Origin of the sequence: Microbacterium hominis NBRC 15708 (genome assembly GCF_001592125.1) — a bacterium.
Lineage (GTDB): Bacteria > Actinomycetota > Actinomycetes > Actinomycetales > Microbacteriaceae > Microbacterium > Microbacterium hominis.
Genome location: NZ_BCWI01000008.1, coordinates 1 through 55,727 on the forward strand (window position 1 = coordinate 1; position 55,727 = coordinate 55,727).

The window sequence follows — 55,727 nt, forward strand, 5'->3', positions numbered from 1 at the left end:
CCCAGCGCGCCCGCCGCGCCGGCCGCTCCGGCTCCGGCGGCCCCCGCCGCAGCGGACGCTCCGACGCCCGCCACGCCGGCCGCCGCCGCGCCCGGTGCGGCCACGCCGCAGGCGCCGCGCCCCGGTGGCGCTCCGCGTCCCGGCAACAACCCGTTCTCCTCGTCGCAGGGGATGGGCCAGCGTCCCGCCGGCCCGCGTCCGGGCAACAACCCGTTCGCGTCCGCGCAGGGGATGGGTCAGCGTCCGACGCCCGGCAACATCCCGCGCCCGCAGGCTCCGCGCCCCGGCGCTCCCCGTCCCGGTGCCCCGCGTCCCGGCGGCGCCGGTCGTCCCGGAGGCGGCGGTCGTCCCGGCGCGCCGTTCCAGCAGCGTCCTGGCGGTCCCGGTCGTCCCGGCGGTGCCGGCGGCTTCCAGCGTCCCGGCGGCACCGGCGGTCCCGGAGCGCCCGGTGGCGGCTTCGCGGGTCGTCCCGGTGGCGGCGGTGGTCGTGGCCGTGGTCCCGGCGGTGGCACCGCGGGTGCCTTCGGCAAGGGCGGCGGCAAGAGCAAGCAGCGCAAGTCGCGTCGTGCGAAGCGGCAGGAATTCGAGATGCGGTCGGCGCCCGTCGTCGGCGGCGTCAATGTCCAGAAGGGCAACGGCGAGATCATCCGCCTGCGTCGCGGCGCGTCGATCGCCGACTTCGCGGACAAGCTCGAGGCCCTGCGCGGCTACACCGTGCAGCCCGGCACGCTGGTGACGATCCTCTTCAACCTCGGTGAGATGGCCACCGCGACCGAGTCGCTGGACGAGGCCACCTTCGAGGTGCTCGGCGCCGAGCTCGGCTACAAGATCCAGATGGTCTCGCCCGAGGACGAGGACAAGGAGCTCCTCGAGGGCTTCGGTCTCGACCTCGAGGCCGAGTTGGAGGCGGAGAGCGAGGACGACCTCGAGATCCGTCCTCCGGTCGTGACCGTCATGGGTCACGTCGACCACGGTAAGACGCGACTGCTCGACGCCATCCGCCAGACGAACGTCGTGGCGGGCGAGGCCGGCGGCATCACCCAGCACATCGGTGCGTACCAGGTGTGGACCGAGCACGAGGGCATCGAGCGCGCGATCACCTTCATCGACACCCCCGGTCACGAGGCGTTCACCGCCATGCGTGCCCGTGGTGCCCAGGTGACCGACATCGCCATCCTCGTGGTCGCCGCCGACGACGGCATCATGCCGCAGACGGTGGAGGCCCTGAACCACGCCCAGGCGGCCGGTGTGCCGATCGTGGTCGCGGTCAACAAGGTCGACAAGCCCGACGCGAACCCGGCCAAGGTGCGCCAGCAGCTCACCGAGTACGGCCTCGTGGCCGAGGAGTACGGCGGCGACGTCATGTTCGTCGACGTGTCCGCACGCCAGGGCACGAACATCCAGGAACTGCTGGATGCCGTGCTGCTGACGGCCGACGCGGGACTCGACCTCACGGCGAACCCGAACAAGGCCGCCCGCGGTGTCGCGATCGAAGCGAAGCTCGACAAGGGCCGCGGCTCGGTGGCGACCGTGCTCATCCAGTCGGGAACGCTGCGCGTCGGCGACGCGATCGTGGCCGGCACGGCCTACGGCCGCGTCCGCGCGATGATCGACGAGAACGGCGACGCGGTCGACGAGGCCTACCCCTCGCGTCCCGTCCAGGTGCAGGGTCTGAACTCCGTGCCCCGTGCCGGTGACGTGTTCATCGTCACCGAGGAGGACCGCACGGCTCGCCAGATCGCCGAGAAGCGCGAGGCCGCCGAGCGCAACGCCCAGCTGGCCAAGGCCCGCAAGCGCATCTCGCTCGAGGACTTCACCCGCGCTCTCGAAGAGGGCAAGGTCGAGTCGCTCAACCTCATCATCAAGGGCGACGTGTCCGGTGCCGTCGAGGCGCTGGAGGAGTCGCTCCTCAAGATCGAGGTCGACGACTCGGTGCAGCTGCGCATCATCCACCGCGGCGTCGGCGCCATCACGGAGTCGGACATCAACCTGGCCACGATCGACAACGCGATCGTGATCGGCTTCAACGTCCGCCCCGACACGAAGGCGCGCGAGCGCGCCGCCCGCGAGGGCGTGGACGTGCGCTTCTACTCGGTCATCTACAACGCGATCGACGACGTCGAGCAGTCGCTCAAGGGCCTGCTCAAGCCGGAGTTCGAAGAGGTGCAGTCGGGTGTCGCCGAGATCCGCGAGGTGTTCCGCTCCTCGAAGTTCGGCAACATCGCCGGTGTCATCGTCCGCAGCGGAACGATCACGCGCAACGCCAAGGCGCGCGTCATCCGCGACGGCGTCGTGCTGGCCGACGGTCTGCAGATCGAGTCGCTGCGCCGCTTCAAGGACGACGTCACCGAGGTCCGCACGGACTTCGAGGCCGGTATCGGACTGGGCAAGTACAACGACATCCAGATCGGCGACGAGATCGAGACGACCGAGATGGTGGAGAAGCCGCGCGGCTGATCCTTCCTGTTCGGCTGCGGCTGCGCCGGTCGCGCCGCGGAGACAAGAGCGGGGCCCCTACCCCGATTGTCTCCGCGGCGCGACCGGCTCCGCCTCCGCCGACCTCCCGGCTCCGCCGGGCGCAGAAAGAGGTAAGAGAGATGTCTTCAGAACGGCAGGCGAGACTCGCCGACCGCATCCGCGTGCTCATCGCCGAGCGGCTCGAGAAGGGGCTGCGCGACCCGCGCCTCGGCTTCGTGACGATCACCGACGTGCGCGTCACCGGAGACCTGCAGCACGCCTCGGTGTTCTACACCGTGTACGGCGACGACAAGGCGCGCGAAGACTCGGCGGCTGCCCTGAAGGCGGCCACCGGGATGCTGCGCAGCGAGGTCGGCAAGCAGCTCGGCGTGCGGCTCACCCCGTCGCTCGAGTTCATCCCCGACGCGCTGCCGGAGAACGCCGGACACATCGCCGAGCTCCTCCGTGAGGCGCAGGAGCGGGACGCCGCCGTCGCCGGGCTCGCCGCCGGTGCCGCCTACGCGGGCGACGCCGACCCCTACGTCAAGCCGCGCGAGGACGACGACGAGGACGACTGAGCCTCAGCGCCCGAGCGCGCGTCCCCACGCGGTCGCGCGTTCGAGCTCGCCCTCCTCGAGGGGGCCGCTTCGTCCCGTCACGAAGAAGTCCTCCACGGCATCCACCGACAACCCGTGCGCCCGCGCCGCCTTCGCGGCCGCCGTCGCCGCCGACCCGCTGAGCCGGCCGTGCCCCTGCTTCGTGCCGAACGTGGCGACGCGAAGACGTCCCGAAGCGGAGGAGGCCTGCGCGAGCCATTCCCGGATGCCGCGCCGGGTCGGCGTCGGCGCGTCCTTCGCGGCATCGGCCCGCGTCTGCACCCGCGACATCGAGAACACGTGCGTCGGACCGCCCACGAGGAGCAGGTCCACATCGTCGGGCAGGACCGTCGGGGCGGTGTCGACCGCGACGACCTCGACCCGACCGCTCGTCGCGACGCCCTCCGCGATGGCCCGGGCGACCTTCTCGGTGTTGCCGAACTGAGATTCGTACACGATCAGCGCCTTCATGAGGCGGACCGTACGCCGCCGCACCGGGTGACGCATCGGCCCCTCGCCGTGACAATGAGGGTGCGCCGCGCTCGGCGTCGTCAGCGGGGCAGACGCAGCAGCATCCCGTCGGACTCGATGAGTCCGTCGACCAGCAGCGAGTCGATGGCCCGCCCCCGCTGCGCCGGATCGGGCCAGTCGGCGATGACCGCCGCCTCGGCGACCTCGTGCGCCTCCGCCGCCCGCAGCGTCCGCAGCACCGCGCCGCGCGCCTGACGATCGCTGCCCTCGTAGGATGCCTGCTTCCGGCGGGCGTCGCCGGTGTCGGGATACCCGGCGGCGCGCCACGCACACAGCGAGGCCACCGGGCAGACGTCGCAGCGCGCCGCCCGCGCGGTGCAGACCACGGCGCCGAGCTCCATCATCGCGGCGTTCATCACCGCGGCATCTGGCAGCTCCGCCGGCAGCAGCCGTTCCATGTCGGCGAGGTCCCGGCGCCCCGGGGGTCCGGGCTGCGACCGGCCCTCGACCGCCCGCGCGATGACCCGCCGCGTGTTCGTGTCGACGACCGGATGCCGGTCGCCGTACGCGAACACCGCGACGGCGCGCGCGGTGTAGTCGCCGATCCCGGTGAGGGACAGGAGCGCGTCGACGTCGCGGGGGACCACGCCGTCGTGACGGTCGCGGATCTCGACCGCGGCGCGGTGCAACCACAGCGCGCGGCGCGGGTAGCCGAGGTTCGCCCACTGCGCGACGGCGGCGGCGGGCGGGTCGGCGGCCAGCGCGGTGGGAGTCGGCCAGCGCGTCAGCCACGCCTCCAGACGCGGGATCACGCGGGTCACCGGCGTCTGCTGCAGCATGAACTCGCTCACCAGCACGCCCCATGCGCCGAAACCGGGCGCCCGCCACGGCAGGTCGCGCGCGGTGTCGCGATACCACGCGATCAGCGGCGTCGCGAGCTCTGGCACCGCACCAGCCTACGGCCGCGGGCGGGTTGCGTTCTCCGGCCGCGCGTCGGCCCGGCCTAGGCTGGAGCAATGCCCGCGTCACCGTCCGTCCCGAACGGCATCCTGCTCGTCGACAAGCCGCAGGGGATCACGAGCCACGACGTCGTCGCCCGCGCGCGTCGCGCGCTGAACACCCGAAAGATCGGGCATGCGGGCACCCTCGACCCGATGGCCACGGGGCTGCTCATCCTCGGGGTGGGGCCCGCGACCCGGCTGCTGACCTTCATCGTCGGCCTCGGCAAGACGTACGAGGCCACGATCCGGCTCGGCGTCGCCACCGACTCCGACGACGCGGACGGCGTCGAGACGGCTCGAGCGGATGCCGCGGCCCTCGCCGCCGCGACGGACGAGCGGATCGCGGCCGGCATCGCCGCGCTCTCCGGCGAGATCGACCAGGTGCCGAGCACGGTCTCGGCGATCAAGGTCGGCGGCAAGCGCGCCTACGATCTCGCGCGCGCGGGCGAAGCGGTCGAGCTGACGGCGCGGCGCGTCACGATCGACCGGTTCGAGGTCCTGGCCCGACGTGCGGGCGCGGACGGCACCATCGACCTCGACGTGGTCGTGGACTGCTCCAGCGGGACGTACATCCGCGCCCTCGCGCGTGACCTCGGCGCCGCCCTCGGCATCGGCGGGCACCTCACGGCGCTGCGGCGCACCCGCATCGGCGCGTTCGAGGTCGCCGACGCCGTCGCCGAGATCACCCCCGACGCGCCGCTGGAGACGCCGGCGCGCGTCGCGGCAGCCGTGCTCGGCGCGTTTCCCGTCAGCGCCGACGAGGCGCGCGACCTGCGCCACGGCAAGAGGCTCCACGCCGCGGCGGAGCGCCTCGACGGATCCGCGACCGCGACGCCCGCCGCGATCGACCCCGACGGGCGACTGGTCGGCATCGTGGAACGCCGCGGCGCCGACGTGAAGAGCGTGATGAACATGGCGGAGGACGCATGATCGAGTGGTTCGCCATCGTGCAGGTCGCGGTCGCCGTCGCGGCGGGTCTGCTCGCGGTCGTGCTCGGCCTGGCCGGGCGTCGTCCCAGCGACCTCACGGTTGGGGCGATGGCCCTCATCCTCGTGCTCCTGCTCGCGCAGGTCGTCGTCGCGATCGTCGCCCCGCTCGTCGGCAACCCCCCGTCGGGCAGCGCGCTGGAGTTCTGGGTCTACCTCGTGTCCGCGGTGCTCATCCCGCCCGCGTCGGTGGTCTGGGCCCTCATCGAGCGCAGCCGCTGGAGCACCGTGATCATGGGGATCGCGGCGCTGTCGGTCGCGGTCATGGTCTGGCGCATGCAGGTCATCTGGACGACCGTCGGCATGTGAGCCGGCGCCCGTCGCCCCCGTCGGCGCCGCCTATCATTGACAGGTCATGACTTCGCCACACCTCGACGCGACCGGGCACACCCGGATGACCGGCATCGGCCGCGTGCTCGTGGTCGTCTACGCCATCATGGCCCTCGCGGCGACCGGACGCTCGTTCGTCCAGATCGTGCAGGACTTCTCCGCCGCCCCGCTCGCCTACACGCTGTCGGCGGCCGCCGCCGTCGTGTACGTACTGGCGACCGTCGCCCTGGTGAAGTCCGACAGCCCGCGCTGGTACGTCGTCGCGTGGATCGCGATCTGCTTCGAGCTGGCGGGGGTGCTCATCGTCGGCACTCTGAGCCTCACGCATCCGGAGCTGTTCCTCCACGATGCCACCGTCTGGTCCGGCTACGGCTTCGGCTACTTCTGGGTGCCGCTCGTGCTTCCCTTCGTCGGGCTCTGGTGGCTGCGCAGCGGCGGACGCGGGGCGGACCCGGTGCCGGATGCCGCGGCATCCGACGACGAGCCCGTCCGGCACGACACCGTCGGCACCGATCGGAGGTCGTCCTGGTGATCGTCTTCCACGACCCCGCCGAGATCCCCGAGGGGTTCGGCCCGAGCGTCGTCGCCATCGGGAAGTTCGACGGCGTGCACTCCGGCCACCGCGCCGTGATCGATCGCGCCCGGGTCGCGGCGGCCGAGGCCGGCGCGCGGGTGGTCGCCGTGACCTTCGACCGCAACCCGCTGAGCCTGCTGCGGCCGGAGCTGTGTCCCGAGCCGGTGTGCAGCGTGGGCCAGAAGCTCGACCTCCTGGCGGCCGCGGGCGTCGATGCCACCCTCGTCCTGCGCTTCGACGAACAGCTCGCCGCGCTGGAGCCGCGGGCGTTCGTGGAGCACGTCCTGCTCAGCCTGGGCGTCGTGACCGTGATGGTCGGAGACGACTTCCGCTTCGGCCGCGGCGGGGCGGGAGATCCCGCTCTCCTCACCGAACTGGGCGCCGAGTACGGCTTCGCGGTCGACGTCGTCGGCGACGTGCAGGGCGGCGGCCGCCGTGTCTCGTCGACGTGGGTGCGCGACCTGCTGGCCGCCGGTGACGTCGAGGGGGCCGCGCGGCTGCTCGGACGTCCGCACGCCGTGCAGGGCGAGGTCGTCCACGGCCTCAAGCGCGGCCGGGAGCTCGGTTTTCCGACGGCGAACCTGTCCGCGTCGGCGGAGGGCTTCATCCCGGCCGACGGCGTGTACGCCGGCTGGCTCGTCGACCTCGGCGCGGACGGAACCGCCGTCACGACCCGCTACCCCGCGGCCATCTCCGTCGGGACGAACCCGACGTTCGACGACGTCCCCGTCCGTCAGGTCGAGGCCTATGTCCTCGACGAGACGGGACTCGACCTGTACGGGCACCGCGTGCAGATCCGCTTCACGCATCGCATCCGCGGAATGGTCGCCTTCGCCGGCATCGAGGCGCTCATCGCGCAGATGGACGACGACGTCGCCCGTGTGCGTGCGGCTCTGGCCTGAGCCGCCGCACCCGACGACGGCGGGTCAGTACGAGGAGGCGTCGACGGCGCCGACGGCCTGCTCTCCGGCATCCACCCGGCGCGCCTCGCCGAGGATCACCGCGCTGCCGCTCGTGCCCAGTCGGGTCGCCCCGGCGGCCAGCATCGCCAGCGCGTCGGCGTAGCTGCGGACGCCGCCGGAGGCCTTCACCTGCACATCGGGTCCGACGTTCGCGCGCATGAGCTCGACGTGGGCGACGCTCGCCCCGCCCCCCGCGAATCCCGTCGACGTCTTGACGAAGTCGGCGCCGCCGGCCTCGGTCAGACGGCTGCCGCGGGCGATCTGCTCGTCGTCGAGCAGCGAGGTCTCGAGGATGACCTTCGTCACCTTGCCGGATGCCGCCGCGACGACGGCCGCGATGTCGGCGACGACCGCGTCGTCGAAGCCCGAACGCAGGGCGCCGATGTTGATGACCATGTCGAACTCGACGGCGCCGTCAGCGAGGGCCTGACCGACCTCGGCGACCTTGGCGGCGGTGGAGGTGGTGCCGTGGGGGAAGCCGATGACGGTGCCCACGTTCACTCCGGTGCCGGCCAGGCGGTCGACCGCGTGGGCGATGTCGCTCGGACGCACGCACACGCTGAAGACGCCCCACTCCGCGGCGATGTCGAGCTCGGCGTCGACGTCGGCGCGCGTCAGTTCGGGCTTGAGGATGGCGTGGTCGATGGTCGCGGCGAGGTCGCGCTCGGTGATGGTGGACATGGTCCCAGCCTACGCCAGCGGGTCCTCGGGAATACCCCAGGGGGGTATCATGGTTGTCAGCGAGAGCCGCAGCCGAACGGGCGTGCGGCGAGAGGAGACACCATGTCCACGCAGACGTACGCCGTCGACGGCATGACCTGCGCGCACTGCGCCGGAGCGGTCACGCGCGAGGTGCGCAAGGTCGACGGGATCGATGACATCGCCGTCGACGTGACGGCGGGAACCCTCACCGTCACCGTCGACGACGGCGCGGCCGGTGCCGCGCTCGACGCCGAGATCGCGGCCGCCGTCGACGAGGCGGGCTACACCGTCGTCGCCCGCTGACGGGGCCGACGATGACCGGCCTGTCGACGGATGCCGTGTCGATGCCGCACGAGGAGGCGGTGCTCGACATCGAGGGGATGACCTGCGCGAGCTGCGTCGCGCGCGTGGAGAAGCGGTTGGAGCGCCTCGACGGCGTCTCGGCATCCGTCAACCTTGCGACCGAGTCCGCACGCGTCGACTACCCTCGCGCCCTGGACCCCGCCGCACTCGTGGCCGCGGTGCGCGAAGCGGGGTACGAGGCGCACCTGCGTCCGCGGCGTTCGACCCCCGACCGGGGTCACGAGTCGTCGCCCGGCGAGGCGCACGCGCACGACCACGCGCCGCACGCGGAGGGAGCGGAGGGCCACGTCCACGACGTGGAGGATCGCCCGGGCGCCGTCACGCTGCGGACCCGCCTGATCGTCAGCATCCTTCTGGCGCTGCCCGTCGTCGCGCTCGGGATGGTCCCCGCGTGGCAGTTCTCGGGCTGGCAGTGGGTGTCGCTCGTGCTCGCGACGCCGGTGGTGCTCTGGGGCGGGTGGCCGTTCCACCGCGCGACGATCGCCAATGCGCGCCACGGCGCGATGACGATGGACACGCTCATCACCCTCGGCACCGGCGCGGCCTACCTCTGGAGCGTCTGGGCGCTCCTGTTCGGCACGGCCGGCGAGCTCGGGATGCGCCACGACGGCGGGATGTTCGCCCCCGTCCACGACCCGTCGTCGCTCGTCTACTTCGAGGTCGCCGCCGCCGTGACGGTGTTCCTGCTGCTCGGACGCGTCATCGAGCAGCGCTCCAAGCGGCGCGCCGGCGCGGCGGTGCGGGCGCTGATGGATCTCTCGGCGCGCGACGTCGAGCTGCAGGACGGCCGCCGCGTGCCGATCGACGCCCTCCGGGTCGGGGACGCGTTCGTCGTGCGCCCGGGGGAGAAGGTCGCCACCGACGGTCGTGTGGTCGCCGGGCGCGCCTCGATCGACGAGAGCATGATCACCGGCGAGGCGGTGCCCGTCGAGGTGGATGCCGGTGCGATCGTGACCGGCGGCACGATCTCCACCGACGGTCGACTGGTCGTCGAGGCGACCTCGGTCGGCGACGACACCCGTCTCGCCCGGCTGGCGCGGCTGGTGGAAGACGCCCAGGCGGGCAAGAGCCGCGTCCAGCGGCTCGCCGACCGGATCTCCGGCGTGTTCGTGCCCGTCGTCATCGTCCTGGCGGCGCTGACCCTGCTGGCGTGGCTGATCGTCGGCGGGTTCTCGGGCGAGGCGATCGCATCGGGGTTCACCGCCGCGGTGGCGGTGCTGATCATCGCCTGCCCCTGTGCGCTCGGACTGGCGACGCCGATCGCGATCCTGGTCGGCACCGGGCGCGGCGCCCAGCTGGGGGTGCTGATCACCGGGCCGGAGGCGCTCGAGGCGGCCGACCGCATCGACACGGTCGTCCTCGACAAGACCGGAACCGTGACCGCCGGAACCATGACGGTCGCGACCGTGACCCCCGTCGCCGGCACCGATCCCGACGACATCGCGCACCTCGTCGGCTCGCTGGAGCACGCATCCGAGCACCCGCTCGCGCGTGCCGTCGCCGCCCTCGCCGACGCCCCGGCGGAGGTGACCGACTTCGCGGGCCGGGCCGGGCTCGGCGTCATCGGCACGGTGGAGGGGCGCCGCGTGTTCGCCGGCCGTCCGACCTTCGCGGCCGAGCAGGCTGCGCGGGCGGCGGATGCTGCGCGGGCCGCGGATGCCGAGCCGATCGCGGGTGCCGCGGATGGTGCGCCCGACGAGATCGCCGCGGCGGTGCGCGCGGCCGAGCAGCGCGGCGCGACCGCGATCGTCGCGGGATGGGACGGACGGATCCGCGCGGTCATCGCCGTCGCCGACACCGTGCGCGCCGACAGCGCCGACACGGTCGCGGCGCTGGCGGCGATGGGGTTGGACGTCGTGCTCCTTACCGGGGACAACGCTGGAGCCGCCCACGCGGTGGCGGAGGCCGTCGGCATCCGCAGCGTCGTCGCGGGCGTGCTTCCGGAGGGGAAGGTCGCCGAGATCGAGCGGCTGCGGGCCGGGGGACACCGTGTCGCCATGGTCGGCGACGGGATCAACGACGCCGCCGCCCTCGCGAGCGCCGACCTCGGAATCGCGATGGGCTCGGGAACGGATGCCGCGATGCACGCCAGTGACATCGCGATCACCGGGCAGGGCCTGGCACCGGTGCTGACGGCGATCCGGCTGAGCCGTCGCACGATGCGGATCATCCGCGGCAACCTCTTCTGGGCCTTCGCCTACAACGTCGCGGCGCTCCCGCTGGCGGCCCTGGGGCTGCTGAACCCGATGATCGCCGGGGCCGCGATGGCCTTCTCGAGCGTCTTCGTCGTCCTCAACAGCCTGCGCCTGCGTTCCTGACCCCCACCTCCCTCCCTCCCTCCCCCCCACCCTCCTCGCGAGCCGCCATCCTCTGTGCGAGCCGCCATGGTTCGTGCCGGCCGGATCATGGCGGCTCGGCCGCGTCGTGGCGGCTCGCGGGTGCGGGGGTGGCGCGCTAGACTGGGCGCGAGGCTACCCCCGTCGCCGCAGCTCGCAGAAGCGAGTACCCGCAGCCGGAGGATCCGTGCCTCGTCCCGACCCCGCGGCATCCGCCCCGGGAAACGACTGACCGGTCTCTGGACCGGAAGCCCGCCGGTCTCCCGGCGACTCACGCTCAGGAGGAGCATGCCGACCACGGCATCCATCGCCCCCGCGTCACGCCGACGCGGCTCGTCCCATCGCAGCTCGTCCGCTCGTCGCGACGACGACGCGCCGCTGATCCCGATCCTCGCCCGCAAGGTGCGCGAGGTCGAGGCGAAGGCGCAGAAGGGCAAGCTCGGGCCCACCAACCGGGTCAAGTTCCAGGTCATCGCCTTCCTCGTGCGCGAGGAGCGGGCCCGCGTCAAGGCCGACGACGCGATCGCCGGCGCCGCCCGCGCCGAGCTGCTCAAGCGCCTCGACGGCGTCGCGACGATCCTCGCCAAGACGGCCGCACGCGACACCTCGCTCATCCAGCTGCTCGAGGTCGACCAGGCCACGTCGCCCGTCGCCAAGCGCATGCGCCGCGACTGGCTGCTCGAGTCGGGCGCGGACCTGCCCGAGGACGAGCTCATCATCACCGACGTCGCCCAGAACGCGCAGAGCTGGGGGCAGACCCCGGTCGTGCCCGCCGCGCTCGCCGAGCGGCAGGTCATCCCGCCGCAGATCGAGGCGCGCCGCGAGGCGAACCCGTTCCTCGCGCCCGATGTGGCCCTGCGCGCCCCGGCATCCACCGCCCGCCGCCGCCTCGACGGCTGGGAGCTGATGGGACCGCTCTACAAGGCGTTCGAGACGGGCGCCGGAGGCGCGAGCGCGTCGATGGAGCTGCCCCCCGTGCCCGAGTTCGACCGGCTCTCGCCCAAGGGGCTCGAGATCATGCCGCACCAGTCGCGGTTCCTCGAGGCGGTCCGGGCGGGTCATCGCTCGTTCCTGCTCGCCGACGAGCCCGGCCTCGGCAAGACCGCGCAGTCGGTGCTCGCGGCCTCCGTCGCCGACGCCTATCCGCTGCTGGCGGTCGTGCCCAACGTCGTGAAGATGAACTGGGCGCGCGAGGTCGAGCGGTGGACGCCGCAGCGTCGGGCCACCGTCATCCACGGCGACGGCGACACGGTCGACGCCTTCGCCGACGTCTTCATCGTCAACTACGAGGTACTCGATCGCCACCTGTCCTGGCTCGGCTCGCTCGGGCTGAAGGGCATGGTCGTCGACGAGGCGCACTTCATCAAGAACCTCACCTCGCAGCGTTCGCAGAACGTGCTGGCGCTCGGTGGACGCATCCGCGAGCAGGTGCGGAACCCGCTCATGCTGGCCCTCACCGGCACGCCGCTGATCAACGACGTCGAGGACTTCGACGCGATCTGGCGCTTCCTCGGCTGGACCAACGGTGAGAAGCCGGGCCCGGAGCTCATGGAGAAGCTCGACGCGACCGGGTTCACCCCGGCGGACAAGGCGTTCTACCCCGAGGCCCGCGAAGCGGTCATCTCGATGGGCATCGTCCGTCGCAAGAAGAAGGATGTCGCCTCCGACCTCCCCGACAAGCTGGTCGCCGACCTGCCCGTAGAGCTGGACGACGAATTCGGCCGCTCCATTCGCGAGGCCGAGCGCGAGCTGGGTGCGCGCCTGGCCGCCAAGTACCGCCGCATCATCGAGGCGCGCGGCGACAAGGTGCGCATCGGCGAGATCGACGAGGACATCGTGCGCCTCGTCGCGCACGGCGAGCTCGAGGACGCCAAGTCGTCGTCCGCCGGCGCCGACAACGTGTTCACCATGGTGCGAAAGATCGGCCAGGCCAAGGCTCACCTCGCGGCCGACTACGCCGTGCAGCTGCAGCGCTCCGTCGGCAAGGTCGTCTTCTTCGCGAAGCACATCGACGTGATGGATGCCGCAGAGGCGCACTTCGCGGCATCCGGCCTGCGCACCATCTCCATCCGCGGCGACCAGTCCACGCCCGCCCGACAGCAGGCGATCGACGCGTTCAACACGGATCCCGACGTGGCCATCGCCGTGTGTTCGCTGACGGCCGCCGGCGTCGGCCTGAACATGCAGGCGGCCTCCAACGTGGTGCTCGCCGAACTGTCGTGGACGGCGGCCGAGCAGACGCAGGCCATCGACCGCGTGCACCGCATCGGTCAGGACGAGCCGGTCACGGCGTGGCGGATCATCGCCGCCCACACGATCGACACGAAGATCGCGGAGCTCATCGACTCCAAGCAGGGTCTTGCCCAGCGCGCGCTGGACGGCGCCCAGCTCGACCCCACCTCGAGCGACTCGGTGCAGCTGTCCGCGCTCATGCACCTGCTGCGGCAGGCGCTCGGCGCGGCCTGAGGCGGGCCGGGATTATCGACGGCGGATGCGGTGGCATCCGCCGTCGATACGGCGATAGTGTCGAGGATGGCAGCGTCGCCGAACCACATCCCGAACCATCGAAGGATCTCCACATGAAGATCGGCATCCTCACCAGCGGCGGAGACTGCCCCGGACTCAACGCGGTCATCCGCGGCGTCGTGCTCAAGGGCACCACGAACTACAACATCGAGTTCGTCGGCATCCGTGACGGATGGCGCGGCGTCGTCGACGGCGACTTCTTCCCGCTCACGCGCCACGAGGTGAAGGGGCTGTCCAAGGTCGGCGGCACGATCCTCGGCACGAGCCGCACCAACCCCTACGAGGGTCCGCGCGGCGGCGCCGAGAACATCGCGAAGACGATGTACGGCCACCACATCGACGGCATCATCGCCATCGGCGGCGAGGGCACCCTGGCGGCCGCGAACCGGCTCTGGAACGACGGCATCAACGTGATGGGCGTTCCGAAGACGATCGACAACGACCTGCGCGCCACCGACTACTCCTTCGGCTTCGACACCGCGGTCAACATCGCCACCGACGCGATGGATCGCCTGCGCACCACCGGCGACTCCCACCAGCGCTGCATGGTGGCCGAGGTCATGGGCCGCCACGTCGGCTGGATCGCCCTGCACTCCGGCATCGCCGCGGGCGCCCACGTCATCTGCATCCCGGAGGTGCCGATGTCGATCGACGAGATCGCGGCGCAGGTGCAGAAGGCGCACGACCGCGGACGCGCCCCCCTCGTCGTCGTGTCGGAGGGCTTCACCCTCAAGGGCATGGACGAGGCGTTCAGCGACAAGGGCCTCGACGCCTTCAACCGCCCGCGTCTCGGCGGCATCAGCGAGGTGCTCGCTCCCGAGATCGAGCGCCTGACCGGTATCGAGACCCGAGCCACCGTGCTCGGCCACATCCAGCGCGGCGGCTCGCCGTCGGGCTTCGACCGGGTGCTCGCGACGCGCCTGGGGCTGCACGCGGCCGACTCGGTCTACGAGCAGGCCTGGGGTCAGATGGTGTCGCTGAAGGGCACCGACATCGTGCGCGTGCCGTTCGCGGAGGCGCTCGGCGAGCTGAACACGGTCCCGATCTACCGCTACGAAGAGGCCGCGGCGCTCTTCGGCTGACCCCCGGCCCCCCGGGACGCCGGCCCGCCCGCCCACCGGGACGCCGGGGCGCCGCGGATGCCGTGTCCCACTTCTCGCCGGCGTTGTCCCACTTCCGTCGTGGCATGTCCCACTTCTTGCTCTGCGGGGCACCCCTGCACAGCTGGAAGTGGGACACGTCGTGTGAGCGTCACTCTCACTGTCCACGCCCGACGGAGGTTCCTCCCTGGCCGCGTCGGGCGTCGAAGTTTCCACCGTCGGGCGCTCAGCCGCCAGAGCGTCGCCGCGGATGCGTGACGCTTGCGCGATGACGACCTCGAGCGACCTGCCGCGGAGTCTGCCGGAGGCGTTCACCGTCGCGCAGGCGCGAGATGCCGGCGTGAGTCCCGGGCGGCTGCGGGGACGCGATCTCTCGCGTCCCTTCCACGGCGTCCGCGCGCGGACGGAGCCCACGCCCGGTTCGCTGGAGGCGTCCTGTCGGGCGCTGCTGCCGCGGTTGCGGAACGGGCAGTTCTTCAGCCATGAGACGGCCCTATGTCTTCTCGGGGTGCCCCTGCCGGAGTGGCCCTATGCCCCGAGCATCCACGTTTCCACCCACCGTCCCGCGCGCGAACCCCGCACTCACGCCGTGGTGGGTCATCGCCTGCAGCTGCGGGAGTCGGCCCACACGACGGTGCGCGGGATGCCGGTCGAGCACCCGGCGCGTGCCTGGCGTCAAACGGGCACGCTGTGGCGGCTCGATGACCTCGTTGCGGCCGCAGATCACCTCATCTCAGGCCGGAGCCCGCTGACGGACGCGGCCGAGCTTCGGCGTGAGATCGAGGTGATGGGCGACGTGCGCGGCGGAATCCTCCGCAGGGCACTGGCACTCGCTCGCGGTGGCGTGCGCTCTCCTCGCGAAACGCGGTTGCGGCTGCTGCTGAGCCGTGCGGGACTGCCGGAGGCCGAGGTGGCCTGGAATCTGTTCGACGATCGGGGGACGTTCGTCGCCGAACTCGATCTGGCCTTTCCTCGCTATCGTCTCGCCGTCGAGTACGACGGGCGCGTCCACGCTTACGATGCGCGTCAGTTCGCGCGCGACGCCGATCGGTGGGCGGCCATTCGCGGCCTGGGGTGGCAGCACGAGCGCGTGCTGGCGCATCACCTCGTCGGCGATGGCCGGCTCGCGGTGTCGATGGTACGAGACGCCCTGCAGCGCGCAGGGTGGACCCCCGGGCGCTGACGCCGGTCACTGCTGCCGGTCGCCGGGCGCTGTGTCCCACTTCCTGCTGCCTGGGAGCGGTGCCAAGCGCAGAATGTGGGACACACCTCGGCATAAGTGGGACATGCCGAGGCATGGGTGGGGCGGGGTGGGGCGCGGTGCGTGGGAGTGCGGAATCAGTCGGCGGCGAGACCGAGCACGTCCAGCAGCCAGGCGAGCTCGAACGAGCGCTGGTGCCACGAGTTGTAGCGTCCGGAGACCCCGCCGTGGCCGGCGACCATCTCGCACTTGAGCAGCGCGTCCGCGCCCACCTCGCGCAGACGCGCGACCCACTTCGCGGGCTCGACGTAGTACACGCGGGTGTCGTTGAGCGAGGTGGTCGCCAGGATGCGGGGGTACGTGACGCCCGCGCGGACGTTCTCGTACGGCGTGTACGACTTCATGTACGCGTACACCTCGGCGTCGTGCAGCGGGTCGCCCCACTCGTCCCACTCGATGACGGTCAGCGGCAGCGACGGGTCGAGGATCGTGGTCAGCGCGTCGACGAACGGCACGTCGGCGAGGATGCCGGCGAACAGCTCGGGGGCGAGGTTCGCGACGGCGCCCATCAGCAACCCGCCGGCCGATCCGCCCTCGGCGACGAGCCGGTCGGGGCTCGTGACGCCGGTGTCGACGAGGTGCCGGGCGACGTCGACGAAGTCCGTGAACGTGTTGCGCTTGTGCTGCAGCTTGCCGTCCTCGTACCACTGGCGGCCGAGCTCGCCGCCCCCGCGCACGTGCGCCACCGCGAACACGACGCCGCGGTCGAGCATCGACAGACGCGCGACGGAGAAGCCCGGCTCGATCGAGTGCTCGTACGAGCCGTAGCCGTACAGATGCACGGGTCGCGGCCCGTCGCCGGGGTCGCCGAACGAGCGCTTCCAGACGAGCGAGACGGGTACCCGGGTGCCGTCGGATGCCGTGACCCACTCCCGCCGCTGTGCGTACTCCTGCGGCTCGTACCCGCCGAGCACCGGCTGTCGCTTGCGCAGCAGCAGCTCGCCGGAGGCCACCACGTAGTCGTAGACGGTCCCGGGGGTCACGAACGAGCCGAACCCGAGCCGCACCATCGGGGGAGCCCACTCCGGGTTGCCCGCGGCGCCGGCGGTGTACAGCTCCTCCGGGAAGTCGAGCTCGTCCACGGCGCCGGTGCGGTAGTCGAGGATCCCCATGCGCGACAGGCCGTCGCGGCGGTACGACACCACCGCCCAGTCCCGGAACGCCGAGACGTCCAGCAGACGGCGTCCCGGCGTGTGGGGGAGCACGACCTCCCGCGCGCCGAGAGGGTCGGATGCCGCGACCCGCACGAGCTCGAAGTCGAGCGCATCCTGGTTGTGCACGATGTAGAGCACGTCCTCGCCGTCGACGACGGCGTGGGTGCTCGAGTACTCGACGCCCTCGCGGCGCGGCCAGATCGAGCGCGGCTCGGCCCCGGCGCCGAGCTCGGCGGCCTCCAGGAGGTACTCCTCCGTCGTGATGGACGATCCCACCTCGATCACGAGGTACTTCTCGCTGCGGGTGAATCCCGCCCCCACCCAGTAGCGCTCGTCCGGCTCGTGGAACAGGCGGACGTCGGCGGCCGCGTCGGTGCCGACCTCGTGCAGCCAGACGGTGTCGGGGCGCCAGGCGTCGTCGACCGTCGTGTACACCACGTACCGGCCGTCGGGGGAGAAGGAGGCGCCCGCGGACGTGTTCTCGACGACGTCGCCGAGCGTCTCGCCGGTGGCGAGGTCGCGGATGCGCAGCGTGTACCGCTCGTCGCCGGCGACATCCACGCCGTACAGCAGACGCCTGCCGTCGGTGCTCACGTCGAAGCTGCCGAGGGAGAAGAACTCGTGGCCGTCGGCTTCGACGTTGCCGTCCAGGAGCACCGTCTCGCCGGGGACGTCGACGCCGGGGGTGAGCACCGGCGGCGTCCAGTCGTCGGGACCGGACAGCGGCGCGCGGCAGTGGATGCCGTACTGCTTGCCCTCGACGGTGCGTCCGTAGTACCACCACGCGCCCTGACGGGTCGGCACGGAGAGGTCGGTCTCGAGCGTCCGGGCCTTGATCTCGTCGAAGATCCGCTGGCGCAGTCCCGCGAGGTGCGCGGTGCGCGCCTCGGTGTAGGCGTTCTCGGCCTCGAGGTGCGCGATGACCTCGGCATCCTCCTTGGCGCGCAGCCATTCGAAGTCGTCGCGGACCTCGTCGCCGTGATGCCGGCGGATCGTGGGGCGTACCGGGGCGATCGGCGCGGACGGCGGCGTGGAGGCGAGGTCTCGGGTCACCGCTCCACGCTAATCGACGACCGGCGTGTCGGGGGCGAAGCGGCGTTCGGCGCCGGCCCGCGGATGTGGGAGTATTTCTGTGGTCCGGTTGCCGGAGTATGAACCCACGGTGAACTCTTCGTTCGCACCGCCGATCCCATCGGCTCCCTTCCCACGAATCCCGACGAAAGCGAACTGTGGAAACCGCTGCACTCATCGTCGTGCTGGTGATCGCGCTGGCGCTGTTCTTCGACTTCACGAACGGCTTCCACGACACCGCGAACGCGATGGCCACCCCGATCGCGACCGGAGCGCTCAAGCCCAAGGTCGCCGTCCTCCTCGCCGCGAGCCTGAACCTCGTCGGTGCCTTCCTGTCCACGGAGGTCTCCAAGACGATCTCCCACGGGATCATCCGCGAGGACCAGATCGAGCCGCTGGCCTTCCTGCCGATCATCTTCGCCGGCCTCATCGGCGCCATCACCTGGAACATGCTCACGTGGCTGCTCGGGCTGCCCTCCAGCTCCTCGCACGCGCTGTTCGGCGGCCTCATCGGCGCGACCCTGGTCGGCGCGAGCGTCGCGGCCATCGACTTCGGCATGGTCTTGAGCAAGGTCGTGCTGCCGGCGCTGATCGCGCCGTTCACGGCGGGTGTGATCGCGTTCCTCGTCACGCGCCTCGCCTACGCGGTGACCCGTCGCTACGACAACAAGCCCGACGGACGCGACGGCTTCCGCTGGGGCCAGATCTTCACCTCGTCGCTCGTCGCCCTGGCGCACGGCACGAACGACGCCCAGAAGACGATGGGCGTCATCACCCTGGCGCTGATCATGGCGGGCTGGCAGAACTCCGCCCACGCCGATCCGCAGCTGTGGGTCATCCTCGCCTGTGCGTTCACGATCGCGCTCGGCACCTACATGGGCGGCTGGCGCATCATCCGCACCCTCGGCAAGGGCCTCACCGACGTCAAGCCCGCGCAGGGCTTCTCCGCCGAGACCTCCACGGCGGCGACGATCCTGGCCTCCAGCGCGCTCGGCTTCGCCCTGTCCACGACGCAGGTGGCGTCGGGATCGGTCATCGGCTCGGGGCTCGGCCGCCGCGGCTCCACGGTCCGCTGGCGCACCGTGGGCCGCATCGCCGTCGGCTGGGTGCTCACCCTGCCGGCCTCCGCCGCGGTGGGCGCCCTGGCCGCGCTGCTGGTGGTGTGGTTCGGGAACGTGGGCATCTTCATCGACGCCGTGATCGCGGTCGCGATCATCGTCGGCCTCTTCCTGCGCTCCCGCCGCAACCAGGTGGACTCCTCGAACGCCATGAGCGAGGTCGCCGACTCCGGCCTGGCCGTCAAGGTCAAGCGCAACCCGCCGCCCACCCGCCGCCAGCGTGCGATCCTGCGCGAAGAGCGTGCACGCGAGAAGGCGCAGCGGGCGAAGGACAAGGCCGACCGCGCGCACCGTCAGGGGAAGGACCCGCGCTGATGGGCATCATGATCGACTGGTTCGCCTTCGTCCAGGTCTTCGCCGCGGCGCTCGCCGGTGCGCTGCTCGTGGTCGGCTTCTACGCGGTCGGCCTGCGGCTGCTCGTGCGCGGCGGCCGCGCACCCGTCGTGGCGCCGGCGGAGTTCACGGACGCCATCACCGTCATCAGCGAGAAGGAGGCCAAGCGGGCCGCGAAGGCCGCCGCGAAGGCCGCGAAGAAGAGTCCCCTCACCGACGGGCAGAAGCGTGTGGCCCTCGTCGGCGCCTACCTGTGCTTCGCGCTGTGCGGCGTCGCCGTGCTCGCGGGCCTCGCACTGATCGTGGTGCGCTGAGCGGGCACCCGACGCGGCGTCGCGACCCCCGCCTAGGCTGAGGGCATGGCCACAGAGTCGATCCGCTTCGGCATCCATCCGCCCGCACGGCGCGTGATCGTGCACCTGAGCGACACGCATCTGCTGGCAGGAAACCGGCCGCTGGGCGGGCGCTACGACACGGCGGCGAACCTCACCGCCTCGTTGGCGGCGGTGGAGCGCACCGGCGTGCGACCCGACGCGATCGTCTTCACGGGCGATCTGACCGACCTCGGTGAGCCGGAGGCCTACGCGGCGCTTCGTGCCACCGTCGAGCCCGTCGCCGCACGCCTGGGCGCGCCGATCGTGTGGGTCGCGGGAAACCACGACGAGCGCCCCGCGCTGCGGGCGGGGCTGCTCGACGGGACCGCGTCGGCCGAGCCGATCACCGGCGTGTGGGATCTGGGCGGGCTGCGGCTGATCGCCCTCGACTCGTCGGTGCCGGGCTGGCACCACGGCGATCTGGATGCCGCGCAGCTCGACTGGCTCCGCGGCATCCTCGCCGAGCCGGCACCGCTCGGAACGATCCTGGCGCTGCACCACCCGCCGCTTCCGAGTCACATCCCCTTCTTCGACATCCTCGAGCTGCGGCACCAGCACGAGCTCGCCGCCGTGCTCGCCGGCAGCGACGTACGGGCGATCCTCGCCGGGCACCTCCACTACGCGACGTCCGGGACGTTCGCGGGCATCCCGGTGAGCGTCGCGTCGGCGACCTGCTACACGATGAACCTCCAGCGCCCGCCGCAGGAGGTCAACGGCATGGACGGCGGTCAGTCCTTCCATCTCGTCCACGTCTACGACGACACGATCACCCATGCGGTGGTGCCCGTGGGGGAGGGCGAGACGGCCGAGGTCTTCACGCCGGAGTGGACGCGACGCATGGCGGCGCTGAGCGCCGAGGAGCGCCTGGAGGCGTTCTCACGCAAACGCTGATCGCGTCGTCGCCGACCCGCTTGACTGAGAGTGCACTCTAAGTTCTAGCGTGGGGGCATGACCCTCCTTCACGACGGCGTCTCGATCGCCACGGTCGCCGAGGCGACCGGTGTGTCCGCCCACACCTTGCGCTACTACGAGCGCGAGGGACTGATGCTGGCGCCGATCGACCGCGCCTCGTCGTCGCACCGGCGCTACACGGAGGCCGACATCGCGTGGGTCCGTTTCCTCACGCGACTGCGCATGACCGGAATGCCCATCGCCGGCATCCGGCGGTACACCGAGCTCGTGCGCGTGGGGGAGTCGACGGTGCCGCAGCGGCGCGAGCTCCTCGTCGAGCACCGCGAACGCGTCCGCGCACAGCTGGAGGAGATCACCGCCAGCCTGCGCGCCATCGACCACAAGATCGACATCTACGACAAGGAGATCGCACACTCATGAAGACCACCACTCTGGGAGCCTCGACCCCGATCCAGGTCAGCCGCATCGGCCTCGGCCTGATGGGGATCAGCGCCTTCTACACGGGAGCCGGTCAGGACGACGTCGACGGCGCGCGCACGATCCTCGGCGCCCTGGACCGCGGCGTCACCTTCCTCGACACGGCCGAGATGTACGGCCCCTACACGAACGAGGAGCTGCTCGGGCGCACGCTGGCCGAGGCCGGTCGCCGCGACGAGGCCGTCATCGCCACCAAGTTCGGCACCGTCCGCCACACCGCCGGTGACGAGCGGGGACTCGACGGCACGCCCGAGAACATCCGGTTGGCCGTCGAGGGCTCCCTGCGCCGCCTGCGCACCGACCGGATCGACATCTACTACCAGCACCGGATGGATCCCTCGACGCCCATCGAGGACACCGTCGGCGCGCTCGCGGAGCTCGTCGCCGAGGGGAAGATCCGCGGCTACGGCCTGTCGGAGGCCTCCGTCGCGACGATCCGCCGGGCGCACGCCGTGCACCCGGTGACCGCCGTGCAGACCGAGTACTCGCTGTGGACGCGCGACCCCGAGAGCGAGCTGCTGCCCGCGCTTCGGGAGCTCGGAATCGGCTTCGTGCCGTACTCCCCGCTGGGCCGCGGCTTCCTGACCGGGACCATCCGGTCGCTGGACGTGCTCGACGACGACGACTTCCGCAAGAGCAATCCGCGCTTCGCCGACGGGGCCCTGGAGGCCAACCTCGCCATCGTCGAGGTCGTGGAGGGCGTCGCACGCGACGCCGGGGCCACGCCGGCGCAGGTGGCTCTGGCCTGGCTGCTGGCCCAGGGCGAGCACATCGCTCCGATCCCGGGTACGCGCAAGCTGACGCGGGTCGAGGAGAACATCGGCGCGGCCGAGCTGTCGCTCTCGGCGGCGCAGCTCGCGGCGCTGGACACGGTGGCCGCGCCGGTGGGCGAGCGCTACGCGGACATGTCCACGGTCAACCGCTGATCGGACGGCGCCCTCCGCACCGGTCGATGACCGTGGCGGAGGGCGCCGGCGTCTCCGGTGTACGTCGTGTACACCGGACGCGCCGCGTCGCCGCGGGTAGGCTCGACCACGACCACCCGAGGCGACGACCCAAAAGGACCTGCACTCATGGCACTGGACGCAACGACGCGCACCGAGACCGACTCCCTGGGATCGATGGAGATCCCCGCGGATGCCTACTGGGGCATCCACACCGCCCGCGCTCTGGAGAACTTCCCCATCTCCATGCGCCCCATCTCCGTCTACAAGGACCTCGTCACCGCCCTCGCGATGGTCAAGCAGGCCTCCGCCCGCGCGAACCTGGAGATCGGCGTGCTGGATGCCGAGCGGGCCGACCTCATCGATCGCGCGTCCCAGCGGGTCATCGACGGCGAGTTCCACGACCAGTTCGTCGTGGGCGTCGTCCAGGGCGGCGCCGGCACCTCCACCAACATGAACGCGAACGAGGTCATCACCAACATCGCGCTGGAGCTGGCCGGACGCCCGAAGGGCGACTACGCGTTCCTCTCGCCGATCGATCACACGAACCGCTCGCAGTCGACCAACGACGTGTACCCGACGGCCGTCAAGGTGGGCCTCAGCCTCGACCTCAAGACGCTGCTGGAGGAGCTCGACCTCCTGCGCCGCTCGTTCCTGGCGAAGGCCGTGGAGTTCCACGACATCCTGAAGATCGGTCGTACGCAGTTGCAGGACGCCGTCCCGATGACGCTCGGGCAGGAGTTCCACGGGTTCGCGACGACCCTCGGCTACGACCATCAGCGCCTCACCGAGAACGCCTATCTCCTGTTCGAGATCAACATGGGCGCCACCGCCATCGGCACGGGCATCACGACGCATCCCGGCTATGCGCCGGCGGTGCTGCGCCACCTGCGGGAGATCACCGGCCTCGACCTCGCGACCGCCGACGACCTCGTCGAGGCGACGAGCGACACCGGCTCGTTCATGTCCTTCTCCTCCACCCTCAAGCGCAACGCCATCAAGCTGTCGAAGATCGCCAACGACCTGCGGCTGCTCTCCAGCGGTCCTCAAGCGGGTCTCGGAGAGATCAACCTGCCCGCGCGTCAGGCGGGCTCCAGCATCATGCCCGGCAAGGTCAACCCCGTCATCCCGGAGGTCGTCAACCAGGTCGCGTTCTCTGTGGCGGGCGCCGATCTCACCGTGACGATGGCGGTGGAGGGCGGCCAGCTCCAGCTGAACGCGTTCGAGCCGATCATCGCGCACTCGATCTTCCAGTCGATCACCTGGATGCGCCGGGCCATGCGCAGCTTCCGGATCAACTGCGTCGACGGCATCACCGCGAACCGCGAGCGCCTCGGCGCCATGGTCGGCTCCTCGGTCGGCGTCGTGACGGCCCTCACGCCGTTCATCGGCTATGCCGCCTCGGCGGCCCTCGCCAAGACGGCGCTGCTCACGCACCGCAACGTCGGCGACCTCGTCGTCGAAGCCGGTCTCATGAGCCGCGACGACGTCGACAAGCAGCTGTCGCCCGCGCGGCTGTCGGGGTTGGAGGCGATCACCCAGGCGATCCCGATCGTCCAGCCGGCGGAGAACCTCGTCGAGAGCTGAGCGCAACCCTTTGCGGGCGGCCGTCAACGCCCGATAGCGTACGTCTCAATCCGGCACCCTGTACCGAATCACCGAGGAGAGACATGACCGACCCCACTCAGCCCCCCGTCAACCCGCCGACGCCCCCGTCGGCGCCGCCCGTCGCACCGCCCGCCTACCAGGCGGCTCCCGCGTACGCCGGACCGCCCGCCCCCGGGGCGCCGGTCCCCGGCCGCACCCTCGGCATCGTCGCGTTCGTGGTGGCGATCTTCTTCAACATCATCGGCCTCATCCTGGGCATCGTGGCTCTCGTGCAGAGCCGCAAGGCGGGGGTCAAGAACGGCTGGGCGGTCGCGGCGATCATCGTCGGTGCCGTGCTGGCCGTGGTCGGCGTCATCGTCGGCATCATCCTCGTGGCCGTGTTCGCCAACGCGGCAGGCGATCTCATCCAGTTCTGCGCCAACAACCCCAGCGGGGTGTACGAGGTGAACGGGCAGACCGTCACCTGCAACGGCGGCTGATCCCGCGAACGTGCGACGGCCCGCTCCTGCGCTTCGGCGCGGGGCGGGCCGTTCGTCGTCGAGCGGTCGCGGCCTCAGTCCAGGATGCGGCAGTGCGTCGTGAGCTCGCCGATCCCGTCGATGCCGACGGTCACGGTGGAGCGGTCCCGGAGGAAGATCTGTGGGTCGCGCGAGTAGCCCGCACCGCCGGGGCTCCCCGTGGAGATGAGGGTTCCCGGCAACAGCGTCGCCGACTGGGAGAGGTGCGCGATCAGCGTGGCGACCGAGCGGATCATCTGCCCCGTCGAGGCGTCCTGCACCATCTGGCCGTCGACGACGGCCCAGATGTGCAGATCCTGCGGGTCGGGGATCTCATCGGCCGTGACGACGAACGGGCCGTTGGGGGTGAACCCGTCGAACGACTTGCACCGCGACCACTGCGCCTCGGAGAACTGGATGTCGCGCGCCGTGATGTCGTTGACGACGGTGTATCCCCACACGTGATCGAGCGCGTCCTCCGCCGGGACGTCCTTCGCGGGCGCGCCGATCACGACACCGAGCTCCGACTCGTAGTCGACCGACTCGCTGAGCGTGCGCGGCCAGCTCGTCGTGCCCTCGTTGCCGGCCAGGGAATTCGGCCACAGCGTGAACACGGTCGGTGCGGTGTCGGCCTTCAGGCCGAGCTCGCTGGAGTGCGCCGCGTAGTTGAGGCCGACCGCGAGGACGATGGGCGGCGCGGCGACGGCCGGCCCGAACACGAGCCCCGCGAGGGGGATGCCCTCGGCATCCGCGGCCGCCTCTCGCACCCGTGCGAGCAGGTCGTCGCCGCCCTCGATGAGGGATTGCAGCGTGCGCGGCGCGCCCGCGAACAGGGCGCCCACCGGGGCGACACGTCCGGGGGCGACGACGGCGACCAGCTGCGGATCGTCCGTCTCGGGCAGCACGACGTGGGCGAAACGCATCCCTCCAGGGTAGTGGGGACGGCGCGACGGCGCAGGTTTTGGTGATTACGGTCGCGACGCGGGTCTCCGCAGGTTGCAGTGGGAAAGACTCAGCGCCCGGTGCCGCGGCGATGCCTGCGTGTCTCCCGGGCGCTGAGTTGGCCTACAGTCATTGTCCGTCGGTGCTCTCGGGGGTGTCAAGAGGGTGCCCGCGGCATCCGCGCATGCTTGGATGGAGGCATGACCGAAGAGCGCACCAAGCCCGAGTTCGACGCCCCGACGGGGCCTGCTCCCGCGGACCTCGTCATCCGCGACCTCATCGTCGGTGACGGCGACGAGGCGAAGCCCGGCGACAACGTCACCGTCCACTACGCCGGCGTCGAGTACGAGTCCGGTGAGGAGTTCGACTCCTCCTGGGGCCGCGGCGAGTCGATCCAGTTCCCGCTGCGCGGCCTGATCCAGGGATGGCAGGACGGCATCCCGGGCATGAAGGTGGGCGGTCGCCGCGAGCTCGTGATCCCCCCGCACCTGGCGTACGGACCGGCCGGCGGCCACTTCCTGGGCGGCAAGACGCTCATCTTCATCATCGACCTGCTGAAGGTCGGCTGACCACTGGACGTTCCTCGGGGGCGGATGCCGCGGCATCCGCCCCCGAGGTGTTCGCCGAGAGTTTTTTCATTCTTGGGAATACATACCCGGTCGACGTGTTGACTATGCGCAGACCGGTTCCCCCGACGAAGGACGACTGACATGACCGACACGACCACCACCGCCCCCGAGATCCCCGGCTACAAGGCCGGCACCTGGGTCCTCGACCCCGCCCACAGCGAGGTCACCTTCAGCCTGCGCCACATGATGATCTCGAAGGTCCGCGGCGTGTTCGGCCTGAAGAGCGCCACCATCGAGGCGCCCGAGAACCCCCTGGACGCCAAGGTCACCGCGACCGTCGACGTCGCCTCGATCAACACCAACGACGAGAACCGCGACAACCACCTGCGCAGCGCCGACTTCTTCGACGTCGCCCAGTTCCCGACCATCGAGTTCGTCTCGACCGGTGTCCGTCTCGACGGCGGCGACTTCCTCGTCGACGGCGACCTGACGATGCACGGCGTCACGAAGCCGGTCACCTTCACCCTCGAGTTCGGCGGGTTCGGAACCGACCCGTACGGCAACTACAAGGCCGGTGCGACGGCGACCGGTGTCATCAACCGCGAGGACTTCGGCCTGACCTGGAACGCCGCCCTCGAGACCGGTGGCGTCCTCGTCGGCAAGGACGTGACCATCACGCTCGATCTGCAGGGCGCGCTGCAGGCCTGATCCGATCCGATCGACGGCGGTCGCCCCCGGCATCCCGGGGCGGCCGCCGTCGTGGCATCCGCAGCCGGTTCTGCGCCAGGAGGATGCCGAGGAAGACGACCGCCGCACCGACCGGCTCGTGCCAGCTGACCTCTTCGCCGAGCACGAGCACGCCGAGTGCGACGCCGACCACGGGGGTGATGTAGGTCACGGTGGAGGCCGCCGTCGGCCCCCAGGCGCGCAGCGTGTTCTGGTTCCAGATGTAGGCGACCCCCGTGCCGAGACATCCCAGCAGGACCATGCTCCCCACGATCCAGGGATCGAGGGTGACGGGCGAGAGCGCGATCGCCGGGGCGATGAGCGTCATGAGGACGGCCGCGATGCCGATGTTGACGAACGAGAAGGCGAGGGGCGTCATCCCCGAGTCGCGGAGGAAGCGCCGCATGTAGGCGAGGCTGAACCCGTAGCACGCCGTCGCGCCGAGCAGGGCGAGCTGTGCCACGAGGCTGTGCGTGAGATCGAGCCCCGTCCACGGCGCGATGATCACCACGACGCCCGCGATGCCCACGGCGATCCCGGTGATCTGGACGGGCTTCAGTCGTTCGACCCGGAACACGGCGGCCGCCATCACGGCCGTCATGATCGGCGTGGTCGCGTTGTAGATGCTGCCCAGACCCGAGGAGACGTGCTGCTCCGCCCAGGAGAAGAGCAGGAACGGCACGACGCAGAAGCTCACCGCGAGCACCGTCATGTGGCCCCAGACGCGCGCGCCCGCGCCGCGGACGGCCGGCAGGCGGTCTCGACGGGCCAGGACGAAGAGCCCGAGGGTGAGCGCGCCCAGCACGAGCCGCCCCCACGCGACCTGCGCGGGGGAGATCCCCTCCAGGGCGACCTTCATGAACAGGAAGCTCGAGCCCCAGATGACGCCGACCAGCACGAACTGCACGGCGATCACCGAGGAGGCGGGCCCTGCCCCGGGGCGCGGTGCGGCCACGGCGGCGGCGGGCGTGGAGACGGTCACGCGGCGACTCTAGCCGCGGCATCCGACGTCGGGACGGGTCCGCGAGCGTGACGTCCGAAACCCGCCGACGGCTGGCAGGAATGCGACGGCGCACCTCGCGCCCGCTCGGGCGCTGCGCTCAGGCGAGAGGGTTCTCGGCGTCGTACGCGCGGAAACGGGGGCTCAACCGCGCGAGCGTGGCGACGATCGCGATGATCAGGATGCCGCCGACCAGCGGCGGGAACCACAGAGTCGTGATCGTCGCCAGCGTGCCCGCGTAGAGCGCGCCGACGCGCGGACCGCCCGCGACGACGACGATGAAGATCCCCTGGAGCCTTCCGCGCACGGCGTCCGGAACGGCGGCCTGGAGCATCGTCGAACGGTAGATCGCGCTCACGTTGTCGGCGGCGCCGGCCACCGCGAGCGCGACGCAGGCGGCGACGATCATCGGCACGTTCGCGTGCTCGGCATCCACCGTCGCCGGTGCGCCCAGCCCCACCGCCGCCAGCAGCAGCGCCAGGGCGAAGGCGCCGATGGCCCCGCCGTACACCTCGATCGCCCGCGTGATGCCGCGCCCGTGCCAGCGGTAGCCGCCGACCCGGCCGGAGAACAGACTCGACAGGAAGGCGCCGGCCGCGATGGCGGCGGTGAGGGCCCCGGCCGTCACCGGTCCGCCGCCGAGCAGCACCATGCCCAGGGCGGGGAACAGCGCCAAGGGCTGTCCGAACGTCATCGCGACGATGTCCATGACGAACTGCAGCCGGATGTTCGGGGCGCGCTTCAGGAAGGCGATGCCGTCCTTCAGTGACTCCAAGCCGGGTCGTACCGTCTCGCCCTCCGGTCGCATCGTCGGCAGCGTCCACAGGCCCAGGAACAGGCTCAGCATCAGGACGACGTCGAGGGAGTACGTCCACGCGTAGCCCGTGGTGGCCACCAGCACACCGGCCAGCGCGGGCCCGGCCATCACCATGATGCCGACCGTCACCCCCTGCAGTGCCGCGGCGGAGGGCAGCAGCTCGCGGGGGAGCAGGCGGGGGATGATGGCGGATCGGCTCGCCATCACGATCGAGTTCGCCGCCGAGTTGACGACGCTGAGCACGTAGAGCGACCAGACCGCCTCCTGCTGCGTCCACGCGAGGACCGCGAGCAGCAGGGTCGAGACGAAGGTGACCGTCGCCGCGGTGAGCGCGACCGTGCGCCGATCGAAGGCGTCGGCCAGCATGCCGCCGTAGATCCCGGCGAGCACCATGGGCACCAGTCCCGCCACCGCGATCATCGACACCGCGAAGGTCGATCCGGTCAGCGCGTACATGTGCAGCATGACGGCCATGATCGTCAGCTGCCCGCCGAGGCCCGACAGCGTCGACCCGATCCACAGACGGGCGAAGGCCGGGCTCCGCCGGAACGGCGTGAGATCGATCAGATGGCCGCCGCTCACCGGTCGACCTCGACGCGCTTGTGGCGCGAGGCGTGTCCGCGGAGGATCGTCACGTCGCGCGGCGGGACACCGAAGTGGGCCGCGAGGGCCCGCACGACGCCGTCGTTGGCCGCGCCGTCCACGGCGCGCTCGCGCACGAAGACCGTGAGGCCCTCGGCATCCTGCTCGACGAGGGGGCCCTTGCGGCTGCCGGGCTTGACGTGGACGGAGAACTGCACGTGACCGAGCCTACGAGTTTCCGCGACGGCGTCGGCGCTGGTAGACTCCTGAGGTTGCCGTTCGATCGGCCGCGGAGAAAGAGAGCCCACGCATCAGGCGTCGGGCGCCGCGCAACGAAGAGGAAGGGGATCACCTATGGCACTGGAAGCAGACGTCAAGAAGGCGATCATCGAAGAGTACGCGACGCACCCCGGTGACACCGGATCCCCCGAGGTGCAGGTCGCGATGCTGACGCAGCGCATCAAGGACCTCACCGAGCACCTCAAGGAGCACAAGCACGACCACCACTCGCGTCGTGGGCTGTTCCTGCTCGTCGGTCAGCGTCGTCGCCTGCTGGGTTACCTGCAGGACATCGACATCAACCGTTACCGCTCGCTCATCGAGCGTCTCGGTCTGCGCCGCTAAGGCTTCGCGCCCCCGCGTTCAATCGCGCAAAACATTCTTGGAGAGCCTCCCCACGGTGTGGGGAGGCTCTCGTCATTTCCCGGCCCGATCCGCTCCTCGTATGCTGATGCCACATCGAGAGGGGGTCGTACCGTGCACACCCGCAGGCGCACCAAGATCATCGGGATTCTGTTCGTCGTCGCGGCATCGGCCTCGATCATCCTGTTCGTCGCGATGCCCGACTCGGTCTTGCAGCAGGCGCTCGCCGCCGCAGCCACCGTCTTCGCCGCGGTGGCCATCTGGTTTCAGATCAAGGCCGAGAAGGACGTTGCGATCGGTGAGTTCATCATGAACCTCAACAACAGCTTCAACGACAACGCCTCCATCGGGAGGGTGTACGGACGGCTGGTCAGGGAGAAGCGGCTCGCGGACCGCGATCAGTACGACGCGATGGTGTACCTCACGTTCTTCGAAACCTGCTACCTCTTGCACGCTCGCCGGGTCGTGGATATCGCGCTCCTGGATGATCTGTTCGGATACCGTTTCTTCGTCGCGATGCACAATCCCGACATCCAGCGCATCGAGCTGATTCCCGATCGCTACAGCTACCGGAACCTCATCACCCTGTACGACATCTGGCGCGACCACGTACGGGCGCAGGGTCGGTGGGACGAGTACGCGTCATCGACCGAACTGGAAGCGGCGTTGGGTGCGGAGTACGGCGAACTCCTGCACTCGGCCGCGGGCCGGCGGAAGGGTGCTCGACGTGGTTCAGCTGCGTAGGCCGCATCCTGACGAGGCTCCGACGATCCATCGGCTGCTCGAGGAGGCCTCGAGGACCGAACCCGAGGGTCGTTTCATCGTGGATCCGCTCGACGTCGTCGCGCGTCACCTTGGCGGCCCGGACGGGTTCACGGTGGTCGCCGGCGACGGCGATCTCGTCGTCGCCGCGATGATCGTGCGGTTTCCTCGGGACGCCGAGGACAACCTGGCACGCGGTCTCGGATACGACGATGCGACCGTCTTGGCGGCTGCGCACATCGAGTCGGTTGCGGTCGCACCGTCGTACCGCGGCCGTGGACTGCAGCGGGCACTCCTGAGCTCTGTCGAGGAGGAACTCGTCCGTGACCACGTTCCCGTCGCGTTGGCGACGGTGTCGCCTGACAACGAGCCGAGTCGTCGCAACTTCCTGAAGGCCGGCTACGTCGACCTGGCACGCCGCAAGATGTACGGCGGTGTGGATCGGATCATCATCGGCAAGCAGCTCTCCTAGGCGCGAGCGGCCAGCAGGTCGGCGTGCCAGCGCTCGGCCACGTCGGGGTGTGCCCGCAGCCGGGACTTCAGCGCGTTCTCGCCGTAGAGGGCGTGGATGGGGTTCGTGGGGTCCTGCGTGACGCCGCGCGCCTGTGCGGCGAGCTCGGGGGGCAGCTCGATGAGCGGGAGCCGGGCGTCGAGGGCCGGGTTGAAGAAGAACGGCACCGAGATGCGATCCTCGGGCGCGCGCGGCGATACGACGCGGTGGTTCGTCGCGATGAGGTAGCCGCCGGTCGCGTACTCGAGCATCTCGCCGATGTTGACCACGAACGCCCCCGGCACCGGGGGCGCATCCACCCATTCGCCGTCGCGCTCGACCTGCAGGCCGCCCTTGCCGGGCTCGACCCACAGCAGCGTGAGGACACCCGAGTCCTTGTGGGCGCCGACGCCCTGGGCCGGCTCGGGCGCGCTCGAGCCGGGGTAGCGGACGATCTTGAGCAGTGTCGACGGTTCGCCGAAGTGGTCGTCGAAGTAGTCCTCGGGCGCGCCGAGGGCCAGAGCCCACGCGCGCAGCAGCCGCCGGGCGACGCCCGTCAGATGCTCCTGCCAGGCCGACGCGACCTCGCGCAGCTCGGGCTGCGCCGCGGGCCACAGGTTCGGCCCGATGAGCCGTGCGAACGCCGGGGCGTCCGGGTCGTCGACGACATCGCGCTCGGGGCCGATGTCGATCTGCTCGCGCCAGTCGACCTTGCCCTGCGTGCGCTCGCCGCCGATGCGCGTGTAGCCGCGGAAGTGTGCACTGGTGACGTTCTCGATCGCGAGCTTGTCGGCATCCGGGAGGGCGAAGAAGTCCCGCGCGGCGCGGTGCAGCCGTGCTTCCAGCTCGCCGTCGACGCCCGTGCCGGTGAGGTAGAAGAACCCGACGTCGTGGGTCGCCGCCCGCAACTGCTCGCGGAAGAGGGCGGCCTGTTCGGGGCCGGCTTCGAGGAGGGCGAAATCGAGCACGGGCAGGTTCAGGTCGCTCATGAAGGCGAGGGTAGGCGGATGCCGACACCTGCGCGCGCTGTGTTGCGCCCGGTTACCGCTCGGGCTCGCGGTGCGGTCGCGGCCGCGGGTCCTGACGGGGTCGGCGCGAGCCGGTGGGGTCGGAGCGATGGCCTTCGCGCCCGGCCAGCGTCGGGTCGGCGAACAGCCAGCGGGGGCGGGGCTCGACGAGCGGCCGGAAGACCGTGCGCACGGGCCGCGTCGCGAGGCCGAGCGCGATGACGACCGACAGGACGACCAGCGTCGGCAGCCAGAGCCACGTCGGCTCGGCGCTGCGCAGCAGGCCGGTCTCGCGGAACGGGTACAGCACGAACGAGTGGAGCAGGTACACGTACATCGTGTAGCGCCCGAACGCCGTCCACCCGTACGCGCCGCGGGGGACGAGGGCGAAGAACGCGACACTGAGGACGAGCGCGATCGCCATCAGCGCCAGGCGCACCGCGGCCGACCACCAGGGGCCGCCGAGCGCGGCGTAGTCCTGGTCGTAGAACAGCCACTGGCGCAGGTCGACCGCGCGCCAGGTGTCGGCGAACAGCCACGCCACGGCGCCGGCCGCGGCGAACAGGGCGACGGCCGCGATCCGCGGACCCCTGCGGCGACGGCGGAGCAGGTCGAGCCGTTGCACGATCCGGTGGTGCGACACCCACCACCCGAGGGTGAAGAACGGGAGCAGGCCCAGCGTGCGCGACAGCGACAGGGTCGAGTCGACGTTGGGCCAGTAGCCGACGGCGAGGGAGACGGCGACGGTCCACGCGAGCGGCCACCGCAGGAGCGCGAGGTAGGGCAGCACGAGCCGGAAGATGGCGAGCGCGAGCAGGAACCACAGCGTCCAGGACGGCTGGGTGAGGTTGGGGTTCGCCTCGCCCTCGACGAGCCACTTCGTCAGCGTCCACAGGCTTTCGAACACCACGTAGGGGGCGACGATGTCCGTCAGCACCCGGGCCATCTGCCGCCGCGACGGCCCGTCCGACGTCGAGAAGTAGCCGGAGATCAGGGCGAAGGCGGGCATGTGGAACGCGTAGACGACGAGGTAGAGCGCCAGCGCGGCGTCGCTGTCGTACGTGAGGCGTTGGATGGCGTGGCCCAGGACGACCAGCACGATGCAGGCGAAGCGCGCGTTGTCCCACAGTGGCACCCGTCGTTTCGCCGGGCGCGGTGCCGGGGAGGCGGGCGAGGGGACAGGGTCGGTCATCGTCTGGTCACCCTACCGGGGGAGCAGGACGGGGCGGGAATAACCTGGACAGCACCGCGTTGCACCAGATACATTCATTTGCATGTATTGGATGCCGAGGCATCCGGAAGGCGAAGGACACCGTGAACGAGAAGAGCCCGCAGATGCAGTTCGGCATCTTCACCGTCAGCGACATCACGCAGGACCCGACCACGGGCCACACGCCCAGCGAGGCCGAGCGCATCCGCGCGACCGTCGAGATCGCGAAGCACGCCGAAGAGGTGGGCCTGGACGTCTTCGCCCTCGGCGAGCACCACAACCCGCCGTTCTGGTCGTCGTCCCCGACCACCACGCTGGCCTACATCGCCGCCCAGACCGAGCGGCTCATCGTCTCGACCTCGACGACGCTCATCACGACGAACGACCCGGTGAAGATCGCCGAGGACTACGCCATGCTGCAGCACCTCTCGGGCGGACGCATGGACCTCATGCTCGGCCGTGGCAACACCGGCCCGGTCTACCCGTGGTTCGGCAAGGACATCCGTCAGGGTCTGCCGCTGTCGATCGAGAACTACGCGCTGCTGCACACGCTGTGGCGTGAGGACGTGGTCGACTGGGAGGGGAAGTTCCGCACGTCCCTCCAGGGCTTCACCGCGACCCCGCGGCCGCTCGACGGCGTCGCGCCGTTCGTCTGGCACGGCTCGATCCGCACGCCCGAGATCGCCGAGCAGGCCGCCTACTACGGCGACGGCTTCTTCGCGAACAACATCTTCTGGCCCGCCGAGCACTACCAGCGCCTCATCGGCCTGTACCGCCAGCGCTGGGAGCACTACGGTCACGGCGCCCCCGAGACGGCGATCGTCGGCCTCGGCGGACAGGCCTTCATGGCGAAGAACTCGCAGGATGCCGTGAACCAGTTCCGTCCCTACTTCGACAACGCCCCGGTCTACGGTCACGGCCCCTCGATGGAGGACTTCACCGAGATGACGCCGCTGACGGTCGGCTCGCCCCAGCAGGTCATCGACCGCTACGCGGGCATGCGCGACATCTTCGGCGACTACCAGCGCCAGCTGTTCCTCATGGACCACGCCGGACTCCCGCTGAAGACCGTGCTCGAGCAGCTCGACTTCCTCGGCGGCGACGTCGTGCCCGTCCTGCGCAAGGAGTTCGCGAAGGACCGGCCGGAGAACGTGCCCGACGCGCCCACGCACGCCTCGCTCGTGCGCGCCGCGTACGGCGACGGCCCGGCACGCCAGGCCACCCCGCGCGCCAACCGCGGCGACAACCTCAGCGGCCCGTCGCCCTATCAGGACGCGCCCGCGCCGGCCGGCGCCGCGTTCGGTGTGGGGGCGACCCGATGAGCGCCCGGCGCATCGCCGTCGTCTCCGCCGGCCTGTCCAACCCGTCGTCCACCCGCATGCTCGCCGACCGTCTCGCGGCCGCGACCGTGACGGCGCTGGGGGAGCAGTCGGGACCCGACGGCGCCCCCATCCAGGCCACCGTCGACACGATCGAGCTGCGCGATCTCGCGCACGACATCACGAACAACCTGCTGACCGGCTTCGCGCCGCCCGCGCTGGAGTCGGCCATCAACACGGTGGTCTCGGCCGACGCGCTCATCGTGGTCACGCCGATCTTCTCGACGAGCTACTCGGGCCTGTTCAAGTCGTTCATCGACGTGCTCGATCCCGACGCCCTCACCGGCATGCCGGTGCTGATCGGGGCCAATGCGGGAACGGCGCGGCATTCGCTCGCGATCGACTACGCCATCCGCCCGCTGTTCGCGTACCTCCACGCCGAGACGGTCTCGACCGGTGTGTTCGCGGCATCCAGCGACTGGGGAGCCGCCGCCGATCAGGTCGCACCGCTGAGCTCGCGCGTCGAGCGCGGCGCCCGCGAACTGGCCGAGGCCGTCGCACGCCGTCAGCCCGCCGGCAGCGGCGACCCGTTCGACCCGGCGAACTACCTCGGCGAGGGACGCTCGTTCGGCCACCTGCTCGGCGGTCTCGCCGGCGAGTGAGCCCGCACGTCGACGCCCCCGATCACGCTCCGGCGCGGTCGGGGGCGTCGCCGTGCGCCGCCTCGGCGCGGGCGAGGGCGGATGCCGCGCGCACCAGCGCCAGGTGCGACAGCGCCTGCGGGGTGTTGCCGGCCTGGCGTCTGCCGGCCACGTCGTACTCCTCCGACAGCAGGCCGACGTCGTTGGCGCGCGAGCAGGCACGGTCCATGAGCGCGCGGGCGTCGTCGAGCCGGCCGCTCGCGGCGTACTGCTCGACGAGCCAGAAGGAGCAGGCGAGGAACGGGTTCTCGGTGCCCTCGAGGCCGTCCACGCCGGACTCGGTCCGATAGCGCAGCACGAGGCCGTCGACCATCAGCGTGCGCTCGATCTCGGCGACGGTCGCCAGCATCCGCGGGTCGTCGGCGGCGCAGAAACCGACCACCGGCAGCAACAGGAGCGACGCGTCGACCGCATCGGTGCCGGCGTGCTGCACGAAGTGCCCGCGCGCCGACACGCCGCGCCGATCGATGTCGGCGCGCACGCGATCGCGCAGACGCTCCCACCGCTCGTCCGGCCCGTCGAGGCCGAACTCGCGCACCGACCGGACGCCGCGGTCGAACGCCGCCCACACCATCGCCCGCGAGTGCGTGAACAGCTGCGGGTCGCCGCGGATCTCCCAGATGCCGTTGTCCGGCTCGTCGATGCGCTTCTCGGCCCGGCGCAGCAGGGCACGCTCGAGCGGCCACGAGATGTCCGACTGCTCGATGCCCGCCTGCCGCGCCGCGAACAGGCAGGTCATCACCTCGCCCGTGACGTCGGCCTGGTACTGCCCGGCCGCGCCGTTGCCGATGCGCACGGGGGCGGCGCCCCGGTAGCCGGGGAGGCTCTCCAGCTCGCGCTCGGCGAGGTCGCGCTCGCCCGCGATGCCGTAGACGATCTGCAGGTCGGCGGGATCTCCCGCGATGGCCCGCAGCAGCCACCGCTGCCAGTGCTCCACGACGTGCGCGAAGCCCTGTCCGAGCAGCACCTCGATCGTCAGGGACGCGTCGCGCAGCCACACGAACCGGTAGTCCCAGTTGCGGCCGCCGCCGAACTGCTCGGGGAGGGACGTGGTCGGTGCGGCGATGATCCCGCCGGTGTCGCGGTGCGTCAGCGCGCGCAGGGTCAGCAGCGAGCGCACCACGGCCTCGCGGTGCGGGCCGTGCACGTCGATGCGCTGCGCCCACGTGCTCCACCAGTCGCGGGTGCGGGCGAGAGCCGCGTCGACGTCGAGCGGCTCGGGCGCCGGACGGTGCGAAGCGTGCCAGGTGAGGGTCAGGTCGCGCCGCTCACCCGACGAGACGCGGAACGCACCGCGGTGCAGATGGTCGGTGGCCGTGAGGGCGGCGCCGCGCAGGACCACCGCATCCGGGCCGGCGATGGCGGTCAGCTCGGGCGCCTCGGCGGTGCCGGTCTGGCGCACCCAGGGCAGGGCCCGCGCGTAGTCGAACCGCAGCCGCACGCGCTGCTCGAACTCCACGCTGCCGGAGAGGCCGACCACGCGCCGGACGAGGTCGGTGCGGCTCGCGGTGTCGAGGTGGTGCGGATCGACCGGGAGGCAGTCGTGCACCTCGGCGACACCGTCGGCGCTCTCCCAGCGCGTGACGAGCGTGAACGTCTCGCCGTCGTAGCGCCGCGTGTGCTGTGCCTGCGGATCGGTCGGGCGCAGCATCCACTGCCCGTGGTGCTCGTCGCCGAGAAGCGCGGCGAACACCGACGCCGAGTCGAAGCGCGGCAGGCAGAGCCAGTCGATCGACCCCGATCCCGACACCAGCGCCGCCGTGCGGCTGCTGCTCAGCAGCGCGTAGTCCTCGATGGGCGCGGGCGAGGAGTCCGATCCTGCAGGTGCATCTGCCACGCAACGATTCTGCCGTCTCCCCGGGGCGGAGGGGGCCACGTAGGGTGTGCTCATGGGCGACGTGTCGACACTGGCCATCATCGGAGCGAGCGGCGATCTGACCGAGCGGCTGCTGCTGCCCGCGGTCGCCGACCTGCTGAAGAGTCAGCCCGATCGCCGCATCCATCTGCTGGGGGTGGGACGCACGGCGCTCAGCGATGCGCAGTGGCGGCGTCGCGTGCGCACCGCGTTTCGCGAAGCGGATGCCGAGGAGGCGTTCGCCGCGGTGGCCTCCACGCCCTACCTCGCCGTCGACGCGACCACCGCCGCGGGGTTGCGCCGCGTCGTGCGCGACGCCCCCGACGGCCGGCTCGTGCTCTACTTCGCCGTGCCGCCGGCGGCCGCGGCGGCCGCGTGCGCCGCGCTGTCGCCGGGCGACCTGCCGGCGGGGACCGTGCTGGCGCTCGAGAAGCCGTTCGGCGAGGACGAGGCGAGCGCCCGCGCGCTGAACGAGGTGCTGCGGACGCTGCTGCCGGAGGAGCAGATCTTCCGCGTGGACCACTTCCTCGGCCGATCCACGGTGCTGAACGTGCTCGGCGTCCGCTTCGCCAACCGCCTGCTCGAGCCCGTGTGGACGGCCGAGCACGTCGAACGGGTCGAGATCCGATTCGACGAGACCCTGGGCCTCGAGGGGCGCGCGGGCTTCTACGATCGCGCGGGCGCCCTCGTCGACATGATCCAGAGCCATCTCCTGCAGGTCATGGCGGTCGTCGCGATGGAGCCGCCCGCGGCGCTGAACGCGACCGACGTCCGCGACGCGACCGCCGCGGTCCTGCGCGCCACGCACGTCTGGGAGGACAACGCGGTGCGCTTCTCCCACCGAGCCCGCTACACGGCCGGCACCGCCGGCGGCGAGCAGATGCCCTCCTACGTCGACGAGTCGGGCGTCGACCCCGCACGCGAGACCGAGACGCTGGCACAGGTCACCGTGGAGGTGCGCAACGCGCGGTGGGCGGGCGTGCCCTTCACGCTGCGGTCGGGGAAGGCCCTGGATGCCAAGCGTGCGGAGATCGACGTGGTGCTCCGGCCGGTCCGCCACCTGCCCGCGGGCTTCACCGGCGACGCCGCCGGCAGCGTCATCCGCTTCTCCCTCGGCCCCGACCGGGTCACGATGGACATCTCCGTCAACGGCGGCGACGGGCCGTTCGCGCTGCACCGGGCCCGCCTCGAAGCCGATCTCGGCCTGGGCTCGCACCAGGCCTACACCGAGGTGCTGGCCGCGATCCTCGACGCGGACGCGATGCTCTCGGTGCGCGGCGACGTCGCCGAGGAGTGCTGGCGGATCATCCAGCCCGTCCGCGACGCCTGGCGGCGCGGCGACGTGCCGCTCGAGGAGTACGCCGCCGGATCGAGCGGGATCGGGTGGGACGACGCGGGTGCCGCGGCATCCGGGCGCTGATCAGCGCCAGCGGTACTCCGTCTCGGGGCGCCCGCGCGTGCCGTACCGCGGCGAACGCTCGACCCGTCCCGCGTCGGCGAGGTGTTCGAGGTAGCGGCGCGCCGCCACGCGCGACATCCCCAGCGCATCGGCGGCCTCCGTCGCCGAGAGGGGGCCGCGGTCGCGCACCGCGTCCGACACGCGATCGAGGGATGCCGGAGACAGGCCCTTCGGCAGCACGACGGGACCCGTCGGGCGCAGAGCGCCCAGCATCGCGTCGATCTCCGACTGCGTCGCCGCTCCGGTCGCGGCACGGGCTCGCGCGCGATACACGCGGTACTGATCCAGTCGATCGTGGAAGGCGGCGAACGTGAAGGGCTTCACGAGGTACTGCACCGCACCGAGCGCGATCGCCTGACGCACCACGTCGGCGTCGCGCACCGAGGTGATCGCGATCACATCGACGTCCGCGGCGCGCGCCCGGATATGGCGCAGGACGTCCAGCCCCGTGCCGTCGGGCATCGTCATGTCGAGCAGGACGAGATCGATCCGCGACCGCTCGGGCGCCTCGAGCACCGCCGCGACGGCGGCGCGCGCGCCGGCGCATTCGGCGACGACCTCGAAGCCCGGCACGCGGCTGACGTAGGTGCGATGCAGCTCGAGGGTCAGGGCCTCGTCGTCGACCAGCAGCACCCCGATCATGACAGTCCCGTCGGCAGCACCACGCGGAACGTCGTCGGCGACAGCCCCAGCGAGATCGTCCCGCCGACCTCGTCGACGACCGCGCGCACCAGGGCCAGACCCACCCCCCGGCCGTCCGCGCCGGCGGGCTTGGTCGAGAAGCCCCGCTCGAACATCCGCGCGCGGGTGTGCTCGTCGGGTCCCTCGCCCGAGTCGGCGACGCTGAGCAGCAGCTCGTCCTCAGCGGTGCGCGACATGTGCACGCGCACCCAGCGCGGCTCCGGGCCCGCGGCCGCGGCATCCAGGGCGTTGTCGATCAGGTTGCCGACGAGGGCGACCGCGTCGATCGGCCGGAGCAGCGAACGGGGCGCGTCGGCGGCGATGTCCGCGCTCCACTCGATTCCCCGCTCCATCGCCTGGGACGCCTTGCCGAGCAGCAGCGCCCCCACCGTCGGGTCGCCGTCCGTCCGCGCGGCGACCTGGTCGACCAGCGCCTGGCTCTGGCGTGCAGAGTCGGTCAGGATGCCGATGGCGTCGGCGCTCCGGCCGAGCTCGATCAGGGCGACGGCGGCGTGCATCCGATTGCCGTGCTCGTGCGTCTGCGCCCGCAGCGCCTCGCCGAGCGTGCGCATCGACTCGGCCGAGGCGAGGGTGTCGCGGATCGCTCCGGCGGGGAGGTCGCCGGCGACGCTCCGGGTCGCTCGGCGTGCGAGCACCGCCCCCGCCAGTCCCGCCCCGACGAGGGCGAGCCCGACCGCCGCGACCACCAGCAGCCGCGGCACGACCTGCGCGGTGACGGTGCGCACCGTCACGCCGACCGACACCCAGCCCACGAGGCGCCCGTCCGCCTCCACCGGCACGATCGTGCGCAGCGACGGACCCAGGGTTCCGGTGAACTCCTCGGTGATCGTCTGCGGCGAAGGCGGGATCGTGCCGATGTAGTGCTGGCCGATCTGGGCCGGGTCGCGGTGCGTGATGCGGATGCCGGCCGTGTCCATCACGGTGACGAAATCGACGCCCGCGCTCGACATCACCTCGCGCGCGATCGGCTGGAGCGTGCGCGTGGCCGCCTCGCCGTCGCCCGCCGCGAGAGCGGACCGGACCTCGGGAAGGCCCGCGAGTGTCGCGGCGACGGCCTGGGTCGCTCGCTCCGCCTCGGCGCGGGCCGCCCGCTGGGCCTCCAGCACGAGCAGCCCCGCCGTCCCCAGCGCCAGCACGAGCGCCGCACCGGCGAGCCACAGGAACAGCCGGGACGCGGCGCTGCGTCCGATGCTGCGGGCCATGGCGCCCCTCTCGACGGTGAACGGCGGTGGCGTGCGTCGCCGCCCGGGGGCGGGACCAATACGACCACAAGTGAACCACGTGGTCCCGGCGGGCGCACTCTGGGCACGTGGCCGCCAACGTCGGCGGTCCGCGAACAACGACCCGTTCACACCTGGAGGCGGACATGGCCCTCTCGACGACATCTTTCAGACTCCCCGGCTACAACTGGCGCCGCGGCAAGACGTCCTGGGACAAACACACCTGGCTCTACGTGTCGGTGATCATCGCCGTCGTGCTGGGCGCCGTCGTCGGCCTCGTCTGGCCCGAGTTCGCGAAGGGGCTCGAGCCGATCGGCAAGGCGTTCGTCAACCTCATCAAGATGATGATCGCGCCGATCATCTTCTGCACCATCGTGGTCGGCGTCGGTTCCATCGCCAAGGCCGCCACGGTCGGCAAGATCGGCGGGCTGGCCCTGGGCTACTTCATGGTGATGACGACGTTCGCGCTGTTCATCGGCCTCGTCGTGGGCAACATCATCCACCCGGGCACGGGACTGGACATGTCGAGCTCGACCTACGACGCATCCAGCATCGAGGCCACCTCGACCACCCAGTTCCTCATGGGGATCATCCCCACGACGTTCTTCTCGGCCTTCACCGGCGAGAGCGTGCTGCAGGTGCTCTTCATCGCGCTGCTGGTCGGTTTCGCCCTGCAGGGACTCGGCAGCAAGGGCGAGCCGATCATGTACGCCGTCAAGCAGCTGCAGGTGCTCGTGTTCCGCATCCTCGGGATGATCCTCTGGCTCGCCCCGATCGGCGCGTTCGGCGCGATCGCCGCCGTGGTCGGCAAGACCGGCTTCGCCGCCATCGTCAGCCTCGGCATCCTCATGATCGCGTTCTACATCACGTGCGCCGTGTTCGTCTTCGGCATCCTCGGGGTGCTCCTGTACGCCGTCACCCGCGTGAACATCCTGCGACTGATGAAGTACCTCGGTCGCGAGTATCTGCTGATCGTCGGCACCTCCTCGAGCGAGTCCGCCCTTCCCCGGCTGATCGCCAAGATGGAGCACCTCGGCGTCTCGAAGCCCGTCGTCGGCATCACCGTCCCGACCGGCTACTCCTTCAACCTGGACGGCACGGCCATCTACCTGACGATGGCGTCGCTGTTCATCGCCGCGGGCATGGGAACGCCGATGTCGTGGTCCGAGCAGATCGGCCTGCTCGTGTTCATGATCATCGCCTCCAAGGGCGCCGCCGGGGTCACGGGGGCGGGTCTGGCGACGCTCGCCGGCGGGCTCCAGGCCTTCCGCCCCGACCTCGTCAACGGGGTGGGCGTGATCGTGGGCATCGACCGGTTCATGTCCGAGGGGCGCGCCGTCACGAACTTCACCGGCAACGCCGTCGCGACGCTGCTCATCGGCACCTGGACGAAGCAGATCGACCGCGACCGCGTCCGCGAGGTGCTCGCCGGTCGGGCGCCGTTCGACGAGTCCACCCTCACCGGTGACGGCCACGACGGCATGTCCACCGCGACCGGCGCCGTCGGCACGCAGGGACTCGAGCAGGCCGCCCTCGATGAGGCCGCCGCGAAGGAGGAGCGCGCCCGCCGCCGGGCGGCCGCGCACTGACGGCGCGGTCACGTCGCCGCGTCCGGGCGTGCCTGTCCTCAGGCCTCCGGGGCGCGGCGTCGCCGCGCGCGGCCCGCCACGGCGTCGGCGGCCGCGCCGAGGGCGAGCGCGAGGGCGATCGAGACCGCGACGGCGACGACCGTGCCGCCGGGCACGATCGCGGCGACGGCGGCTCCCAGCAGCGCCTGATAGAGCGCCCACGCCGTCGCCGCGGGAGCGGCCAGCAGCAGGTACCGCGGCACCGGCATGCGGGAGGCGCCCGCCGCGAGATTGACCGCCAGGCGGGCGAACGGGATGAAGCGGGCCGTGAACATCAGCGTCGCCCCGCGCCGCGCGAGGGCGTCGCGGGCCCAGCCGAACGCGGCGGTCACGCGCGGCCCCCGCATCCATCGCCAGCGATCGAGGCCGACCGTTCGTCCGAGGGCGTAGCAGCCGAGGTCGCCGAGCAGGGCGGCCAGCGCGGCGACGGCGATCACCGCGATCAGCGGCGGCGCGCCCTCGGCCACCGCCAGCGCGCCGAAGGTCGTCACCGCCGCCTCGCCGGGGATCACGACGAGCAGCGCATCGCCCAGCACCAGCCCCGCCATCGCCGGCAGCGCCCACGGGCTGTGCGCGAGAGCCTGGAGCCATGCGTCCGTCACCGTCCCGGAGTAGCACGGGCCCATGAACGCGCGGCGAACGCGCGCGGCGGGGATGACCGTGCGGTGACCGTCCGCGGAGCGTTCGGGGAACACTGCGTTCCCGGGGCCCGTCAGCACGCCCCCGGGGCCGCGCACCCGCGACCCTGGACCCATGAGAGTCGCGTTCGTCGCCGAGTCGTTCCTGCCTCACATGAACGGCGTCACCGGATCCGTCCTGCAGTCCGTGCGTCATCTCACCGCACGCGGCCACGACGCCCTCGTCATCGCGCCGGGAGCGCCGGGTGCGCGCTCGGATGCGACGACCACCCTGCTGCCCTCCGTGCCGCTGCCCGCCTACCGCCAGGTGCGCATCGCGCTGGGGCGCACCGGGACGCTCGCCGGCATCCTGCGCGACTACGCGCCCGACGTCGTGCACCTCGCCTCGCCGTTCGTGCTCGGCTGGCGCGCCGTCGCGGCGGCGGAGGCGCTGGAGCTGCCGACCGTCGCGGTCTACCAGACCGATGTCATCGCCTACGCCCGCAAGTACGGCGTCCCGCGGGCGACCGCCCTGACCGCCGCGCACGTGGCCCGTCTGCACGGCCGGGCCACGCTGACGCTCGCGCCCTCGTCGTCGGCGCTGCGACAGCTCGACGAACTGGGCGTCGATCGCACGCGGCTGTGGGGCCGGGGCGTCGACACCCAGCGCTTCCGCCCCGAGCACCGCAGTGAGGCGTGGCGTTCCTGGATCGCGCCGGGCGAGGTGATCGTCGGCTACGTCGGGCGTCTCGCCCCCGAGAAGCAGGTCGAAGACCTGGCGGTTCTCGCCGACATACCCGGCGTCCGCCTGGTGATCGTGGGCGACGGCCCCGCCCGCGCGCGACTGGAGCGCGCGCTGCCGCGCGCCGTGTTCCTCGGCCACCTCGCCGGCGCCGAGCTCGCCCAGGCGATGGCCGGCTTCGATGTCTTCGTGCATCCGGGGGAGAGCGAGACGTTCGGGCAGACCATCCAGGAGGCCCACGCCAGCGGCGTACCCGTGGTCGCGACCGGTCGCGGCGGCCCCGTCGACCTCGTGCGCTCCAGCGTCGACGGCTGGCTCTACCGGCCGGGCGACCTCGACGACCTCCGCGATCGCGTGCGCGACCTGGTCGGCGACGCGACCAAGCGTCAGGCCTTCGGAGCGGCGGCGCGGGCCGGCGTCGAGGGGCGGACCTGGCCTGCCCTCGTCGACACGCTGGAGCAGTACTACCTCGAAGCGCGGCGGCTGCACGGCGCGGAGCGCGGCACACGCGTCGGGTCGACCTCGGCCCCCGCGGCGGAGCGTCCGGCGCCGCCGCCGCGCGGATGGTCGCGCATCATCGCCCTCGGCGACTCGTTGACGGAGGGGCTGTGCGACACGTCGCGGATGCCGGAGGGGGAGTACCGCGGCTGGGCGGACCGGCTGGCGACCCTCCTGGCCCAGCGCTCGCCGACACCGGTGCGCTACGCGAACCTCGCCGTGCGCAGCCGCCGTGTCGGCGACCTCCTGGACGAGCAGCTCCCGCGCGCGCTCGCGATGCGCCCCGAGCTCGCGACCGTGCTCATCGGCGCGAACGACCTCGTGTCGCACCACGTCGACGCCGACACCGTGGCCGCCCGGGTCGACGACGCGGTCGGCCGCCTGCGCGCGGCGGGCAGCGATGTGCTGCTGGTCACGCCGTTCCTGCCCGACCGCCGCGCCTCACGGCTGTTCTCCCGCCGGTTCGCCCGCTTCGCGGTGCGGCTGCGCGAGATCGCCGCCCGGCACGGGGCCTTCCTGCTGGACCTCGAGAGCGATCCCGACATCGGCGAGCGCGAGAAGTGGGCGCACGACAAGGTGCACCTGAGCTCGCGCGGGCATCGGTTCGTGGCGTACCGCGCCGCCGAGGTGCTCGGGCTGCCCGACGTGGAGGCGCTCGGTGCGCTCGACGCCGCCCTGCACGCCGACGACGACCGCCCGGTCAGCGGCACGTGGCTCACCCGCGACGCGCTGCCGTGGGCGTGGCGGCGGCTGCGCGGGCGCACGGCCGGCGACGCCGTGACGGCGAAGCACACCGACTACGTCGATCTTCCCGCCGGCGGGTCGTCCGACCGTGCGCGCACGCCGCAGCGCTGACCCGCGATGACCGCGGGGCGCGTCGGCGCGTCAGCCGCTCTTGCGGCGGAACTCCCGCTTGGTGACCGCGCCGTGCGTGCCGTGCACGGCCGAGTCGCCGTCCAGGTGCGCCTCGCCGGTGCGGCTCTGCGCGTTCTTCTTGTCGAGCGCCTCCCTGAACTTGCGCTTCATCTCCTCGGATGCCGTGGTGTCATCGGTGCTCATGCCCCCAACCATACGCAGGCGAGGGCGCGACTGATAGGCTTGGGCAGGTTGCCGTGGATCTTCTGCGGCATCCGGAGCAGGCCGGCAGGAAGCTGGTCCCCTGTGGTGGGTTCCCGTTCGACGCGATCCGATGCGAACGGTGGCTTTCTACTGGTGGCCAGCGCTGACCGTCCCGGCGGCGCCTCACGCGGTGCCGCCGCGCGTCTGGATCTGCCCGTTCCTGCTCCTTCGCACGATCTCGTGCGCGAAACGCGCGCGCGAGTCTAAACAAAGAAGGAGAGACCTCTTGGAAGGTCCAGAAATCACCGCCGCCGAAGCCGTTCTCGACAACGGCCGTTTCGGCACCCGCACGATCCGGTTCGAGACCGGACGACTCGCGCAGCAGGCACAGGGTGCCGTCGCCGCGTACCTCGACGAAGAGACCATGCTGCTGTCGGCCACGAGCGCGGGCAAGCACCCGCGTGAGGGCTTCGACTTCTTCCCGCTGACCGTCGACGTCGAGGAGCGCTCCTACGCCGCCGGCAAGATCCCCGGCTCGTTCTTCCGTCGCGAGGGCCGCCCCTCCACCGAGGCGATCCTCGTCTGCCGCCTCATCGACCGTCCGCTGCGCCCGTCGTTCGTCGACGGCCTGCGCAACGAGGTCCAGATCGTCGTGACCGTGCTGAGCATCGCCCCGGGCGAGTACTACGACGCGCTCGCGATCAACGCAGCATCCCTGTCGACGCAGATCTCCGGTCTGCCGTTCTCTGGCCCCATCGCCGGTGTGCGCCTCGCGCTCATCCCGGGTCACGGCGAGCACGCCGACCAGTGGGTCGCGTTCCCGACGGCCGCCCAGGTCGAGGAGGCCGTGTTCGACCTCATCGTCGCCGGTCGCGTCCTGGAGGACGGCGACGTCGCGATCATGATGGTCGAGGCCGAGGCCACCGAGAACAGCTGGAACCTCATCAAGGCCGGCGCCACCAAGCCCAGCGAGGAGATCGTCGCGCAGGGTCTGGAGGCCGCCAAGCCCTTCATCACCGCGCTCGTCGCCGCGCAGAACGTCGTCGCGAACACCGCGGCCAAGGAGATCCAGCCGTACCCGGTCTTCCCGCCGTACGCGACGGAGACCTACGACTTCGTCGCCGGTCGCGCCTACGACCGTCTGGTGCCGGTGTACCAGATCGCCGACAAGATCGAGCGCCAGAACGCCGACGACGCCGTCAAGGACGACGTCAAGGCTCAGCTGGTCGCCGCCGTCGAGGCGGGCGAGCTGCCCGACAGCGCGCTGGCCGAGTTCGGCGCCGCCTACAAGTCGGTCACCAAGCTGATCGTCCGCGGCCGCATCCTCACCGAGGGCGTCCGCATCGACGGCCGCGGCCTGGCGGACATCCGTCCGCTGGATGCCGAGGTCCAGGTCATCCCGCGCGTGCACGGCTCCGCGATCTTCCAGCGCGGTGAGACCCAGATCCTGGGCGTCACGACGCTGAACATGCTCAAGATGGAGCAGCAGATCGACTCGCTGTCGCCGACCACGAGCAAGCGCTACATGCACCACTACAACTTCCCGCCCTACTCGACCGGTGAGACCGGCCGCGTCGGGTCGCCGAAGCGTCGCGAGATCGGGCACGGCTTCCTGGCCGAGCGCGCGCTCGTTCCGGTGCTGCCCAGCCGCGAGGAGTTCCCCTACGCGATCCGTCAGGTGTCCGAGGCCCTCGGCTCCAACGGCTCGACGTCGATGGGCTCCGTCTGCGCCTCGACCCTGTCGCTGCTGAACGCGGGTGTGCCGCTGCGCGCCCCCGTCGCCGGCATCGCGATGGGTCTGGTCTCCGACCAGGTCGACGGCCAGACGCGCTACGCCGCGCTGACCGACATCCTGGGCGCGGAGGACGCGCTCGGCGACATGGACTTCAAGGTCGCCGGTACCAGCGAGTTCGTCACGGCGATCCAGCTCGACACGAAGCTCGACGGCATCCCGTCGTCGGTGCTGACCGCCGCGCTGACGCAGGCGAAGGACGCGCGCATGACGATCCTGAACGTCCTGAACGCCGCGATCGACGGCCCGGACGAGATGGCTCCGACGGCGCCGCGCGTCATCAGCGTGCAGATCCCGGTCGACAAGATCGGCGAGCTGATCGGCCCGAAGGGCAAGACGATCAACGCGATCCAGGACGAGACGGGGGCGCAGATCTCCATCGAGGAGGACGGCACCGTCTACATCGGCGCGACCGACGGCCCCTCGGCCGAGGCCGCCCGCGCCCAGGTGAACGCGATCGCGAACCCGACCAACCCCGAGGTCGGCGAGCAGTTCCTCGGAACGGTCGTCAAGCTGGCGGCGTTCGGCGCGTTCATCTCGCTGCTTCCCGGCAAGGACGGCCTGCTGCACATCAGCGAGGTGCGCAAGCTCGCCGGTGGCAAGCGTGTCGAGAACGTCGAGGACGTGCTCGGCGTCGGCCAGAAGCTGCTCGTCAAGATCACGAAGATCGACGACCGTGGCAAGCTGTCGCTCGAGCCCGTGCTCGAAGAGGCCGCCGACCAGGAAGGCCGTGCGGCCGCCAGCGAGGGCCCGGAGGCTCCCGCCGAAGGCTGAGCGCACGCGGCGCGGCACCCCGTAGGGTCGCCGCGCCGCCCAAGGACACGGATGCCCGCTTCCTCCCGTCTCGGAGGGGCGGGCATCCGTTCGTTCACCGGATGTCCACCGAATGGCGGACATCCGGTGCCCCGCGACGGCGTCGTGACGGAAGCGTTATGGAATGTTTACCGTTCGTTCGGCGCGATGCGCGGCGCCGGTGCGGGGCTGGCCTACCCTCGGAACTACACATCGGGGGGTGGGTATCGAGACACACGGGGCCGCAGCGGCGGCAGCGTGAGGGGGTGAACGGATGGGTTACTTCGGCATCGGCGCCACGGCGGCCGGGTCGCGCGTCGTCGCGGCGCCGCACCCCTCCGCGCCCATTCCCGTCCAGGGGGCTCCCGTGGGATCCGTCATCCGCACCGGGCTCGGCGAGTCCGGGCTCGACGTCTTCCCCATCATGCTCGGCGCGGCCGAGTTCGGCTGGCACGTCGACCTCTCCGCCGCCCACGGCATCCTCGACGCGTACCGCGAGTGGGGCGGCAACGCCGTGCACACCTCCGACGGGTACGCCGCCGGGCGCAGCGAGCACATCGTCGGCCAGTGGCTGGGCCGCCGCGGCATCCGTGACGACATGGTGCTGGCCGTGCGGATCGGATCCAACCCCGACAACCCCGGCCTCGGACCGGTCAACCTGATCCGCGCCGTGGAGGCCTCCCTCACGCGGCTGCAGACGGACCGGATCGACCTGCTGTACCTCGACGCGACCTCCGACGACGCGACGACGCTCGAGGACACCCTGGCGACCGTCGAGTGGCTCATCGAGTCGGGGAAGGTGCGCGCCGTCGGCGCGTTCGGTCACTCGGCGGCGCAGCTCGTCGAGGCCCGCATCCTCGCCTCGGCGGGATACCCGCGGTTCACGGTGCTCGACGTGCCCTACAACATCCTCCGCCAGAGCGAGTTCGACGGCGATCTGCGCCTGGTCGCGGGGGCGCAGGGCATCGCGGTCACGCCGTCGCAGGCGCTCGAGCACGGCTACCTCGCCGGAGTGCACCGCGACCGCGCCAACGTCGCGTACTCCGTGCGCGGCATCCAGCTGGCGGCGTCGATGAACAGGCGGGGGTCCCGCACCCTCCGCGCGCTGGATCGGATCGGCGCCGAGCTGGCGATCCCGCCCTCCGCGGTCGCGATCGCGTGGCTGCTCGCGCAGCGCGCCGTCGTCGCACCCATCGTCAACGTCTTCGCCGTCGGTCATGTGGAGGAGCTCGTGCAGGGCGTGGGAGCGCGTCTGAGCCGGGCGCATCTGGCGGAGATCGCCCGCGCGATCCAGTAGTCGGGGCGGCGGCGCGCGGCGCTGTCAAGACCCGGTCGGGCCGCGTCGGCCTGACGTAGGGTGGAAGAGCCCCACCCCCAGGCGAGACGAGTATTGACGTGACGCATTACCTGTACCTCGTGCGACACGGAGAGCATCTCGACGCGGAGCACGGGCTCGAAGACGGTCCGCTGTCGCCGCGCGGTCGCCGCCAGGCGGAGCTGCTGGCCGACCGGCTGTCCGGCGTTCCGCTGGATGCCGTGTGGCACTCTCCCCTCGAGCGCGCCGCCGAGACCGCCCGCGCGGTCGCGGGCCGCCTGCCGTCGGTCACGCCCGAGCCGTCGGCGCTGCTGTTCGACTGCATCCCGACCGGCATGCTCCCCGAGACGCCGTCGATCTACGAGCCGTTCTTCGGGTCGTACACCGAGGCGGAGATCGACGCGGGGCGCGCGCAGATGGGCGACGCGGTCGCGGAGTTCCTCGTGCGCAAGCCCGCCGCGCACGAGCTGCTCATCACCCACAACTCCGTGATCGCCTGGTTCGTCCGGGAGGTGCTCGACGCGCCGGACTGGCGCTGGATGACGATCAACCAGGCCCACTGCGGCCTCACGGTGCTCGCCCAGCGCAAGGGGCGGCCGTGGGCGCTCGTGACGCACAACGATCTGGCGCACCTGCCGATGGAGCTGCGCACGGGCCTGCCCGAGGTCCCGCCCGTCTGAGCTCCGGCGTGCGGGAGTGTCGGCGTGCGGGAGTGTCGGCGTGCGCAACGTCGGATTCGCTGTCGCCGAGACCCTCCACGTGCCGTGATCGCGGGGGCTGTGCGGCCCCGACCGTGAGGATCTCCGACGGTCGTCACCCGACGGCGCCGCCGTGATTCACAGCGCCTTGCGCAACCACACCGTCGCGTTGGGGTTGTCGTTGTAGGGCTCGACGGCGGTGAAACCGGAGCGGGCGTAGAGCGCACCGGCCGCGTCGAGGGTGTGGTGCGTGTCGAGCACCAGCTCCGCGGCGCCGAACCCGCGGGCCCGCTCCTCGAGCGCCTCCAGCAGCAGCCGTCCGCATCCCCGGCCGCGCGTGCGCGGCTGGAGGTAGAGGTGCTTCACCTCGTAGCGCGGTCCCGCCGGTCCGTCCTCGATCCGACGGATGCCGCCGCAGCCGGCGTCCGTCGCGTCGGCGCCGTCGTCGTCCACGACGACCAGGAACACGCCGGCCGGGCGAGTGAACACGGATGCCGCGGGAAACACCGGCTGGTAGGCCTGTCCCTGCGGGAAGGCCGCGGCACGCATCCGGAAGTACTCCTCCAGGAGGGCACGCGAACGGGGATCGTCGGCGGTGAGCGGCTCGAGACGGACCATCCCTCGAGCGTAACCGTGTCGGGTCCACGCCCTAGGCTGGAGCCATGACGACGAGAGTGGCCCTCGTGGGCGGCACCGGCAAGCTCGGTGCGATCATCGCCGGCGTGATCGACGAGATGGACGACTTCGAGACGGTCGCCGTGCTCGGCTCGTCGAGCGACCTCGCCGAGATCGACGCCGCCGACCTCGTCGTCGACGCCTCCACGCCCGGCGTCTCGATCGACGTCGTGCGCGCCGCGATCGAGCGGGGCCGGAACGTGCTCGTCGGAACCTCCGGGTGGTCGACCGAGCGGATCGCGCTCGTGCGCCCGCTCGTCGAGGCGGCCGGCACCGGCGCCGTCTTCATCCCGAACTTCTCGCTCGGCTCCGTCGTCGCGACGGCCATCGCCGCGGCCGCCGCACCGCTGTTCCCCTCGATCGAGATCGTCGAGACCCACCGCGAGACCAAGGTGGACTCGCCGAGCGGCACCGCCGTGCGCACGGCCGAGCTCATCGCCGATGCGCGCTCGGCGGTCGGTCCCGTCGCCTCGCCGCACGTCGATCAGCGCGCCCGCGGCCAGCAGGTGGCGAGCGTGCCGATCCACTCACTGCGACGGCCCGGCGTCATCGCGAAGCAGGAGACGATCCTGTCGGGTCCGGGCGAGTCCCTGTCGATCGTGCACGACACGGTCGACCCGGCCCAGGCGTATGCCCCCGGCATCCGTGTCGCCCTCGTCGCCGCCCGCGATGCGCGGGGGGTGACCATCGGCCTCGACGCGCTCATCGACCTCGGGCTCGGTTCCCGCCGCGACGCGGCGCCGGCGGAGGCTCGCGTCGACGAGGGCGCGGTCCCCGGCCAGGTCGCCCGCGTCACCGGAGCATGAACGCCCGCATCGGCGTCGCCGTGATGGCGGTGCTGCTGGCGCTCTACATCGTGCTCGTCGCGCAGCGCGCGTGGCTGCTGCTGGTCTCGGGCGAGCCGATCGGCATCGCGATGGGGTTCGCCCTCGTGGTGCTGCCGGTCATCGCGGCGTGGGCCCTGTGGCGCGAGCTGGCCTTCGGCCGTGCGGCCGAGCGGCTCGCGAAGCGCCTCGAGGCCGAGCGGGCGCTGCCGGCGGAGGAGCTCGACGTCCGCGTGAGCGGCCGTCCCGACCGGGAACAGGCCGACGCGGTCTTCCCCCTCTACCGCGCGGATGTCGAGCGCCACCCCGACGACTGGCGCGCGTGGTTCCGCCTCGGCCTGGCCTATGACGGCGCCGGCGACCGCCGGCGCGCCCGCGAGGCGATCCGCCGGGCGATCACGATCGAGAAGAACCCGCCGACGGGCTGATCACGCGGGGACGGCGGCGGCCACGGCATCCTCCACCGTGGGGTGGGAGAACGTGAATCCGGATGCCGTGAGCACCTCCGGCACGACGTGCATGTCGCACGTCAGCAAGCCCTCCGCGGCGTCGCGCCCGAGCACGAGCGTGAGCGCCCATTCGGGCACCCGCAGGAGGTAGGGCCGGTTCATCCGGCGTGCGAGGGCGAAGCCGAGGTCGTTCGCCGTCGCGCGCTGGGGCCCCGTGAGGTTGACCGGTCCGGTCGTGCCCGTGTCGATGATGTGGCGGATGGCCCGCACCTCGTCGTCCAGCGAGATCCAGGGCCACACCTGGGTGCCGCGTCCGAGGGGTCCGGAGAGCCCGAGTCTCGTGAGCAGCAGCAGCGGCTTGAGCACGCCGTCGGCGTGCACGACGGGGGCCGTGCGCAGGGTCGCGACGCGAGCCCGGTCGCCCGCCCCGCGCAGCGCCGCCGTCTCCCATTCGCCGCAGAGGTCGGCGAGGAAGGACTCGCCGCGCGGCGAGGACTCGGTGAGGGTCGCGCCGGGGACGGAGGGGTAATAGCCCACCGCGGACGACGAGACGAAGGCCGGTGCGTCGTCGCCGAGGCTGCGCACGGCCGCGGCAAGCGCCTGGGTCGGTGCGATCCGCGACCACACCAGGTCGTGCTTGTAGCGGCGCGTCCACGGGAAGCGTCCCAGGGTGGCGCCGTTGAGGCCGACGACCGCCCGCGCGCCGGCGAGCACCGCCGGGGGCAGGGGCGTGCGGCCGGGGTCCCAGGTGACCTCGTCGCCGGCCGTGCTCTCGCGACGGACGAGGCGGGTCACCGGGATGCCGTCGGCGCGCAGCGAGTCCGACAGCGCTCGTCCGATGAGGCCGGAGGCGCCGGCGAGGACGACGCGGCCCTCGGCGGCGGTGTCAGGCAAGCGTGGCCTCGAGCGTGATCTCGATGCCGGTCAACGCCGCCGACACGGGGCAGCCCGACTTGGCCTCGCCGGCGATGCGCGCGAACTCCTCGGCCGACAGCCCGGGCACGACCGCATTGACGTTGAGGTGCGATCCCGTGATGCCGGTGCCGGGGATGAACGTGACGGATGCCGTCGTCTCGATGCTCTCGGGCGGGGTGCCGTTGCCGGTCAGGGCGTGGGAGAGGGCCATGCTGAAGCAGGAGGAATGGGCCGCGGCCAGCAGCTCCTCGGGCGTCGTGACCGACGAGGAGCCCTCGCTGCGGGCCTTCCAGTCGACCGCGAACGGCCCTTGATTGGAGCTCTCGAAGGCGATCTCTCCGGATCCGTCGGTGAGGGATCCCTTCCAGCTCGTGGACGCTTCGCTCGTGACGCTCATGACTGCTCCTCGATGTCGTGGGGATTCGTTCCCGAGCCTAGACGCGCCCGCCCCGCGACGGAACGGGGGGATGCGTGGAGCGCCCGGTCAGACGGCGGCGGCCGCGGTGACGCGATCGAGCTCGAGCTCGATCGCATTGCGGTTGGGCGTGCCGCCGAAGCGCGTCTGGACGACGCCGTGCCGATCCAGGATGAGCGTCGTCGGCGTCTGCAGCACGTGGAAGTGCTTCGCGATGTCGGGGCGGTGCGTGAGGTCGACGTCGAGGTGGAGGACGCCGTCGTGCGCGTCGGCGATCGATCCCAGCACGCGGTGCACGCCCGGGCAGCGGGAGCACATCTCGGTGCTGAACTGCAGGAGCGTCGCCCGCTCGCCGAGCGCCGGGGCCCCGAGCCGCTGCGGCTCGACGACCTCGTCGGGGTTCTGCCGGCGAGGACGGCTCTGCTTCCAGCGGAGGAAGAGGCCGACGCCGACGGTGACGGCGAGAAGCGCCGTGAGCAGGAGCACGGCATCGACGATGGTCACAATCTGCCACGATACCGCCGCTTCGGGCTTCGAGGCGCGGTGCGCGGGCAGATGACGGGCCGTGCGTAACAGAGCCGATGTCCGCGCACGCCGGTAGTCTGACTGGCGTGACCGCGGCATCCATCCCCACCCCGTACGAGGATCTCCTGCGCGACGTGCTCGCCCACGGCGTGCACAAGGACGACCGCACCGGAACGGGGACCACGAGCGTCTTCGGTCGGCAGATCCGGTTCGACCTCGCGCAGGGCTTCCCGCTCATCACGACCAAGCGCGTGCACCTGAAGTCGATCGTCTACGAGCTGCTGTGGTTCCTGCGCGGCGAGTCGAACGTCGCATGGCTCCAGGAGCACGGCGTGAGCATCTGGGACGAGTGGGCGGATGCCGACGGCGAGCTCGGTCCGGTCTACGGCGTCCAGTGGCGCTCCTGGCCCACGCCGTCGGGTGGTCAGATCGATCAGATCTCGCAGGTCATCGAGCAGATCCGCAGCAACCCCGACTCGCGGCGGCTCATCGTGTCGGCGTGGAACCCGGCGGACATCCCGCAGATGGCGCTGGCTCCCTGCCATGCGCTCTTCCAGTTCTACGTGGCGGACGGCAAGCTGTCGTGCCAGCTGTACCAGCGCAGCGCCGACATGTTCCTCGGGGTGCCGTTCAACATCGCGTCCTACGCGCTGCTGACGCTGATGATCGCGCAGCAGACGGGGCTCGAGCCGGGTGATTTCGTCTGGACCGGGGGTGACTGCCACATCTACGACAACCATCTCGAGCAGGTGCGCGAGCAGCTCTCCCGCGATCCGTATCCGTACCCGCGGCTGTCGTTCGCCCGCACTCCGGCGTCGATCTTCGACTACACGTACGAGGACGTCGTCGTCGAGGACTACCGGCACCACCCCGCGATCCGCGCGGCCGTGGCCGTATGACGCGACTGGGGCTGATCTGGGCCGAGGCGCGCGGCGGCGTGATCGGCAAGGACGGCGGGATGCCGTGGCACGTGCCCGAGGATCTCGCGCACTTCCGCGCCGTGACGACGGGTGCTCCCGTGGTCATGGGCCGGCGCACCTGGGAGTCGTTCCCGCCGCGTTTCCGGCCGCTCCCGGGGCGGCGCAACATCGTGGTCAGCCGCGATCCCGGCTGGGCCGACGACGGCGCCGAGCGGGCCTCCTCGCTGGACGACGCCCTGGCGCTGGCGGCGCCGGAGCCCGAGGTGTGGGTCATCGGCGGCGCGGGACTGTTCGCGGAGGCGATCGCGCGCGCGGACGTGCTCGAGGTGACCGAGCTCGACCTCGAGGTGGACGGCGACACCTTCGCTCCGGTCCGCGCGGGCTGGAGCGTCGCGCGCATCGACCCCGCCGAGGGCTGGACGGTGTCGCGGACCGGCGTCCCCTACCGATTCCTGACGCTGATCCGTCCCTGATCCTCCCGATCGGCACTAGCGTGGCCCCATGCCCAGGACAGCACTGATCACGGGGGCGAGCTCGGGTCTCGGCGCCGAGTTCGCGCGTCAGCTCGCCGCCCGCGGAGCCGATCTGGTGCTCGTCGCGCGCGATCGCGCCGCACTGGAGGCGCTGGCCGCGCGATTGCGCGCGGACACGGGCGTCGGCGTCGAGGTGCTCGCCGCCGACCTCGTCGCCGACGAGGGACTGGCCGCGGTGGCGGAGCGCGTCGCCGACCGCCGGCATCCGATCGAGATCCTCGTCAACAACGCGGGCTTCGGTCTCGACCTCGACTTCGCCGCGAACGACATCGCCGACGAGCAGCGCCACCTCGACCTGCACGTGCGGGCGACGATGCGCCTGAGCCACGCGGCACTCGGCGGGATGCTCGAACGGGGGAGCGGTCGCGTCATCAACGTCGCCTCCGTCGCGGGCTTCCTGCCGCGCGGAACCTACGGCGCCGTCAAGGCGTGGGTGATCTCGTTCAGCCGCTGGGCGAACGCGGTCTACCGGCCGCGCGGCGTGACGGTCACGGCCGTCTGCCCGGGCTTCACCCACACCGACTTCCACGCGCGTCTGGGACTGCCCCCGGGGGAGGAGGGCATCCCCGCCGCGATGTGGCTGGAGGCCGCCGACGTCGTCCGTGAGGGGCTGTGCGACGCGGCACGCGGCACGGCGGTGTCGATCCCGTCGCTGCGCTACAAGGTGCTCGTCGGCCTCGCACGCGCGCTGCCCGCGGCCTGGGCGGCGCGACTCGCCGCGACCGGGCGGTGACGGCCCGCTCCGACCTCCGCCCCGCGAGCCGCTAGCCTGGAGGCATGACGCACTCGGGCAATCCCTTCGGACAGGTCCTCGTCGCGCTCGTCACCCCGATGACGGCCGACGGTGAAGTCGACTGGCCCGCCGTCGAGAAGCACATCGACGACGTCATCACCGCCGGCGCCGACGGCATCGTCGTCACCGGCACGACGGGGGAGACGAGCACGCTCACCGACCCCGAGAAGCTCACGCTCGTCGAGGTCGGCAAGTCGGTCTCCGCCGGCCGCGCCAAGATCATCACCGGCGGCGGCTCGAACGAGACGGCGCACGCCATCGAGCTCTACAAGGCGAGCGAGAAGGCCGGCGCCGACGGCATCATGATCGTCACGCCGTACTACAACAAGCCGACGCAGGCCGGCATCCTGACGCACTTCCGCCTCGTCGCCGATGCGACCG

At 71.5% G+C, this 55,727-nt stretch carries 56 protein-coding genes (1 of these 56 running past the window's edge); 37 read left to right on the top strand and 19 right to left on the bottom strand.

What is annotated here, in order from left to right; all coding sequences use genetic code 11:
- On the top strand, positions 1-2,457 hold a 2,457-nt coding region (gene infB / locus MHO01S_RS07925), incomplete at its 5' end, for a translation initiation factor IF-2 (protein ID WP_061782115.1).
- 140 nt (positions 2,458-2,597) lie between these two features.
- On the top strand, positions 2,598-3,035 hold the full coding sequence (rbfA, locus tag MHO01S_RS07930; RefSeq protein WP_060959431.1) for a 30S ribosome-binding factor RbfA: 438 nt from the start codon (positions 2,598-2,600) through the stop codon (positions 3,033-3,035).
- Between the two features lie 3 nt (positions 3,036-3,038).
- Here the strand turns inward: rbfA and MHO01S_RS07935 are convergent, their stop codons facing one another.
- Both MHO01S_RS07935 and MHO01S_RS07940 read right to left on the bottom strand, forming a co-directional pair.
- Positions 3,039-3,524, bottom strand: coding sequence for a flavodoxin family protein (locus tag MHO01S_RS07935; RefSeq protein WP_061782116.1), 486 nt, complete (start codon positions 3,522-3,524; stop codon positions 3,039-3,041).
- A gap of 80 nt (positions 3,525-3,604) precedes the next feature.
- Entirely contained in the window at positions 3,605-4,471 is an 867-nt protein-coding gene (locus tag MHO01S_RS07940) for an HhH-GPD family protein (RefSeq protein ID WP_061782117.1), read from the bottom strand.
- Positions 4,472-4,540: 69 nt separating this feature from the next.
- On the opposite strand from MHO01S_RS07940, the gene truB reads away from it, so the two are divergent.
- Genes truB through MHO01S_RS07960 form a run of 4 tightly spaced genes read left to right on the top strand, consistent with a single transcriptional unit; the run spans position 4,541 to position 7,317 of the window.
- Positions 4,541-5,455, top strand: coding sequence for a tRNA pseudouridine(55) synthase TruB (truB, locus tag MHO01S_RS07945; RefSeq protein ID WP_061782118.1), 915 nt, complete (start codon positions 4,541-4,543; stop codon positions 5,453-5,455).
- Positions 5,452-5,820, top strand: coding sequence for a hypothetical protein (locus MHO01S_RS07950; RefSeq protein ID WP_060959433.1), 369 nt, complete (start codon positions 5,452-5,454; stop codon positions 5,818-5,820). Before truB ends, MHO01S_RS07950 begins: the two co-directional genes overlap by 4 nt.
- 46 nt (positions 5,821-5,866) lie before the next feature.
- Positions 5,867-6,373 carry a hypothetical protein gene (locus MHO01S_RS07955; protein ID WP_060959434.1) on the top strand — a complete coding sequence of 169 codons (507 nt, stop codon included), beginning with the start codon at positions 5,867-5,869 and terminating at the stop codon, positions 6,371-6,373.
- Positions 6,370-7,317, top strand: coding sequence for a bifunctional riboflavin kinase/FAD synthetase (locus MHO01S_RS07960; RefSeq protein WP_060959435.1), 948 nt, complete (start codon positions 6,370-6,372; stop codon positions 7,315-7,317). Before MHO01S_RS07955 ends, MHO01S_RS07960 begins: the two co-directional genes overlap by 4 nt.
- Positions 7,318-7,341: 24 nt before the next feature.
- On the opposite strand, the gene deoC is transcribed toward MHO01S_RS07960, so the two are convergent.
- Positions 7,342-8,058, bottom strand: coding sequence for a deoxyribose-phosphate aldolase (deoC, locus tag MHO01S_RS07965; RefSeq protein WP_060959436.1), 717 nt, complete (start codon positions 8,056-8,058; stop codon positions 7,342-7,344).
- A gap of 102 nt (positions 8,059-8,160) precedes the next feature.
- On the opposite strand from deoC, the gene MHO01S_RS07970 reads away from it, so the two are divergent.
- From MHO01S_RS07970 to MHO01S_RS16465, 5 genes are all read left to right on the top strand, one after another.
- Positions 8,161-8,382: a heavy-metal-associated domain-containing protein gene (locus tag MHO01S_RS07970; protein ID WP_061782119.1), complete on the top strand. Its 222-nt coding sequence runs from the start codon at positions 8,161-8,163 to the stop codon at positions 8,380-8,382.
- Positions 8,383-8,393: 11 nt separating this feature from the next.
- Positions 8,394-10,760, top strand: a complete 2,367-nt coding sequence (locus MHO01S_RS07975; RefSeq protein WP_061782120.1) for a heavy metal translocating P-type ATPase — start codon at positions 8,394-8,396, stop codon at positions 10,758-10,760.
- Positions 10,761-11,066: 306 nt separating this feature from the next.
- Entirely contained in the window at positions 11,067-13,244 is a 2,178-nt protein-coding gene (locus MHO01S_RS07980; RefSeq protein ID WP_061782121.1) for a DEAD/DEAH box helicase, read from the top strand.
- A 113-nt stretch (positions 13,245-13,357) separates the two neighbouring features.
- On the top strand, positions 13,358-14,386 hold the full coding sequence (locus MHO01S_RS07985; protein ID WP_060959440.1) for a 6-phosphofructokinase: 1,029 nt from the start codon (positions 13,358-13,360) through the stop codon (positions 14,384-14,386).
- Positions 14,387-15,047: 661 nt separating this feature from the next.
- Entirely contained in the window at positions 15,048-15,587 is a 540-nt protein-coding gene (locus MHO01S_RS16465) for a putative endonuclease domain-containing protein (protein WP_157553763.1), read from the top strand.
- A 155-nt stretch (positions 15,588-15,742) separates the two neighbouring features.
- Here the strand turns inward: MHO01S_RS16465 and MHO01S_RS07995 are convergent, their stop codons facing one another.
- Positions 15,743-17,872, bottom strand: a complete 2,130-nt coding sequence (locus MHO01S_RS07995; RefSeq protein ID WP_060959442.1) for a S9 family peptidase — start codon at positions 17,870-17,872, stop codon at positions 15,743-15,745.
- A 176-nt stretch (positions 17,873-18,048) separates the two neighbouring features.
- Here MHO01S_RS07995 and MHO01S_RS08000 point away from each other — a divergent pair, with 176 nt between their 5' ends.
- The 7 genes from MHO01S_RS08000 (at position 18,049) to MHO01S_RS08030 (ending at position 24,135) form a co-directional block, all read left to right on the top strand.
- Positions 18,049-19,323, top strand: a complete 1,275-nt coding sequence (locus MHO01S_RS08000; protein WP_060959443.1) for an inorganic phosphate transporter — start codon at positions 18,049-18,051, stop codon at positions 19,321-19,323.
- A complete protein-coding gene (locus MHO01S_RS08005; RefSeq protein ID WP_060959444.1) occupies positions 19,323-19,655 on the top strand; it encodes a hypothetical protein in 333 nt (110 codons plus the stop codon). Before MHO01S_RS08000 ends, MHO01S_RS08005 begins: the two co-directional genes overlap by 1 nt.
- A gap of 45 nt (positions 19,656-19,700) precedes the next feature.
- Positions 19,701-20,606 (top strand): phosphodiesterase, encoded by a 906-nt coding sequence (locus MHO01S_RS08010; protein ID WP_060959445.1) that lies wholly within the window; start codon positions 19,701-19,703, stop codon positions 20,604-20,606.
- A gap of 57 nt (positions 20,607-20,663) precedes the next feature.
- Complete coding sequence (locus MHO01S_RS08015; RefSeq protein WP_060959446.1) at positions 20,664-21,047, top strand: MerR family transcriptional regulator; 384 nt, start codon at positions 20,664-20,666, stop codon at positions 21,045-21,047.
- Entirely contained in the window at positions 21,044-22,030 is a 987-nt protein-coding gene (locus tag MHO01S_RS08020) for an aldo/keto reductase (RefSeq protein WP_061782122.1), read from the top strand. The genes MHO01S_RS08015 and MHO01S_RS08020 overlap by 4 nt, the downstream gene beginning before the upstream one ends.
- Before the next feature lie 147 nt (positions 22,031-22,177).
- Positions 22,178-23,635: an aspartate ammonia-lyase gene (locus MHO01S_RS08025; protein WP_060959448.1), complete on the top strand. Its 1,458-nt coding sequence runs from the start codon at positions 22,178-22,180 to the stop codon at positions 23,633-23,635.
- 83 nt (positions 23,636-23,718) lie between these two features.
- Positions 23,719-24,135 (top strand): hypothetical protein, encoded by a 417-nt coding sequence (locus tag MHO01S_RS08030; RefSeq protein ID WP_060959449.1) that lies wholly within the window; start codon positions 23,719-23,721, stop codon positions 24,133-24,135.
- Positions 24,136-24,209: 74 nt separating this feature from the next.
- Here the strand turns inward: MHO01S_RS08030 and MHO01S_RS08035 are convergent, their stop codons facing one another.
- On the bottom strand, positions 24,210-25,076 hold the full coding sequence (locus MHO01S_RS08035) for a fumarylacetoacetate hydrolase family protein (protein WP_060959450.1): 867 nt from the start codon (positions 25,074-25,076) through the stop codon (positions 24,210-24,212).
- A 219-nt stretch (positions 25,077-25,295) separates the two neighbouring features.
- Here MHO01S_RS08035 and MHO01S_RS08040 point away from each other — a divergent pair, with 219 nt between their 5' ends.
- Both MHO01S_RS08040 and MHO01S_RS08045 read left to right on the top strand, forming a co-directional pair.
- Positions 25,296-25,664 carry an FKBP-type peptidyl-prolyl cis-trans isomerase gene (locus tag MHO01S_RS08040; RefSeq protein WP_060959451.1) on the top strand — a complete coding sequence of 123 codons (369 nt, stop codon included), beginning with the start codon at positions 25,296-25,298 and terminating at the stop codon, positions 25,662-25,664.
- 141 nt (positions 25,665-25,805) lie between these two features.
- Positions 25,806-26,372, top strand: coding sequence for a YceI family protein (locus MHO01S_RS08045; protein WP_060959452.1), 567 nt, complete (start codon positions 25,806-25,808; stop codon positions 26,370-26,372).
- On the opposite strand, the gene MHO01S_RS08050 is transcribed toward MHO01S_RS08045, so the two are convergent.
- The 3 genes from MHO01S_RS08050 to MHO01S_RS08060 form a co-directional block, all read right to left on the bottom strand.
- A complete protein-coding gene (locus MHO01S_RS08050; RefSeq protein ID WP_371836321.1) occupies positions 26,338-27,372 on the bottom strand; it encodes a DMT family transporter in 1,035 nt (344 codons plus the stop codon). The two genes, MHO01S_RS08045 and MHO01S_RS08050, sit on opposite strands and share 35 nt — an antisense overlap.
- A gap of 118 nt (positions 27,373-27,490) precedes the next feature.
- Positions 27,491-28,789, bottom strand: coding sequence for an MFS transporter (locus tag MHO01S_RS08055; protein ID WP_060959453.1), 1,299 nt, complete (start codon positions 28,787-28,789; stop codon positions 27,491-27,493).
- Positions 28,786-29,007 (bottom strand): DUF167 domain-containing protein, encoded by a 222-nt coding sequence (locus MHO01S_RS08060; protein WP_060959454.1) that lies wholly within the window; start codon positions 29,005-29,007, stop codon positions 28,786-28,788. Before MHO01S_RS08060 ends, MHO01S_RS08055 begins: the two co-directional genes overlap by 4 nt.
- Before the next feature lie 136 nt (positions 29,008-29,143).
- Between MHO01S_RS08060 and rpsO the strand changes: the two genes are divergently transcribed.
- The 3 genes from rpsO to MHO01S_RS08075 all read left to right on the top strand — a co-directional run bounded on the left by rpsO (position 29,144) and on the right by MHO01S_RS08075 (position 30,665).
- Entirely contained in the window at positions 29,144-29,413 is a 270-nt protein-coding gene (gene rpsO, locus MHO01S_RS08065; RefSeq protein ID WP_005048780.1) for a 30S ribosomal protein S15, read from the top strand.
- A gap of 132 nt (positions 29,414-29,545) precedes the next feature.
- Complete coding sequence (locus MHO01S_RS08070; protein ID WP_060959455.1) at positions 29,546-30,175, top strand: hypothetical protein; 630 nt, start codon at positions 29,546-29,548, stop codon at positions 30,173-30,175.
- Between the two features lie 79 nt (positions 30,176-30,254).
- Positions 30,255-30,665, top strand: coding sequence for a GNAT family N-acetyltransferase (locus tag MHO01S_RS08075; RefSeq protein ID WP_157553764.1), 411 nt, complete (start codon positions 30,255-30,257; stop codon positions 30,663-30,665).
- Here the strand turns inward: MHO01S_RS08075 and MHO01S_RS08080 are convergent.
- Positions 30,662-31,672, bottom strand: a complete 1,011-nt coding sequence (locus MHO01S_RS08080; protein ID WP_060959457.1) for an isopenicillin N synthase family dioxygenase — start codon at positions 31,670-31,672, stop codon at positions 30,662-30,664. The genes MHO01S_RS08075 and MHO01S_RS08080 overlap by 4 nt on opposite strands.
- Before the next feature lie 52 nt (positions 31,673-31,724).
- Entirely contained in the window at positions 31,725-32,882 is a 1,158-nt protein-coding gene (locus tag MHO01S_RS08085; protein WP_061782124.1) for an acyltransferase family protein, read from the bottom strand.
- Between the two features lie 143 nt (positions 32,883-33,025).
- Here MHO01S_RS08085 and MHO01S_RS08090 point away from each other — a divergent pair, with 143 nt between their 5' ends.
- A complete protein-coding gene (locus MHO01S_RS08090) occupies positions 33,026-34,222 on the top strand; it encodes an LLM class flavin-dependent oxidoreductase (protein ID WP_174524669.1) in 1,197 nt (398 codons plus the stop codon).
- Positions 34,219-34,881, top strand: a complete 663-nt coding sequence (locus MHO01S_RS08095; RefSeq protein ID WP_061782126.1) for an FMN reductase — start codon at positions 34,219-34,221, stop codon at positions 34,879-34,881. The genes MHO01S_RS08090 and MHO01S_RS08095 overlap by 4 nt, the downstream gene beginning before the upstream one ends.
- A gap of 22 nt (positions 34,882-34,903) precedes the next feature.
- Here MHO01S_RS08095 and MHO01S_RS08100 read toward each other — a convergent pair whose 3' ends face one another.
- A complete protein-coding gene (locus MHO01S_RS08100; RefSeq protein WP_061782127.1) occupies positions 34,904-36,757 on the bottom strand; it encodes a glycoside hydrolase family 15 protein in 1,854 nt (617 codons plus the stop codon).
- A gap of 52 nt (positions 36,758-36,809) precedes the next feature.
- On the opposite strand from MHO01S_RS08100, the gene MHO01S_RS08105 reads away from it, so the two are divergent.
- Positions 36,810-38,195 carry a glucose-6-phosphate dehydrogenase gene (locus MHO01S_RS08105; RefSeq protein WP_061782128.1) on the top strand — a complete coding sequence of 462 codons (1,386 nt, stop codon included), beginning with the start codon at positions 36,810-36,812 and terminating at the stop codon, positions 38,193-38,195.
- Here MHO01S_RS08105 and MHO01S_RS08110 read toward each other — a convergent pair whose 3' ends face one another.
- Entirely contained in the window at positions 38,196-38,876 is a 681-nt protein-coding gene (locus MHO01S_RS08110) for a response regulator (RefSeq protein ID WP_060959462.1), read from the bottom strand.
- On the bottom strand, positions 38,873-40,138 hold the full coding sequence (locus tag MHO01S_RS08115; RefSeq protein ID WP_061782129.1) for a sensor histidine kinase: 1,266 nt from the start codon (positions 40,136-40,138) through the stop codon (positions 38,873-38,875). The genes MHO01S_RS08110 and MHO01S_RS08115 overlap by 4 nt, the downstream gene beginning before the upstream one ends.
- Before the next feature lie 164 nt (positions 40,139-40,302).
- Between MHO01S_RS08115 and MHO01S_RS08120 the strand changes: the two genes are divergently transcribed.
- Entirely contained in the window at positions 40,303-41,745 is a 1,443-nt protein-coding gene (locus tag MHO01S_RS08120) for a cation:dicarboxylate symporter family transporter (RefSeq protein ID WP_061782130.1), read from the top strand.
- A gap of 38 nt (positions 41,746-41,783) precedes the next feature.
- On the opposite strand, the gene MHO01S_RS08125 is transcribed toward MHO01S_RS08120, so the two are convergent.
- Positions 41,784-42,386, bottom strand: a complete 603-nt coding sequence (locus MHO01S_RS08125) for a DedA family protein (RefSeq protein ID WP_082808059.1) — start codon at positions 42,384-42,386, stop codon at positions 41,784-41,786.
- Positions 42,387-42,537: 151 nt separating this feature from the next.
- Here MHO01S_RS08125 and MHO01S_RS08130 point away from each other — a divergent pair, with 151 nt between their 5' ends.
- The gene (locus tag MHO01S_RS08130) at positions 42,538-44,496 is read left to right on the top strand and encodes a GDSL-type esterase/lipase family protein (RefSeq protein ID WP_061782131.1); all 1,959 of its coding nucleotides are present in this window, start codon (positions 42,538-42,540) and stop codon (positions 44,494-44,496) included.
- 30 nt (positions 44,497-44,526) lie between these two features.
- On the opposite strand, the gene MHO01S_RS16655 is transcribed toward MHO01S_RS08130, so the two are convergent.
- Positions 44,527-44,700, bottom strand: a complete 174-nt coding sequence (locus tag MHO01S_RS16655; protein WP_157831623.1) for a DUF5302 domain-containing protein — start codon at positions 44,698-44,700, stop codon at positions 44,527-44,529.
- A gap of 286 nt (positions 44,701-44,986) precedes the next feature.
- Between MHO01S_RS16655 and MHO01S_RS08135 the strand changes: the two genes are divergently transcribed.
- The 3 genes from MHO01S_RS08135 to MHO01S_RS08145 all read left to right on the top strand — a co-directional run bounded on the left by MHO01S_RS08135 (position 44,987) and on the right by MHO01S_RS08145 (position 49,279).
- The gene (locus tag MHO01S_RS08135) at positions 44,987-47,266 is read left to right on the top strand and encodes a polyribonucleotide nucleotidyltransferase (RefSeq protein ID WP_060959464.1); all 2,280 of its coding nucleotides are present in this window, start codon (positions 44,987-44,989) and stop codon (positions 47,264-47,266) included.
- A 292-nt stretch (positions 47,267-47,558) separates the two neighbouring features.
- On the top strand, positions 47,559-48,581 hold the full coding sequence (locus MHO01S_RS08140) for an aldo/keto reductase (protein WP_060959465.1): 1,023 nt from the start codon (positions 47,559-47,561) through the stop codon (positions 48,579-48,581).
- Positions 48,582-48,679: 98 nt separating this feature from the next.
- A complete protein-coding gene (locus tag MHO01S_RS08145; RefSeq protein ID WP_060959466.1) occupies positions 48,680-49,279 on the top strand; it encodes a histidine phosphatase family protein in 600 nt (199 codons plus the stop codon).
- Positions 49,280-49,435: 156 nt separating this feature from the next.
- On the opposite strand, the gene MHO01S_RS08150 is transcribed toward MHO01S_RS08145, so the two are convergent.
- The gene (locus MHO01S_RS08150; protein ID WP_060959467.1) at positions 49,436-49,915 is read right to left on the bottom strand and encodes a GNAT family N-acetyltransferase; all 480 of its coding nucleotides are present in this window, start codon (positions 49,913-49,915) and stop codon (positions 49,436-49,438) included.
- A gap of 44 nt (positions 49,916-49,959) precedes the next feature.
- On the opposite strand from MHO01S_RS08150, the gene dapB reads away from it, so the two are divergent.
- Together dapB and MHO01S_RS08160 are read left to right on the top strand one after the other, a co-directional pair.
- On the top strand, positions 49,960-50,778 hold the full coding sequence (gene dapB / locus MHO01S_RS08155) for a 4-hydroxy-tetrahydrodipicolinate reductase (RefSeq protein ID WP_061782132.1): 819 nt from the start codon (positions 49,960-49,962) through the stop codon (positions 50,776-50,778).
- The gene (locus tag MHO01S_RS08160; protein WP_061782133.1) at positions 50,775-51,224 is read left to right on the top strand and encodes a hypothetical protein; all 450 of its coding nucleotides are present in this window, start codon (positions 50,775-50,777) and stop codon (positions 51,222-51,224) included. Before dapB ends, MHO01S_RS08160 begins: the two co-directional genes overlap by 4 nt.
- Here MHO01S_RS08160 and MHO01S_RS08165 read toward each other — a convergent pair whose 3' ends face one another.
- The 3 genes from MHO01S_RS08165 to MHO01S_RS08175 all read right to left on the bottom strand — a co-directional run bounded on the left by MHO01S_RS08165 (position 51,225) and on the right by MHO01S_RS08175 (position 53,079).
- The gene (locus MHO01S_RS08165) at positions 51,225-52,139 is read right to left on the bottom strand and encodes a TIGR01777 family oxidoreductase (protein ID WP_060959470.1); all 915 of its coding nucleotides are present in this window, start codon (positions 52,137-52,139) and stop codon (positions 51,225-51,227) included.
- Positions 52,132-52,557, bottom strand: coding sequence for an OsmC family peroxiredoxin (locus MHO01S_RS08170; protein WP_060959471.1), 426 nt, complete (start codon positions 52,555-52,557; stop codon positions 52,132-52,134). The genes MHO01S_RS08165 and MHO01S_RS08170 overlap by 8 nt, the downstream gene beginning before the upstream one ends.
- 87 nt (positions 52,558-52,644) lie before the next feature.
- Positions 52,645-53,079 (bottom strand): TlpA family protein disulfide reductase, encoded by a 435-nt coding sequence (locus MHO01S_RS08175; RefSeq protein WP_060959472.1) that lies wholly within the window; start codon positions 53,077-53,079, stop codon positions 52,645-52,647.
- A 77-nt stretch (positions 53,080-53,156) separates the two neighbouring features.
- Here MHO01S_RS08175 and MHO01S_RS08180 point away from each other — a divergent pair, with 77 nt between their 5' ends.
- The 4 genes in view from MHO01S_RS08180 to dapA are tightly spaced (at most 44 nt apart) and all read left to right on the top strand, a layout consistent with a single transcriptional unit that may run on beyond the window.
- Positions 53,157-53,999, top strand: coding sequence for a thymidylate synthase (locus MHO01S_RS08180; protein ID WP_060959473.1), 843 nt, complete (start codon positions 53,157-53,159; stop codon positions 53,997-53,999).
- Positions 53,996-54,493 (top strand): dihydrofolate reductase, encoded by a 498-nt coding sequence (locus MHO01S_RS08185; protein ID WP_060959474.1) that lies wholly within the window; start codon positions 53,996-53,998, stop codon positions 54,491-54,493. The genes MHO01S_RS08180 and MHO01S_RS08185 overlap by 4 nt, the downstream gene beginning before the upstream one ends.
- Before the next feature lie 28 nt (positions 54,494-54,521).
- On the top strand, positions 54,522-55,286 hold the full coding sequence (locus MHO01S_RS08190) for an SDR family NAD(P)-dependent oxidoreductase (protein WP_060959475.1): 765 nt from the start codon (positions 54,522-54,524) through the stop codon (positions 55,284-55,286).
- 44 nt (positions 55,287-55,330) lie between these two features.
- On the top strand, positions 55,331-55,727 hold the 5' end (the start) of the coding sequence (gene dapA / locus MHO01S_RS08195; RefSeq protein ID WP_060959476.1) for a 4-hydroxy-tetrahydrodipicolinate synthase. It continues 581 nt past the right edge of the window; 397 of the gene's 978 nt are visible here — the first part of the coding sequence; its start codon is at positions 55,331-55,333; its stop codon lies off the right edge, out of view.

Excerpts from the sequence above, each read along its gene's own strand:
- MHO01S_RS08005 (WP_060959444.1), top strand. The coding sequence starts at position 19,323 with ATGGGCATCATGATCGACTGGTTCGCCTTCGTCCAGGTCTTCGCCGCG.
- MHO01S_RS08180 (WP_060959473.1), top strand. The coding sequence starts at position 53,157 with ATGTCCGCGCACGCCGGTAGTCTGACTGGCGTGACCGCGGCATCCATC.
- MHO01S_RS08045 (WP_060959452.1), top strand. The coding sequence starts at position 25,806 with ATGACCGACACGACCACCACCGCCCCCGAGATCCCCGGCTACAAGGCC.
- MHO01S_RS08160 (WP_061782133.1), top strand. The coding sequence starts at position 50,775 with ATGAACGCCCGCATCGGCGTCGCCGTGATGGCGGTGCTGCTGGCGCTC.
- MHO01S_RS08090 (WP_174524669.1), top strand. The coding sequence starts at position 33,026 with ATGCAGTTCGGCATCTTCACCGTCAGCGACATCACGCAGGACCCGACC.
- MHO01S_RS08150 (WP_060959467.1), bottom strand. The coding sequence starts at position 49,915 with ATGGTCCGTCTCGAGCCGCTCACCGCCGACGATCCCCGTTCGCGTGCC.
- MHO01S_RS08130 (WP_061782131.1), top strand. The coding sequence starts at position 42,538 with ATGAGAGTCGCGTTCGTCGCCGAGTCGTTCCTGCCTCACATGAACGGC.
- MHO01S_RS08010 (WP_060959445.1), top strand. The coding sequence starts at position 19,701 with ATGGCCACAGAGTCGATCCGCTTCGGCATCCATCCGCCCGCACGGCGC.
- MHO01S_RS08035 (WP_060959450.1), bottom strand. The coding sequence starts at position 25,076 with ATGCGTTTCGCCCACGTCGTGCTGCCCGAGACGGACGATCCGCAGCTG.
- MHO01S_RS07985 (WP_060959440.1), top strand. The coding sequence starts at position 13,358 with ATGAAGATCGGCATCCTCACCAGCGGCGGAGACTGCCCCGGACTCAAC.
- truB (WP_061782118.1), top strand. The coding sequence starts at position 4,541 with ATGCCCGCGTCACCGTCCGTCCCGAACGGCATCCTGCTCGTCGACAAG.
- MHO01S_RS08020 (WP_061782122.1), top strand. The coding sequence starts at position 21,044 with ATGAAGACCACCACTCTGGGAGCCTCGACCCCGATCCAGGTCAGCCGC.
- MHO01S_RS08085 (WP_061782124.1), bottom strand. The coding sequence starts at position 32,882 with ATGACCGACCCTGTCCCCTCGCCCGCCTCCCCGGCACCGCGCCCGGCG.
- MHO01S_RS08025 (WP_060959448.1), top strand. The coding sequence starts at position 22,178 with ATGGCACTGGACGCAACGACGCGCACCGAGACCGACTCCCTGGGATCG.
- MHO01S_RS07970 (WP_061782119.1), top strand. The coding sequence starts at position 8,161 with ATGTCCACGCAGACGTACGCCGTCGACGGCATGACCTGCGCGCACTGC.
- MHO01S_RS08185 (WP_060959474.1), top strand. The coding sequence starts at position 53,996 with ATGACGCGACTGGGGCTGATCTGGGCCGAGGCGCGCGGCGGCGTGATC.
- MHO01S_RS16655 (WP_157831623.1), bottom strand. The coding sequence starts at position 44,700 with ATGAGCACCGATGACACCACGGCATCCGAGGAGATGAAGCGCAAGTTC.
- MHO01S_RS08140 (WP_060959465.1), top strand. The coding sequence starts at position 47,559 with ATGGGTTACTTCGGCATCGGCGCCACGGCGGCCGGGTCGCGCGTCGTC.
- MHO01S_RS07935 (WP_061782116.1), bottom strand. The coding sequence starts at position 3,524 with ATGAAGGCGCTGATCGTGTACGAATCTCAGTTCGGCAACACCGAGAAG.
- MHO01S_RS08080 (WP_060959457.1), bottom strand. The coding sequence starts at position 31,672 with ATGAGCGACCTGAACCTGCCCGTGCTCGATTTCGCCCTCCTCGAAGCC.
- MHO01S_RS07950 (WP_060959433.1), top strand. The coding sequence starts at position 5,452 with ATGATCGAGTGGTTCGCCATCGTGCAGGTCGCGGTCGCCGTCGCGGCG.
- MHO01S_RS08170 (WP_060959471.1), bottom strand. The coding sequence starts at position 52,557 with ATGAGCGTCACGAGCGAAGCGTCCACGAGCTGGAAGGGATCCCTCACC.
- MHO01S_RS08095 (WP_061782126.1), top strand. The coding sequence starts at position 34,219 with ATGAGCGCCCGGCGCATCGCCGTCGTCTCCGCCGGCCTGTCCAACCCG.
- MHO01S_RS08120 (WP_061782130.1), top strand. The coding sequence starts at position 40,303 with ATGGCCCTCTCGACGACATCTTTCAGACTCCCCGGCTACAACTGGCGC.
- rpsO (WP_005048780.1), top strand. The coding sequence starts at position 29,144 with ATGGCACTGGAAGCAGACGTCAAGAAGGCGATCATCGAAGAGTACGCG.
- MHO01S_RS08110 (WP_060959462.1), bottom strand. The coding sequence starts at position 38,876 with ATGATCGGGGTGCTGCTGGTCGACGACGAGGCCCTGACCCTCGAGCTG.
- MHO01S_RS08190 (WP_060959475.1), top strand. The coding sequence starts at position 54,522 with ATGCCCAGGACAGCACTGATCACGGGGGCGAGCTCGGGTCTCGGCGCC.
- MHO01S_RS08105 (WP_061782128.1), top strand. The coding sequence starts at position 36,810 with ATGGGCGACGTGTCGACACTGGCCATCATCGGAGCGAGCGGCGATCTG.
- rbfA (WP_060959431.1), top strand. The coding sequence starts at position 2,598 with ATGTCTTCAGAACGGCAGGCGAGACTCGCCGACCGCATCCGCGTGCTC.
- dapB (WP_061782132.1), top strand. The coding sequence starts at position 49,960 with ATGACGACGAGAGTGGCCCTCGTGGGCGGCACCGGCAAGCTCGGTGCG.
- MHO01S_RS08115 (WP_061782129.1), bottom strand. The coding sequence starts at position 40,138 with ATGGCCCGCAGCATCGGACGCAGCGCCGCGTCCCGGCTGTTCCTGTGG.
- MHO01S_RS07955 (WP_060959434.1), top strand. The coding sequence starts at position 5,867 with ATGACTTCGCCACACCTCGACGCGACCGGGCACACCCGGATGACCGGC.
- MHO01S_RS07975 (WP_061782120.1), top strand. The coding sequence starts at position 8,394 with ATGACCGGCCTGTCGACGGATGCCGTGTCGATGCCGCACGAGGAGGCG.
- MHO01S_RS08015 (WP_060959446.1), top strand. The coding sequence starts at position 20,664 with ATGACCCTCCTTCACGACGGCGTCTCGATCGCCACGGTCGCCGAGGCG.
- MHO01S_RS08040 (WP_060959451.1), top strand. The coding sequence starts at position 25,296 with ATGACCGAAGAGCGCACCAAGCCCGAGTTCGACGCCCCGACGGGGCCT.
- MHO01S_RS07980 (WP_061782121.1), top strand. The coding sequence starts at position 11,067 with ATGCCGACCACGGCATCCATCGCCCCCGCGTCACGCCGACGCGGCTCG.
- deoC (WP_060959436.1), bottom strand. The coding sequence starts at position 8,058 with ATGTCCACCATCACCGAGCGCGACCTCGCCGCGACCATCGACCACGCC.
- MHO01S_RS08030 (WP_060959449.1), top strand. The coding sequence starts at position 23,719 with ATGACCGACCCCACTCAGCCCCCCGTCAACCCGCCGACGCCCCCGTCG.
- MHO01S_RS16465 (WP_157553763.1), top strand. The coding sequence starts at position 15,048 with ATGCCGGTCGAGCACCCGGCGCGTGCCTGGCGTCAAACGGGCACGCTG.